Genomic DNA, 57,671 nt, shown 5'->3' with positions numbered 1-57,671 from the left:
CAGATACCACCACCTTGATACCCTCTCTTGTGGCAGTAGAAAGAGCCATGATGTTGTTTTTACCAAGAAAGCTAAGAACCAGATCTGGCTTTAACTGCCTCCAGATTTTTCTTAGCTTTTCTTTTCTCTTTGTGAAGTTCTTGATTCGTCCCTCCTGCTCATCCTTTAAAAGAGCAGAAAAGACTCTTTGGATTCCATCCTTCTCTCCACCGCTTGGATCAACCCATACTGGTTTTTCCTCCATATCAGAGACAAGTACGGCTCCGTCAGCACCTGCAGGAACCGCTTTCCAGGCAGCATGCTTGACCTCATATTCATCCCTTGCAAGATACGTAGTCACAAGCGTCACCCTGTATCCCTGTTCAAAAAAATACACGGCGAGATTAGCCATGACTCGCTCGGCTCCCCCTTTATTAAGAGAACCTATATACATTGCTATATGGGGTTTTAATGTCTTTTCCTTATCAGACATTTTCTTTTCCTCAAAAGTATTATTATAATATTACATTTCCGTTACTCAGATTAAGATTTACTCCGCTTAGATAATTACTGTCATCAGATAGCAGGAAGCAGATTCCAGGTACTATGTCATCTACTGTGGCATTTCTCTTTTCATTGCTACCCTCCGCTGCAAGAGCCACAATCTTAGGGTCTATCTCACTAAGGAGCTTGGTCTCTATCATGGATGGGGAAATAGCATTTATGTTTATCTTCTTGCCAGCATTATCTGCTGCAAGCTGCCTTACAACTCCAAGCAGCATTGATTTTACTGCAGTATACTCCAGCATTGATTTCTGAGGTTGTCCTGTAACAACGCTTGAAAGAGCTACAACTACTTTGTTATGATCTTTCCTCTTTACCATGGCAGGGAGAAAGGCCTTCATGATCTCAACAAAAGAATACACCTGAATCCTGACATTTCTGTCAATTCTATATCTGTCAAAATCTTTGAGCCTTGTATATACAAGCTTGGATGCAGGAAGATGCACGACATGAGTTGGAATAAGTTCCCTCTCCTCTATAGCAGAAATAAAAGCCTGAACCTCTTTTTCATCAGAAAAATCAGCCTTCAGTGTAATGCCCTTATTATTGTTTTTGAATTCTATCTTCTTAAGAGCCTCATCACTTGAATGGTAATGCAGAACAAAAGAGCTGTCTGTATACTCTTCATTTAATCTCTTAAGTAGTGCTACTCCCAAGTCTGAGGAAGCACCTAATATCAAAAAAGTCTTACCACTTTTCATTTAAGGAACCCCGCTAGAATTTTAGCCTTGCTGACCTTTTTGCCGTCCTGATTTGTAATTGTTGCTACAATATCGATAGTTCTTGTTGCCTCATGCTTTTCCTTGACATATCCTGCCACCGTAAGAGTGTCTCCTATAAATACAGGATTTTTAAAGGACGATTCCACCGAATGCAAAAGGCAGAACTTTCCAGGCAGGTATACTCCTGCAAGCCTTGAGTAGAATGATGCTGTAAGCATTCCATAGACAACTCTTGAATCAAATCCCTGCTCTTTTGCAAAAGCCTCATCCATGTGAAGAGGATTGTCATCTCCTGAAATCTCATAGAATTTCTGCATCATCTCAGCTGTGACTGTGGTACTAAACTCAGCCTTTGTGTATTCTTTTTTATCTTCTTCTTTGGATATTATTTCCTCAAATCTATACTCGTTCACTAAAAACCTCAATCAAGCTTTTCAAGAATGATATCTACCATCTCGCCTACGTTTTTCATGGTTACAATCTGTCCCATATCAAACTTAATATCAAACTCATCCTCAATGGCATTTACAAGATTGATATGCTCAAGTGAATCCCAATCCTCAATATCATCAGCTGTTGTCTCTTCTTCTACAGTGATGCTCTCATCATCAAAAACATCTCTGAAAATCTCATTTAATCTCTCAAAAACTTCTTCTCTTGTCATTTTAAAAATCTCCTTAAATATAATTATCTAATATCATTACACAACACGGTTTTAACCAATGTAATAATTGTACCATTGCTGGAATATGTAGAAAGACCAGGCAATCTTGCTGAAATTAGCACCGGTTGTGTCACCTGCATCTCCTGTAACAACATAGTTGTTGATAAATCTTGATACATATTCCGGATCAAATATCCCCTGCTTCTTTAAAAAAGAAGTACTGCTATAGTCAAGAAGCTGTTCCTTTAAGGGGCCTCTGAGCCATTGGTCCATAGGAACACCAAATCCGGTCTTGGGCCTTTCAAGCAGCTCTTTTGGTATATAGTCATAAGCAATATCTTTCAGGATATGCTTTTTATCACCTTTATAATACTTAAATCTGTGAGGAATTCTGAAGGAATACTCCATCACAGCTGTATCCATGATCGGGCACCGGTTTTCTAAGGAATACTTCATGGATGCTCTGTCCATCTTAACCAAAATGTCCTCTGGAAGATAGGTCTCCATATCTAGAAGCATTCGCCTTGTTTGGAAATTATCCACCTGATACAAGGTCTCCATCGGATATAGGACAGGTGCCATATTGTCCTTCATATTATAGTCAGTCGAAAGATACTGCTCTGCTGTCATTGGCCTGTCCAGACTCTCTTGCCCTGTGATAAAAGCATGTGAAGCCTTGACATATGCCTCAGATATGAGCTGTGTCTTGGTCTCAGGATTTCTGTTTCCTGCAACCACTCTTACTCCAAAAGGCATTCTGTCAATGAGCCTTCCACCTGGAATCGGAATCTTTCCCAGGGTACTTACCATAGCACCTGGAACATCTAGTAGCTGAGCCTTTCTGACATATTCATAAACATTATATCCGCAAAAGAACTCATCTCCTCCATCTCCTGAAAGAGCAACCGTAACATCCTTTTTAGCAAGCTTACTGACCAGCATTGACGGAATCTGAGATTTATCTGCAAAAGGTTCATCATAATACTGAGGGATACTCTTGACCAGATCAAACATCTCTTTTTCTGTACAGTACAACTCTGTATGTTCACATCCCAGGTATTTCGCAACCTCCTTGGCATACTCAGCTTCATTGTACTTGGGCACATCAAAACCAATACAGAAAGTTTTAACAGGCTTATCAGACATTTCCTGAGCAATAGCTGTAACAAGAGATGAGTCATATCCGCCGGAAAGAAAGGTTCCTATTGGAACATCCGCTATCATTCTACCAGCCACAGAATTTCTAAGGCGCTGTTTGAGCCCTTCCTTGGCCTCCTCATAGCTGATTATCTGATTCTGACTTTCTTTCTTGTAGACTTCCTTGATATCCCAGTATTTCCATTTACTGATATTGCCGTTTCTAAATCTTAAAATGCTACCAGGTTCAAGTTTGTAGACATCCTTAAAAATAGTATCCGGAGCAGCAATGTACTGATTATAAAGATATCTTGGAAGCAGTTGCGTTCTGATCTCACTCTTAAAGCCAGGACACTTCATAATAGGCTTAAGCTCAGAGCCAAAAACGATATTACCATCATCTACCCAATAAAATAAAGGTTTTTTGCCAATCCTGTCTCTTATAAGGAAAACATCCTGAGTTTCCCTGTCATATAGGGCAATAGCAAACATGCCATGAATGTGATCAACCATTCCAATGCCCCATTTCATGTAGGCCGCCAGGATGACCTCTGTATCACAGGTAGATTTATAGGGATATTCTTTTAGTTCTTCCTTGAGTTCAAGGAAATTATAAATTTCGCCATTAAATACAATTGAGACCCTGCCGTTTGCTGAGTGCATAGGCTGATGTCCTAGCGGTGACAGATCAAGAATCGAAAGTCGTCTATGGGCAAAACCGATGCTATAGCCATCTGTTCCTTCATAGATAGCAATCCCACTATCATTAGGACCGCGATGATACATCGTATCATTCATGATCCTGAGTTCATCTTCCATTATTCTTTTTTTAGATATATAGCCGCATATTCCGCACATCAGGCATTTAGCTCCAAAGTCTTTTACAGACCATACTCATCAAAAGGGATCTTGTCAAAATTGTCGCGAAGTGGCCCAAAATCTTTGCACTCATTGTCAATGGAATCTATAAGTTCTACATATTTCTCATTTACAAGAGTCTTGTAATTTTCAAGATTGTCATATCCTGCCTTGGTCCAGGCAAAAGGATGTGTCAGGATCTGAATCTTCTTGTGTCCTGCCATGGACTCTGCATCAGGATAGCCATATCTCCAAATGTGGTTAGCATCAGACATATACTTAACTTCAAGCTTGGATTCAGGCGTAGCCTTTGGATCAAAAGAGAAAAACTCGTCCTGATAAGCATTTATAATTCCTGGAATCTTGATATTCTCCGCAAGAACATCTGGTGATGGCCTGTGAATTGAAAAAGAATTTATCTTAAATCCCAGCATATTGCTGAGCATATCAATTTCCTGCTTGATTCTCTCTCTTACAAGCTGCATATCTGTCATGCCATTAAGAGCGAAATGAAGGCCGATGTTCTGTCCTCTCTCATGCATGTCTGTGAGGATGTCTCTATTTTTTCTGGAGAGAATGTTATAGGAATTATTGGTCCACTGGAAAAAGAATGTAGACCTGAAATCCATACTCTCTTCAACCTTGGAAAGGGCGTATGCTCTTTCTACTGAATATTCCACATCATGGCGCATTATGATGAAAGAATCTCTTTCAAGTGCTTCCTCATAAGTAGCATTAAGGCCTGTGTCCTTAACTGCTTTTATTATTTCTCTATAATCGTTATATGAAAACATTGATAGCTCCTGCTTTTTGTTTTTTGAACTCTGTTTATATAAGTAGCATCTTTGAAGTCAATGTTACTTCACTTTCGTATCTGTCTATTCTGATTGATCCATCAACAGTTCTAACAATTGGCTTATTGTCAAACACATCGATGATTTCTCCTGGGGCATAGCCCGAGAAATCCATCATTTCATCAAAAGGATGTGCCTCCCAAATTGTAACTTTGTGCTCATCATCCTCTTTATCTGCATAGCAAAATGCTCCTGGGAAAGGCGCTGCAACGCCGCGGATCAGATTGTAAATATTTCTGGTTCTGTCTTTAAAATCTATTTTTCCGTCTGCCGCTGTACGTTTATTGTACCATGAATCGTAATCCTTTGAATCAGTACGAATAGGTATCTCACCCTTTTCCATATAGGTTGTCACAAGCTTTCTGATAAGATTCTTGGAACATATCATATTCTTGTACTGAGCTGATCTGATATCATCGTGTTCATTTATCTGAAACATTTCTGTTGCAAAAACATTTGGACTGTCTGCATGCTCATCATATCTGAAAAGATTTAGATTAAATCTGCTATCTCCCAGAATGATCGACCAGTTAAGGGGTGATCTTCCTCTTCCAAATGGAAGATATCCACAATTTCCATGAAATCCGTAAATGCCTGCCTTAAAGGCATCAAGTACTTCCTTGGGAACAAGCCTCTGCCATCCCATTACTATTCCAAGATCAAAGGTATTTTCAGAAATGAACTTTTTAGTTCTGTCGTCATTTAGAAAATAGCTGTCCGCCTCAAAAACCGGGATTCCATAATCATCAGTAAAATGCCTAAGTCCCTTAAAGCCTGATACCTGATTGTGCTCAAGTACCTTGGGAGCAATTGTGATTATAAGATCTACCGGACATAACTCCTGTCTTATAAACTCTATGATATTCTCTGAAGTATCCTTAACTCCAAACACAACAACCTTATAATGCATTATTCAAACCTCTTAAAATATTGTTTATACTCAAAAGTGACCACTTTCATAAAAGAAGCCCAATAGTCTGGCCTGAGCCTTAACATCAAAGCCGGCAGCCCGTAATTTACTCAGTATATAGACTGATGACTGTGACCTGTCACCAATTGAATACTCTATCGCCCTGTGCATATCTCCTCTTGATTTCTTAAGAGCAATACCATCATCGAATCCGGTATCTTTATCAAGAAGTTCCAGGTCGGGCATATCTTCTGGCTCAAAAATGCTCTCAGCTCTCTCGCCCGCAATTGCAGTAAGTGTCCTGTTAAGCTTGATTTCTTCCTGAAGGACATCGCTATGATAGTCCTCATGCAGCATAAGATCATCAAGGATCTTTCTTGCCCAGTCTCTTGGCTCTGAGTTTATGCTACGCATGGAAACCAGTTCTGTTACATTAACTTCAGGTGTTACCGTATCAGATACAAGGCACTGAAGTCCTGCTGCCTGGGCCTCTACTACGCTTCCCGGAAGTCCCTCGTATCTTGAGGGGAAGCAAAAATAATCCATTGCCTGATAATACTCGCTGGCATTACTCTTATTGCCCGCGAATATACATCTGTCATAGATGTGAAGCTTGTCAGCAAGTTTCCTCATATCGTCCATAAGCGGGCCCTTGCCCAACATAAGAAGTCTTATTCTCAGCCCATGGAGCATGCTGTACTGATTAAGGTCATCATTGTCGAGAAGCCTGCAGACCTGAGCAAAGACATTTAGCAAAAACTCATGGTTCTTGGCATATCTAAAGCTTCCAACATGGCCTATAACAATGGCGCTACTAACTCCAAGTTCTTTCCTTATCTTGTTTCTGGTCTCTTCGTTATAGGCAAATCTCTTTAGGTCTATGGCGTTCGGAATTATCCTTACATTACCTGCATCTACCATTTCCTTGCCAAAAACTGCTATACCAGCCTCTCTGGAGCAGGCAAAATTATAATCTGCTACACCTTCTCTATGAAGAGGGGCTCTAAAAAGTCTTTTAGCAAGGCCTTTAACTCCCTCATCACCACCAGCAACTCTGGCATGTGCTATGCAGACTGGCACTCCGCTTCTCTTAGCTATAGGAAGATAAATAGCAGCTGTGCCTGTCAAATGTCCCTGCACAAACTTCCATTCTCCCTGGTGTTCCTTGAATAGTCGCTTAAGAGCAGCCTTATATTCAGCCATATTTGTTCCCACGAATTTAGGGACGCAAAAAATCCTGCCACCAAGCTTTTTTACGCTATTATCAAAATAGTCCGGCTCCCTCACTGCCATCAGTTCATCAGAAGTCGGACTCTTTTTACCTGTTTTTTCTGGAGAATAATGTACTAGGAAATCAAACTGTATCTTGTCCCTATCCATATTGCGATAAAGATCAATGATACGACATTCTGCTCCACCAACACCAAGTCCCCCTAATACGTGGAGTATTCGTATTTGTCCATACCCGTATTCCATACAAGTTCACCCTATATGTGTTTCACTTTTTTGCCAGATTTCTTCTTAAGTATACCGCATAATACTTGGCTCTGGCTGTCATATATTCCCAAGTTTCCTCCTTGAGCGTTCTAAGTCTTGTCTCATACTTATCATACTCGTCAAAAGAAACTATGTCTCCCTTTTCAAAAAGCTTCTCAAAGGCATCTAAATCCCTGTTTGTCATAGCCCCAATATGATAAACAAAGGTGACTATTCCATCTTCCTTGCTGGCAAGGGCTCTGCTCTTACTGATGGCAACAGGGTAAAATGTCATACCATCCAATTCATAAGGTCCATCACCAAAGCCATCTGAAACCCTGTGAAAGCCATTGGTCCTGAGGGCCTTTAAAGTATATTTATCGTAGGAATGAGATGGAGCCATAAAAAAGTCGGTATTAATACCGTGCTTTCTGAAAATCCTCTTTCCCTCTCTTATCATTTCATCCTGCCTCTGATAAGAAAGGCCGGCAAATTCAGATTTATCGCTTATCGGGAACATACCAGATTTTCTAGTGTTATATACATGATTGTAACCATGCATAGCCACTATCCATCCCTGATTCTGGAGATTTTTTATGTACTCCCAGAAATCAGCTCTTGGCTCGCATTTCCTTAGCTTTTTATCTTTATTGTCTGGCACCACACCTATTAGCGGCTTAATGTCGTATTTATCCAAAATGGCTTTAAATCTTTCGAACTTTTTAAAATCCATTTCTGGTGTGATGTCGTCAATTCTGATTGTTATTTTCATAGGTTCTCTTTATACCACTCTATAGCAAGCTCGATACCAGCCTTAAAATCATAAGAAGGATCATAACCAAGATTCTGTCTAGCCTTAGAAATATCAGCATTTGAATCTCTGATATCACCTGCACGTGGCGGTCCAAAAACAGGCTCAACGTCCATTCCAAGAGCATCTGTTAAGTGATGATAAACATCAATAAGGAATTCTCTTCCGCCTGCTCCAATGTTATAAGCCTCGCCTGCTGCCTCAGAAGAAGCAAGACACGCACGAAGGTTACCCTCGATTACGTTATCAACATAAGTAAAGTCTCTTGACTGCTTACCATCACCATTGATAGTTGGTGTCTCGCCATTCATAAGCTGGCGAAGGAACTTAGGGATAACAGCAGCATATGCGCCATTTGGATCCTGTCTTCTTCCAAATACATTGAAGTATCTAAGTCCATAGGTATCAAGTCCATAGAGCTTTTTGTAAAGCTTACCATACTCTTCGTCTGTCTTCTTGGTAAGAGCATAAGGAGAAAGGACATTTCCCTCCTGTCCTTCCTTTTTAGGAAGAGTTGTTGAATCACCATAAACAGATGAGCTTGAAGCATAAACGAACTTCTTGACACCATTCTGTCTGGAAGCTTCCATCATATTAAGTGTTCCCCTGATATTGATCTCCTCGTATAAAAGAGGCATCTCAATACTCCTAGGTACACTTCCCCAGGCAGCTTCGTTAAGAACATAATCTACGCCCTTAGCTCCTTCCATGCAGGCATCAAGGTCTCTGATGTCCTTCTCAAGGAAAGTAAACTTAGGATTACTCATAAATGGCTGTATATTCTCGATATGGCCAGTAGAAAGGTTATCCATACATCTTACTGTATAGCCCATATCAAGAAGTGCTTCACAAATATTTGAACCGATAAATCCTGCTCCACCAGTTACAAGAAAAACTGAATCTGCAGGGAATTTTAAATCTCTAAATCCCATTTTATATCTCCTTATAGGCGCCAGTAATCAAACTCTGGCGCTTTGTAGTCTTCAAGATTGTAAATACCCTTAAGGTCCATAAATACCTTAGTGCTGTGGTTGGCATTGAAGAACTTTGCAATGTCAGCTGGCTTGTATGCCTTGAAATCATCGTGAGCTACAGCCATGATAACAGCATCCATATCCTTGACAGCATCCATAGAGTCAAACTCTATGCCATAAAGTTTCTTAGCCTCGTCTGCATCAGCCTGTGGGTCTACAACTATAGGTGTAATGCCGTACTCGCCAAGTTCATTGTAGATATCAATAATCTTAGTATTACGTGTATCTGGGCAGTTCTCCTTGAAGGTAAATCCAAGGATTGCAACCTTAGCGTTCTTGACAGGAATGTCATTGGCAATAAGACGCTTAACTGCTGACTCTGCTATATATTTGCCCATGTCATCGTTGATACGACGGCCTGAGAGAATGATCTGTGAGTGATAACCAAGTTCCTCAGCCTTGTATGTGAGGTAATATGGGTCAACACCAATACAGTGTCCACCAACAAGACCTGGACGGAAGTTAAGGAAGTTCCACTTTGTACCTGCTGCCTCAAGGACGCTCTTGGTATCGATTCCCATCTTGTTGAAGATCATTGAAAGCTCGTTCATGAATGCGATGTTGATATCACGCTGTGAGTTCTCGATAACCTTGGCAGCCTCAGCAACCTTAATGGACTGAGCCTTGTATACGCCTGCAAGAGCTACGAGGCTATATACGTTTGCAATTTCTTCAAGTGTTTCCTCATCCATACCTGAAACGATCTTGGTGATTGTATCAAGTCTGTGAACCTTGTCACCTGGGTTGATACGCTCTGGTGAATATCCTACCTTGAAGTCTACACCGCACTTAAGGCCTGACTCTTCTTCAAGGATAGGAACGCAGATATCCTCTGTTACTCCAGGATATACTGTTGATTCATATACTACGATTGAACCCTTTGTAAGGTACTTACCAAGTGTACGGCTGGCACCCTCAACAGGTGTAAGATCTGGTGTATGATCATCATTAACTGGTGTTGGAACCGCAACTACGTGGAACTTACACTCGCGGAGCTTCTCTGGATCTGCAGTGAACTCAACTGTTGTCTCCTTGATAGCATCATTACCAACTTCTCTTGTTGGATCGATTCCGTTTTTATAAAGCTGAACCTTGGCAGCATTGAAATCATAGCCTACTACCTTAATCTTCTTGGCATATGCTACAGCGATTGGCATACCAACGTAGCCAAGTCCTACAAGTGAAAGTTTCTCCTCTCCTGAAAGGAGCTTCTCATATAAACTCATTGTGTTTCCTCCACACTAATCATGTTCTTTTTTCAAAAATTTACATACATAGTTATTATACTACGCATGTCAAACTGAGCAAATTATAACTTATAAGCCGGCTACTATCATTTTTAAATCTCATGATAATAGCCGGCTTACAGTTGTTTACTCTACTGGTTCAATTGTTACAGCAAGTCTTCCTCCGTCATAGCTGTCGTTACCATCAGGATCAATCGCAAACATAACGATGTCTCCTTCATGGACAACGTACTCCTCATAGAATGGTATCTCTTTTTCTGAGTCATAATTGCCCTGGATGTCTCCGCCAATCCATTTCTTTTCCTCACCGTTTACAAAAATTCTCATGCAGACTCCATTTGCATATGGATCTTCATTGTTGGCAAACTTGGTGTAGCTGCCATAAACCTTGATCTTGCCGGTCTGTGCCACCTGCCAGCTATATGCTGCATTTCTGCCATTTCCAGGTTCTACAAAATCTCTTTTAAGCTCTGGCTTGCCATTATTGTAATATCTGTCGTTATCTGGGTCATAGGACAACTCTTCAAAATTCTTGCCATCCCAGTCGCACATTCCATAGTGCCAGCCGTTTTCTCCCTGCTGACCAAATGCCTCATACAGATTTGTACGGTTTTCTCGCTCATCCTCGCCCTCAGGCTTATCTTTTGACTCATAAATATTCACAGAAAGTCTTCCGGCATCATAAGCTGTATTGCCCTTAGAACCTATTACAAAGGATAGCTTGTCTCCTCTTTTTACATCCAGCTTTGTGAGCATGATCTCAACTTTATTATCATTACTATCTCCCTGGAATGCTTCTACATCCTTCTGTTCGAGAACTTCTTCATTCAAAAGAACTGTAACCAAAACTCCGTCAGGATAATCTGGGTTTGCATCATTATGGCCAAATTTTGTGAAATCTGAAAGGATATCTATCTTACCATCCTCATATACAACCCATTGATATATTGCATCTTTCTTTTCTCCTGGATGAACAAAATCTTTTTTGATCTCAAGATTTCTATTAGAAGGTGATATGAATGCTGTTTTATCCTCATTTGTATAAACTAGTACTCTTGCACTGTTTACGTCTTTTCCTTCCAGGAACCACCATCCATCCTGACCCTGCTTAAATGTTTCAAGATTTCCAAGAGTTGTATTATTTTTTCTTTCTGCCTCCCCAACATCTACCCTGATTCCATCAGAATCAGCAATATCAATTTCAAGCCTTCCGCCATCCCAGGCGTTATTCTTGTTGCATCCTATATCAAATGTCAGGATATCGCCTTTCTTTACAGGTAATCTTTCAATAGCAATTTCTTTTGAATTATCGTTTCCTTCTCCCTTAGATACGCCACACGTATCGTTATAAAGCCTTGTATTATTGTGGAAAACTTGTATTGTAACTCCATCTGGCCAACTTGCATTTGGATCGTTATGTCCAAATTTCACATACTGTCCGCTTACGTCTATATATCCATCGGATGCAACTACCCATTTATACATTGCATCTGCATTTAATCTAGGCTGGACAAAATCCTTCTTTACTTCGAGTCCTTTAGCCTTTCTTGAAACATATCCTGTTCCGTCATCAGTCTTTTTTGAAAGAACCTCTGCTCTGTCTATGCTCCTTCCTTCAAGGTAATACCATCCGTTGCTTCCCTGATCTCCAAAGTCATAGGCAAGATTAGCATAGTTTCTGCCACTTTCATTTACCATTTTTTGCGTTCTAAGTTCAGCATCTTCAATGACAAAAGTGAAATTGCCCCCATCATAGGCAGTATTTTCCTTACCATCTACTAACAGAGTAATGCAATCTCCTGGACGAACATCCAGGCCTTTTACTGTTAAGTCTTTAGTGACTTTTTCACTGGTCAAAGGTGCAAAATCCTCTTTTTTAAGTACGTCCTTGTTTTTATAAAGATACACTGTCACTCCGTCAGGCCAGTCAGGATTCTTATCCTCATTTAAAAGCTTAGTGTAAGTTGCATAGATATCTATTTTTCCTTCCTTGGCCGCAACCCACTTCACATTAGCAGATCTCCCCTTGTTGGCTGGCATGATGAAATCGCGCTTTATCTCTATTCCATCCAGGGTAGCATACTTCTCTCCGTTTTCCTCAAGGCGCTCTACATTCACTGCAAAACCCGGGTCCTGATAATAGCCCGACTGGTAGCACCAGCCATTTTCTCCCTGTTTTCCAAAATTCTCCTGAATAGAGGCGTTATTAGTGCGCTCCTTCTCCCAGTTTATTACATCCTTTTCTGTTTCACCTGTAAGAGGAGACAGACCTTTTATCGAGAATTCATACAAGCCTGCGTCATAGGCATTATTATCCTTGCAATTGATGACCATTGAAATATAGTCATCCTTATAGACATCAACTCCTGCTACATCTAGTCTTTTCGTGATTTCAGTAGTTTCCGCAGCAAATTCCTGCTGAACAAGGATTATATCGTTATGATAAAGTGTCACCCTTGTTCCATCGGGCCAGCTTGGATTTTTGTCTTCGTTTTTTAGCTTAGTGTAGGAAGCATCAATCTTAATGACTCCATCCTGAGCGACTTTCCACTTTATGACGGCAGATTTTCCTTTTCCAGGATTTACAAAATCTCTCTTGATCTCCAGGTCTCTTGAGTCCACATATCTTTCTTCCTCAGTGCTATAATTTTTCATGTTATAGGCAACAAAGGGCGCATCTCCTACACTTTCCTGGTAGAACCAGCCATTCTTGCCCTGATCGCCAAAATCATACTTAACGTCAGCAAAGTTCTGTCTTGTCTCGCAATCATTTATTGAAATATCATTTTCTGTTTTTGCATCTGTAAGGTCAAAAATGGAAAACTCGTATTTTCCTGCATCATAGGCGTTATTAGTCTTTCCATTTATCACCATAGTTATGCAGTCATCTTTTTTGACATTTAAAGACTCAACGTCCATTCGCTTTGTTATTTCCTGCTTGGTATCTGCCGCGAATTCTTCCTGCTTAAGCACTTCGTCGTTATGATAGAGTGTAACCTTTGTTCCATCAGGCCAGCTGGGATTTTTATCTTCGTTTTTATACTTTGTATATGATGCATTTAACTTGATAGTTCCTGTCTTTGCTACTTTCCACTTTATAACTGCAGACTTGCCTTTTCCCGGATTCACAAAGTCGCTTTTTATCTCAAGATAGCTGCTGTCAAAGTATCTGTACTCCTTGTCGTCGAATACACGCATGTTGCAAACATCATTAGGGTCATCTCCATAGCCCTCCTGATAAAACCAGCCATTTTCTCCCTGTTTTCCAAAATCATACTTTACATCAGCATAGTTTTCTCTGGTTTCATTTCCCGGAATCAGAATGTCTTTTTCTGTAGTCGCATTTGTTCTATCCAGAATTGCTATATCAAACGCTCCTCCATCATATGATGCATTTCCTCCAGCTTCTACAACAAAGTACAATCTGTCAGTGGTTTTTACACTTACATTCTTTTCTCTAAAAGAAATCTCGTTCTTCCCCTTTTTAGGTGCTGATACTTTCTGTGAAAAGAGTTTTTCCTGATTTTTATATACTGAAACAGTAACTCCATCTGGCCAGTCAGGATTGCCATCGTTTTGCTCAAACTTGGCATAGGTTCCTCTTACTTCAACTGCCCCATCAATTGCAGGCTGCCAGCATAGCATTGCTGCATCATTTATCGCAGGATGGATAAAGAATTGGCTAATAGAAAGATTTGGAGATGTAGCATTCATGTACTCTCCATCTTTTTCTGTAGATACAAGTTTGGCACTCTTTACACTCTTGCCACACATATATGTCCAGCCATTGTTTCCCTGCTTTCCAAAATCATCTATGGAATATGCGTTATTATCAATTCTGCCTGTGTCTCTAACTGCGCTTGGTCCCTTGGCGTCTACATCTGAAATAGCAACATATAATGAACCACCGTCATAGGCATTGTTCATATTAGGGTCAACAACAAAATACAGACTTTCAAGCTCATCCACATGTATATCTTTTAATGATTCCTCTACAACATCTTCTTTATCTGTCTTTGCGTCCACCTTGTATCTACCGATAGGCTCATCTCCTTTATACACATAGAGAGTTACTCCATCTGGATACATAGGGTTTTTATCGTTGTTGACATTCTTAACATAGGTAAGGTCAATGTTGATATTGCCATTTTCAGCAGCTCTCCACTCAAGTATAGGAGAAGTCTCTTCTGCTGTATGTATGAAATTGGATTTGATCTCCATTCCACTTTTGCCTATCTGGAAGTATTTCTCTCCATCAAAAGATTCAACTCTTTTTGATCTTGATGGATCCTGAGATGAACCATATCTGTAAAACCATCCATTATTGCCCTGTTCTCCAAAATCTGCCACGTTAAAAGCGTTATTGGTGCGGTTTTCATCGTCTACAAATTCCGGTTCCACGTAATTATCTGAATTAAAAGAAGATGGCCAGGAGCTGGCAAGGGCCATGATCTCATCCCCAATAGTTACTATTTCAGGCTTGTCTATTTCCCCTTTTGGAGCCCCAAACGCTGCAACAGCCGTACACAATAGAGCAATTGCAAAAGACCCCCCTATAGCAATTTTATATTTCAAAAATACTTTTATTATTTTTTCTAATTTTGTCCCCACAAGTATTTCCTCCCATACGATGGCAATGCTCTTTACTTATATGCCCTTAAACCATCAAAGCTAACTTTCGAATTGACACTAAATACGCCAAAATCTGAGCCCTGAGACATGTACATTCTAGTGGTAAAAGCTATCTCATAATTGACATACATGCATACCACACCATCTGCGATCAGCATAGATACATCAAGTTCATCCTTGTCTGATATGTCATAATCCACATAAGACTGGGCTGTTCTCTCCATGATGTTGCTTCCGTTGTAGAACTCGATTCTCTTATTCGCGCCATTAAACACAATATTCAGTCTTCCGACACTCTCTTCATTAGTGTCAAAGCAGAACCCGAACATGCCTTCCTTGTCAAAGTCTCTGATAGTGGTCTTTACAAGATAGCTCCCCATTAGTTCCTTGAATCCTGCCATCTCATATTGTTCTCCTGCAAAAGAGATATTTCCCTCAGTTTCAGTATATTCTGCTGAACCAGTCATCTTCTCTGGCCTTAGGGTTAGCTCATTGGATAAGAGTTTTTCCAAATCCTCATTAAGTACAGGAAAAAGACTTCCGTCCTCTCGCTGATAAAGCTGATGTGTGACCATATTTCCTCCCCAGTCATAGTCCTCACTGTCTGTATGCTTTTTCTTGGTTCCATTCCAACCTACAATAAACAGCTTTTCCCCATCAGTTTCCATTCTTCCTGCATAAAATCCGTTGCAGTCAAAAATATCCTGCTCTGGTATTTCAAAAGGTCCAGCAAAGCTGTCCGCAATTCTGTAATGAACAAGTCTGTGTGGCCACTGATCTGAAAAAGATAAGTACCACTTACCTTTATAAGAAAGAAGTGTAGGGCATTCCAAATTTGAATCTGTCCCCATGTCATTTTCAAAGAAAACGCCCTTATCTTCCCAAGTCTTTAAATCCTCTGAAGTATATCTTGCTATGACGCCTATGTTATTCTTTCTGGTAGCCACCAACATCGAATAGCAGTTTTCATCCTCTACGTAAAAGACATAAGGATCTCTGAAATCGTTTTGTGAATAATTTTCATTTGCATAAAGCGTATCTTCAGGAATCTTCTCCCAATTTTCCATGTCTGTACTTACAGCATGCATCACTGCTTCTTTTGGCTCATACATATCATTGTGTCCAGTATAAAATGCATGATAAGTGCCGTCCTTATCCTTGATCACGCTTCCTGTTCCAAGCGCAATATCCTGATCTTCTACAGTTTCTCCATAGTTGATGACTACTCCTTTGTCATCGTATGTTGTAAAGTCAGCGGTCTTTATCAGCCCCCATGGATGATACCCCTGCTTGCCATCTCTTTGATCCGCCAGATAAAAAATGTTGTATTCACCATTGTCATAAAATGGCATTGTATCGCCCACAAGCCCCTCTACTGATACAGGAAATATAACATGATCTTCAAAACTCTCCCCAAGATAATTTTCTTCCTCTGCTATTTCCTCTGCAGGTTCAACTTCTTCTTTTTGATATGAGCATCCAATACTTAAAAAAGTAATAATGCCAATCATTAATAATGCTTTTGTTCTGCCCATAATTCCTCCCTTGGTGCTTTTGCACTATATATTGACAAGTACAATATAGCATTATGTGTCATTTGTATCAATTATAAAGTGCATATGTCACACATTTTCGTGTAAATACACTTATTAAAGGGGTTGGTTTTGTATAAAATGCACACTTGAGATTTAAAAAATGTTACATTTGACACATTGCAATAGTCGGGTTATGATGAAATGCAGAAAAAACTATTGAGGTGATATTAGGAATGGGAAAAAGAGTAACATTACAGGAAATTGCAGATGCACTTGGAATGTCGAGAAATACTGTCTCCAGAGCACTTAATAACTCAGGAAGCGTATCTATAGAAACTAGAAATAAGATTTGTCAGATGGCTACAGCCATGGGTTACAAACAGTTTAGCCTGGTGGATGTATCTGATGCTACATCAAGCACTCTTTTGCCTTCTAAAGGCAGCAAAACTGAAATTGCACTTTTTACGCACTCTTTTCCCGGTGCTTCTCACTCAGGAACAAAGCTCCTTGCGGCTTTCCAGAACAGGATTGATTCATTGGGTTATAAGCTATCCATAAACATCATTAAGGATAACGATATAGAATCCTTAAGCCTGCCTTCCAATATTTCACTTGATAATATTGCAGGAATACTTTGTATTGAGCTCTTTTCTGAGCAATACAGCAAATTCCTATGTGGCCTTAATATACCAATTCTATTTGTGGATACTCCAATCCTGCAGAGAATAAACTTAGATGCGGACACACTTTTTATGGAAAATCTTTCCAGTGTCTACCGCCTTTTGGATTCTTTTATTAAAAACGGAAAAAGAAGAATATCTTTTGTGGGTGACAGATTTCATTGCCAGTCCTTCTACGAGAGATGGCAGGCATATGTTTCTGCAATGACAGATAATGGGATCAGCATAGATACTGACCTGTGTATTTTAGACGACGACTCAAGTCCTTATCATGACATAAATTATCTTGCCACCAGGATAAGCCAACTTAGTCAAATGCCAGAGGTTTTCTTTTGCGCCAATGATTTCCTGGCCATTTGTACAATAAAAGCTCTAAGGCAGCTTGGGAAGAATGTTCCCGGAGACGTGTCAGTATGCGGATTTGATAATGCACCAGAAGCAACCATCATTGAGCCCAGCCTTACTACTGTAAAGATTCATTCAAGTTCAATGGGCTATACTGCAGCTGATCTTCTGCTTTCAAGGATTGCAAACCCTCATACTCCTTACAAGAAAACCTATATTGAAACAGATATCATAATAAGAGATTCAACAGAAAAAATGATCAGACAATAAAAAAGTCTGATCATTTTCTTTCTATTTCTTTATCATATGCATTTATTACAATATTTCTGTCAAAGTGTTTTTCTACCCATCTTCGACCGGCAAGCCCCATTTCTTTTCTCTGATCTTCTGAAAGAGATAAGATTTGTTCCACTGCTTCTATCAGAGACTTTGAATTACGGGCTTCAAAGAGATATCCACTCTTTCCTACATCTACAGTTTCTTTACACCCGTTAACGTCTGTTGCAAGTACTGGCCTGCCGCAAGCTGCAGCCTCAAGCAGCACATTGGATAGCCCTTCATGATAAGAAGGATGAACCACAATATGGCTTGCAGCCATAACATCTGGCACATTGTCAATATGCCCATAGTACTTAAGATAATTCATCTTGACAAGGTCATTTATCTCTGGCTCAAAATCAGCTCTCTCATCTTCCTCGTACTCTCCAGCGAGTTCAAAAAAGACGTTGGGATTTTCTGGTTTAAGTGCTCTTACCATTTCGAAGTATTCTGAAACGCCCTTATCTTTCATCACTCTCATTACAGCAAGAATATGAATTCCAGCCTGTTCAGAAGGATATTCTGAAAGAGGGTGTTCTATAAGATTAACTCCAGACCCTGGCAAAAGACCTGCATTTTTCGTGGCAACTCCTCTATCCTGCATGAACTTCATGTTTCTTTCATTTTGGAAAAAGACTTTTCTGGCTTTTTTCATAGAAACCGAGTAGAGCTTTAATAGTATTTTACTCAGCATCCCGCCTCTTTCAATGGCTTGTCCAAGTCCTGTGACATTGCATATATACGGGACTTTTTTTATTCTTGCTGCCAACGCTCCATAAATATTGGGCTTTATAGTATAGGTCAGAACTACCCCTGGTCTTACTCTCCTTATTGTGCGCATATACTGCCTAAAGAGCTTAAAGTCCTTTGCAGGGTTCATACCATGCCTCTCTAGTGGAGCCTCTAGCAGAGTAACACCCAGTTTTTTTAGTTTGACACAGTTTTCATCAAAAGGAACAGACACGAAAACCTCGTGTCCGTTCTTCTGAAAATTCTCTATCAGCTCTTTTCTAAACAAATATAATCCGTTGGCATAATTTGTAAGAATCAGTATCTTCATTAGATTGCTTTCATTCTACCTTTTTATTGCTTTGGTTTAGTACCGATAAATGCCTCCATCGTAGCATTTGTAGCACTATTAATATCATTATGTCTAAAAACTACTGCAATAGTCTTTAACACGATCTTTAGGTCAAATAAAAAAGAAATGTTTCTGACATAATAAACATCTTTTTCAAATTTATCTTCCCAGCTAAGCAAGTTTCTTCCATTAACCTGTGCCCATCCTGTAAGTCCAGGTCTTACATCATGTCTGTGTCTCTGCTCCTCATTATACAAAGGCAGATACTTGACTAGAAGCGGTCTGGGTCCCACAAAGCTCATGTCACCCTTTAATATATTAAAGAACTCAGGAAGTTCATCCAGACTGGTTGCACGGAGCTTTTTTCCAAAAGCAGTAAGCCTAACATCATCTGGAAGGAGATTTCCATTTTCATCTCTTTCATCCGTCATAGAACGGAATTTGTACATATTAAAGACCTTTTCATTCATGCCTGGACGTGGCTGTTTGAATATCACAGGGCTTCCAAGCTTAAACTTTACTAGAATAGCCACTATTATGTATAACCATGAAAAGAGGATTATTACAAGCAGTGACAATATTATATCCAATAGTCTTTTAAAAAACTTACTATACATATTATTCAAAGCACCTTTTTACGATCTCAATAATGACATCCTGCTGCTGCGGAGTCATCTTATTGTCACTTGGAAGACAGAGACCTCTTGCAAAAATATCTGCTCCTACGTCTGCTATAGCACCCTCGTCTATGTAGGCATTACTTCTTGCTCTTCCTGTTCCGCTTGCGGTAATAAATGGATTCATGCGATATACAGGCTGCATATGCATTGGTTTCCAGATTGGACGGCCTTCTGCATTATATTTCATAAGAGTGTCCAGAATTTCTGTTGGACAGCTCTTACCAGGTTCAGTAATGTACAGAACATCCTTTTCACCACGAACCTGCTTACTGAGCGCATCTTTATTGATAAGGATGCAGGACAGCCAGTAGTTAGGGTTACTGTTCTTATCATCAAATGGGTTCATTGTAACAGGAAGATCTTTAAAGCCCTCCTTGTAGCGCTCATAAATAGCCTTTTTCTGAGCAATGTGTTCCTCAAGGTGTGGAATCTGGCCTCTTACTACGCCTGCGATAACATTACTCATGCGGTAATTGTAGCCAAGCTCCTCATGCTGATACCAGGGAGCATCCTCTCTTGCCTGAGTTGACCATTTGCGGACTTTATGGGCATCCTCAAGATTATTTGTAAGGAACATTCCGCCTGAAGAGCCTGTGATTATCTTATTGCCATTAAAAGAAATGATGGAATAATCGCCAAATGTTCCTGTCTCTTTTCCCTTATAAGTTGCTCCAAGAGACTCAGCTGCATCTTCTACAATAAGAGCTCCGTGCTGATCACAGATATGTCTTATCTCATCAATCTTGCCTGGAGTTCCATAGAGGTGAGCTATAACAACAAGTCTAACCTCAGGATAGATTTCAAAAGCCTTTTCAAGAGCCTTAGGGCACATATTCCAGGTGTCATATTCTGTATCGATAAATACAGCTTCACCACCCTCGTAAGCAATTGGATTTACGGTAGCATCAAATGTCATATCTGAGCAGAATACTTTTTTACCCTCAAGAGTTCCATGGCCTGCCCTCTGCTGACCATAGAGTTTCTCCCCTGCAAGCCTTATGGCAAGATGCAGAGCTGCAGTTCCTGATGAAAGAGCTACTGCGTCCTTACAGCCCACCTTTTCACATATCATTTTTTCTGCTTCATTTATGTTGGCACCTACTGTAGACATCCAGTTGGTATCGTAAGCTTCCTGTATATACTTGATCTCTTCCCCATGCATAGTTGGTGAAGACAGCCAAACTTTCTTTTCAAAAGGCTTTATTTCCATGATTACTCCTCTTCGTTTATCCTATCAGCCACTTTTCTCAAGGCCTCTTTATGCTCCTTGGTGTGGTCTGCCTCATTATCTGTTGGATGATAAGTAGTAACTATCTCCTGAACAATGGACTTAACCTCAGCAGATTCCTCAACTGCTGCTGTCTTGAGTCTTTCAAGCTGTGAAAAGAACCTCATCTCATCCATCTCGATTGGCTTACCGATATGGATCATTTTATTTGATGTATCCTGAAGTCCTTCCTCATCCATAAGCATCTCTTCGTAGAGCTTTTCTCCCGGACGAAGGCCTGTAAACTCAATTCTGATATCCTCTCCAACCTTGTAGCCAGAGAGCTTTATAAGGTTCTCAGCAAGATCAAGGATCTTGACTGGTTCACCCATATCAAGAACAAATATCTCACCACCCTTGGCATAAGCTCCTGCCTGAAGCACAAGAGAAACTGCTTCTGTTATTGTCATGAAATATCTGATTATCTTAGGATCAGTAACAGTAACAGGGCCTCCTGCGGCAATCTGCTTCTTAAACAGCGGAATAACTGAGCCATTGGAGCCTAATACATTTCCAAACCTAACTGCTACAAACTCTGTATCATAGTGCTTGTTAAAGGTCTGCACTATCATCTCACAGATTCTCTTGCTGGCACCCATTACGTTTGTTGGGTTAACCGCCTTGTCTGTTGAAATCAGAACAAACTTCTTGGTTCCATTCATAGCTGCTGCCATGGCAGTCTTCCAGGTTCCAAAAACATTATTCTTTATAGCTTCTCCCGGGCTTGTCTCCATTAGAGGAACATGCTTGTGAGCTGCCGCATGATAAACAATATCGGGCTTATACTGCTCAAAAATACTGTTTATCCTAAGAGTATTTCTAACTGAAGCTATGAGCACAACAAGGTCAAGCTCTGGATAGGCTCTTATAAGTTCCTGCTGTATCTCATAGGCATTATTCTCATATATGTCAACAATTATAAGGCGCTTTGGCTTATGTCCCGCTATCTGTCTACAGAGTTCTGAACCAATGGAGCCGCCACCACCTGTGACCATTACTGTCTTGCCACTTACATAGCCTGCAATAGAATCCATATCTACTGCTATAGGATCTCTTCCAAGAAGATCCTCAACTTCTACATCACGAAGTCTCGAAACATTAACTTCTCCATTTACAAGCTGGTACATTCCCGGAAGTGAACGAAGTTTACAATTAGTGTTCTTACAGATATCCAGGATCTTTTTAAGTTCAGGCCTTGAAACTGAAGGAATCGCAACAATTATCTCATCCACATCATAGAGGTCTGCACATTCAACAATTCTGTCTCTGCCACCTACAACTCTGATGCCCTGAATGTATTTGCCCCATTTATTACTGTCATCGTCAATAATGCACTTTATTGACATTGTAGAGAAATTGCTAGTGATGATTTCCTTGATGATAATGTTGGCTGCTTCTCCGGCACCAATGATCATTACTGCCTTACTGTTATTCCTGTTCTCCACACGATGCTTCTGACTTCGAAGAAATCTATAGGAGAATCTGCTGATAAAAATAAGCGTGATCAATAGGAACGTATAGGTAAAGTAATAACTTTGTGGCATTGCCTGGGTATGTGCCTTAAAGAACTGAAGTCCCACAGCGTTCAAAACACCAGATACAACGCAGGCCATCACCAGGTTCTGCATCTCTCTTTCACCAGCGTATGCCCACAGGCTGTCATAAAGTTTGAATATATAGAACACTACTATTGTCAGCAGTATGTTTATTGGAAGAAACTTGTTGACCGGAGACAAAAAGTAATCCGGAATAGCATCCACCTTAAACTCATATCGCATGATAACCGCGATATAGCTGGCAAGTATAATGCTCATCACATCATATACGATAAGACCGGTCCTTCTATATAGTTTTGCAAAGTTAAAAGGTTCTTTTTTCTTACTCATATCTCTTTTCCTTAAAGATCATTCCCCCGAAAGAAAGCATAAGTGCAACTGTAAGTGGATTACAGAGGTGGAATACCCACTCAGAAATACCTGCAGCCGCAAATCCAATTGTAATGGCAAATACCATAAGTGAAAGAGGGTTAGTGTTTATATTTTTCTTATAGAGCACTACTCCATATATGAGCGCTCCCAATATAAGCAGTATAAAAAGTATTCCTGTAATTATTCCGTTGTCATAAGCTACCTGAAGATACACGTTGTGAGCATGAACAGCTATCTCTCCAGTCGGAAGCTCCGCTCCCATTACATCATGGCCTGTCAGATTAAGCTCTTTAAAATATGACTTAAAGATGGTGATTCTTCCACCTGATATCACGTCAAGCTTGTTGTCCATATCAACATAACCACCAAGCTCTTCTGTAAGAATTAAGAGCTCAGCTCTGGTGAAGCCGTTTGAAACGAGATAGCCGCCCACGGGCTCTGGCAAAGTGATAGCACCCTGCATAGGATAACCATAAATATCTAGTACAGGATTTCCATCCTTGTCATAATTATCTGAATCATTAGGGTAATTATACCCCTCCCAATCAAGTCCCAGAATTTTGTGCCCAAAGAGCTTTACAAATCTCTCAACGCACATGAAGTTAGTGTTATCCCAATCAGCACCGCCTCTTATCTGAACATCAGTATCATCTATTTCATAATGAACAGGCTCCGCAATCATTGTAGGAATGATCCTCTGCATAGTAAATGCCGCAGGGAAGCACACCAAAACAGAAAGAACCATGGTGCAGAAGATTCTTCCAAACTGTTTTTTGTGGAAGGATATTACAACTATAACCACTGCAAATATGCAGGCAACTATAGCCACATAAGTAGTCCTTGATACTGTGAACAGTGAATAGGACATGATCCATCCAAAAAGAACTATCTCTTTCCAGGCTGTCTTAAAAAGCTCGATCCTTGATGAGTTTTTAGGGAAGGAAATAACCTTTATAGCCAGCATTACTGTCGCAGCAGCTCCCATAGCTGTAAAGTATTCCGCAGTAACTGTAACTGTGTGGAAGATAAATCCAAACCTTCCAAGCATATATCCTGCAAAATATCTGTGAAGCAGTGAAAATCCAAGGGATATAGCAAAATTAAGCATTAGTCCCCCGGAAAGGATCTTGTACCAGTCAGGTCGTCCTCTCCACATCAGCATTCTGATGAAAAGGGCTCCAAATATCAGAACCATAAATACACCCCAGGTTCTGGTATTTCTAAATACAACAAGACAAGCAAAAAATGCGATACTGATCCAGCCAAATACTGTCAATGAATAATTCGTCCTAAAGAAAGGCTTTTTGTTTCTAATATTGCTGATCATGCCATGGATAAGCGGCCTTACTACACCAATTACCACAAATCCTGCAAGAATGATGATAACTATGAAATATCTAAGTGCAAGATTTCTGATATCATACTCTTTATCTGACACAGGAAGCTTGTTCTGTCCGTAATAGCCTATGGACCATATAACTGAAGCCACAAGCCATATCAGATTAAAGACATTGAAAACCTCTTTAAATGAAAATGTCAGTAATATCAAAAGCAAAAGGCATATTTCCATGCGTCTTTGTGAAAGAGTATGGAAAATGTCATAAAGACCGTTCATATATTCACTTGCATACCAGATTGCCATAGCTATCATAAGCATCTGTAGGACATATACGACTTTATTTTTGTCAGGGATTCCATCCCAGAAGGAAATTCCCAGCTTATGTGTTACAACTCTGTGGTTGATTCCATAGAATACTATTCCTGCACAGATGATAAGTCCAAGCTCATAAAAAATAATATCTATCACTCTCGAATCAAACATCTTAAGAGGAAATACCATTATCATAAGCGTAGCAAAAAAGACTGCTGCCACCGGATTGGCTATGAATCTAAGGGCCTTCTCAACAGTTGAAATGGTATTTTTTTCAGGATATTTTTTAAAGAACAGCTCTATGATGGTAAATGCTGTGATTGCTACAACAAGCGCAATCAGGATAGCAATCATAGAAAAGCTCTTGGGCATAGGTACTCTGTAATTATAGTTAGCATAAAAATGCCTTGCTGGTATCTCCTGGCCTGCGCAAAAGAGGCTTCCAACATATCCGGCCTCTCCATTTAGATCCTCAAGTCCAATCTTGTACATAGACCTGCAATCCTTGAGAACAAGGCTGTAGTTCTTGCCAACCTCCACATTAAGTTCCATGGGAATATTAACAAATCCAGGAATCTCATACTCATCTGTATCGACAACTACTCTTAAGACCTCTGTATAATTCTCATCAAGAACCTGGGCCATGATGTATTTGCCAGTTGCCATTTCTGAAATGTATACATCTATGCTGCTAAGCCTGTCATACTGTGTTATGAAATTCTGTAGATAACTCCTCTCAAAGGAGGCATTCTGCTCAGTAGCCCCTACGTATTCGCCACCGGCACTATATTCCTTTACATCTGTCCATACTCTAAAAGGCCATATGCTAAGCACTACCAGAAGTGTCAGCAACATGACCACTATTTTAGCTCCAGTTTTTTTACTGATTATTTTTCTCATTTATCTGTATTCCCACTATTTTTAAGCGCAAAAAACCATCATTAAATATTAACATACATGCAGTTCTTAATCAAACGTACCAAAAAGTCATTGGTCTATATAGAAATCACCTTATTCCTGCGTTGGATGCAGGATTTCCTGCCATCAGCAGAGGAAGACATGTCCACAGATAAACCACATATCTCACAAGATATGTAGGCCCCAGAAGGACTGTCAAAAAGGTTAAGATCATTGGCATAAAGGGCAATACGCCGCTAAAGCTTTTTCTTGATAACCTGTAAAAGAGAACAAACATATAGATAAGTAAAATGCAGCCAGGCTTGAACAGCAGCGCAAGAACAGGCGCGTCCTGCTGAAAGCTTCCAATTGAAAGATATCTGTACAAGGAGTCAAGTGCCGGAATAAGGCTGGCTCTATGTCCTGGTACCTCTACCTCATAGCCAAAATAGGAGCTGTCTTTATAAGTAAAGGTAAATACTGTATTCCCCTGGTAAACATTCATGACAGAAGCTGGGTACCAGTATCCATAGGAAGTCAAAAACCATGCATTTAAATATGTCATTGGTTTCTTGACAAGGAGACTTTTCCACAGCTTCCAGAATGACTTTGAATCCTTCTCATAGAGCTCATTGTCAAAGCCAATCTTTACCATATCTGAAACCCTTGGAGTATACAGTTTTAGGTTTTCCTCTGGTATATAGCTTGTAAGTAGCTCTTTTTCCTCCTGGGTAAGTACTTCCGGATCATAGGTATATACCCTTGCCATCTGCATTATTGGCACAGTAAGCATTTCCTGGTGATGGGTTCCTTCACTGCTAAGAATTCCTGAAAAAAGCCCTGAGATGATCAGATATAAAGCTACAGGAATGAGTAGCATAGGAGTTACAAAGCTCTTTATCTTTTTTCTGAAATAGAAAAGTGCAAAGGGCACAAATACTAAATAGGCGTAAAAGCCATTATGTCTAAAGAGCGGCATTAAAACAGCTGAGCTGATAAACAGGACCACCTTGAGTCTGCTAGATAGAAATCCTTCCAAATCCTCAACCATCTGAAATAAAAATACTGTAAGGAGTAGCAAAAAAGCTCCAAACAGGCCGTCCTTGCTAGAGCAGAGCGTAAACATCACTATGGTTGGAAAAAGGCCATAGTAAAGACAAGTGATCAAATTTCCTGTCTTTCCAATTTTCTTTTGATAAAGATAGTCTGTAACATAGGCAAATATAGCCGTGATCACCATCATTTGAAGAAGAATATAGAGAAATATTCCTGCATTCCATGAACCTGTAATCTTGTGGACAAGGGCTATTGTGCCGCCTAAGAGAAGCACGTGCAAAAGCGGATGGTGTGTGGTAAAGGTCCTAGTCAGTACTTCATTGAGCTCATCCTGAGCGTCATATACAAAAAAGCCAGGAAATGTTCCAAGAAGTACTGGAATATTCAAAGCCATCATCAGGAGCCAGTTCTGCACAAATCTGCTCTTCTTGTCGCTCTTGCCGTAGTTTGCCCTGTATTTATCAAGTCTAAAAAGCCCCATCAGCTTCTCGCCATAAAAGGTGCTGGTGTAATTATCCCACACGTGCTTGGCATCAACTGTCAGAACAACCATTATAAGGGCCATTATGTACATGGCATTTTTATCTGCAAGATTTATCCGGGACTCTTTTTCAAGCTGATATCCAAGTACCATAAAAAGCCCTGATAAAACGCCAAATAAGCCTGACATAAGCCAGGCTATCTTACTGTTTCTATTGAATTTGTTCTTCCCCAAATCACTCTTTTCCATCTTCTGTAGTCTCGCGAATTACAAATTGTGGATTTTTGTTCTGAGAAATATATACTCTCCCCAAGTACTCTCCGATCATTCCAAGCATCAGCATCAGCATTCCGCCAATAAAGATTATCGCACTCATAAGAGCAGAAAATCCCACGGGAACATCAGGGCGTACAAACTTTTTGATTATTGTATAAATACCATAGATAAAGCCTATTGCTGCAAAGGAAAAGCCTGTAAAGGTTGCAACCCTCAGGGGCTTTATGCTAAAAGCAGTAAATCCGTTGATCCAAAGGCCAAAGAGCTTGGCAAAGTTATAACCGCTTTGACCAATTTCTCTTTTTCTATGGTTAACATCTACATTAACAATATTCTTGGTGGTCCTAAGTACAAGACCTATAACATAGGGATAGGAACTTTCATACTTGACCATCTCATCTACCACAAACCTGCGTACAGCAAAGTAGCTTGAAACAAAGAGTTCCTTGGGCTTACCCAGCATCACATAGGCCATAGTCTCATTCATAAAGGTTCCAAAGTTCCTGAATAGATTGTGCTGCTTGTGGCTATATCTTGCATAAGCTACGTCTGCTCCTTCTTCAAGAGCGTTAATAAGCTTGTAAGCCTCATCAGCTGGAGTCTGTCCGTCATCGTCAAGGCAGATAACATAGTCTCCTGTTGACCTGTGAAGGCCAGCCATAAGGGCAGCATGCTGTCCAAAGTTCTTGGCAAAATTGATGCCAACTACATCTTTATTATCAGCCTTGGCCGCTATCTCTTTTAGCTTATCCCAGGTATTATCTGGCGAGCCATCATTGACCAGGATGATCTCGTATGTATAATCTGCCATGCCTGACATGGTATCTCTTATTTCATCAACCACAGATCCTATTGTATTTTCTGACCTGTAACATGGAATCACAAAACTAATCTTTTTATTGTGCATTAGGAATTTGCCCTTTCAGTTTGTAAAAGATTCTCCATGAGTATCATATCACTTTTTATGCCATCACTGCACTCAACCATTGGAAGCTTTTGATACTCTCTAAATCCGGCATTCTCATAACTCTTTATAGCTACGCTGTTATAGCTAAAAGCTCTGAGGATAAGTCTCTTGAGCCCAAGGTCTCTTGCATATTCAACAGCAAGCCTTGCTGTCTCGTTGCCATAGCCTTTTCCTGTAGCATCGTCCTCACCGATAAATACTCCATACTCAGCTTCAGACTTATCTTCTGTTATGTACTTCAGATACACACTACCAACTGGTCTGTTTCCATTATCTTTTTCGCATATGATCATCTGTACTACACGGCCTGCAAAAACCTGAGTCTGTAGCCAGTTCTCGTGTATTTCTCTTGTGAATGGAACCCTGTAGACAAAGTTCTGTCTTACTCTTTCATTATTCCTCCACTTAACAATAAGATCAGTATCATTTCCTGTTATAAGTCTAAGACAGACCTGCTCTCCAGTTTTGATCATCTTTTCGTCCATTACTCTACTCTCTCTACCTTGTATATTGCAAAAATTTGATTTATAAGATCAACCTTATTTAAGTTAACTTCTATACCCTTTTCTCTGTAATAATCAGAAAGCCAGGTAACATCATCCATATCCCTGATAACAAAGTATACATTATCAGATAAAAGCGCATCCTGCGCATTGTCAAAGCCTGCTCTTTTTAGTTTATCACTGTATGCCGGGCTCTTGCTGGCCCATCCGCCTAGTATATCGTGGTTATAGAAGCTGTTATCCACTCTGTAAAACATTTTCTCAGAAAAAGTGGCATCACCTACAACATTGTCCCCAGTGGAAACGCTTGTGTATACGTCAACAAAGTAATAGGAATCCTTATTATCTTTAAAGTAATCGTAAAGCGTCTCATAATGAGCAAGCATCAGGCTTCTCTCGAAATACTCTTTCTCTATTACTTTGATCTGCATTGGCACTGTGACCATTCCAAGCAGGCAGATACAAAGTGCAGGAACCCACAATTTCTTTTGTCTGTCTTTTACAATCAGAGTCAGCATTCCTAGAAGTATCAACATTTCAAGAAAGTACATAGGATGCGTGATCCTTATAGGGTCTCTTCCTCTCATTATGATGTAAAGCCACAAGACACTACTGCAGGCAAAAAGAACTACCATCAGGCCAATACTCTGAAAAAGTCCAGCCTTATCTTTTTTGTAAACAACAATACATGCGATAAAAACAAAAATATAGAGGGCCAAAACACCCATATTCCATGGATAGTCTGTCATTGGATACTCATAGGCCCTTGGAGTTTCAACATGATGAAGCCTGTATATATAAAGAGATACCGCATTCATCAGCCTGTCCTTAAGGGGTTTTTCTTCTCCTCTTAAGCTTGCGGCATAGTCTGCTATTTTCTTGAGGGTATCTGCGTTTATTTCATCATCAAGTTCAAAGTTATAGTTAAGAAGGAGTTTTTGTTCACTCTCAGACAAACCTATACTGTCATAAAAGTCCTTGTTCTCTGCGTAATCAGGAATGTACTGAAAGTCATAAAGCTCTGTCCTGTTGTCAAAAAACCTGTTAAATTCCTTCCACTCGGGATTGCTATAGGCTATTCTGTGAGCCATCTGACAAGCAAAAAGTCCAAGGATCAGAAAAGCGCAAAGTCTTACATACTTGCCAAGAAGCTGCTTTCTAAGACCACATTTTGAAATACCTTTATCATCTGCAAGGCGCAGCCTGGTAAGGCACCATTTTATCAGAATGGCAACGCCTACCATAGGTAGTGTCAAAAGAAGCATCTCTGACCTTATCAGATATGCTACAAGGATCATTATTATAGCTAGTATGTCATCCTTTTTGGAATTGTCACTGGATGAAAGTATAAGGAAAGCCGCTGTTGCCGATAAGAGGCCACAGACAACAGTGTACTGAACATAAAGAAGGTGTGGCCAGAAAAATCCAAGAACCACACTGGCAAAGGCAATAATATAAAGGACGCCCTTCCTTGCATTTTCTCCATATTCATATACTTTTTTACCAATGATAAACATACACAGATATTGCAAAAGACATAAAAAGATGCCATACCAATCTGCATTTATCCCGGTTCTATATAAAACAGAGATAAAGAAGCTGATAGGATACAGCATCTGGATATTATGTCCCTCAGGAGTTCCTGTATAGGCTCCTGAGAGAATATCTTTCATTAAAACATCATCGTTAAGGTCAAAAAAGTAGTCACCAAAATATGCTGTTAATACAAGCACAGCCAGTACAACTAATGCAGATATTATTGAGCTCTTCAGTGATCTAAGCTTTTCCATATTATTCCCCAATTATGTGAATTTGTAGAACTCCTTAACCCTCATAACAACTTCGTCAATATCATCATTAGTAAGCTTGTAGTACATAGGGAGTCTAAGAAGTCTCTCGCTCTCTCTGGTAGTATATCTATCTTCTCCTCTGAACTCACTGTATATCTTACCAGCCTTTGAAGAATGAAGTGGTACATAGTGAGAAGCAGGAAGGATATCGTTACTCTTAAGGAAGTTTATAAGCTGCTCTCTCTCTTCAAGGTCCTTACACTTAATGTAGAACATGTGAGCATTGTGAACGCACCCCTCTGGAACTACTGGGAGCTCAATAAGCTTCTTTTCCTCAAGTGGTCTAAGTGCCTCAAAATATCTGTTCCAATGATCCATTCTGGCATCATTGATTTCGTCTGCCATTTCAAGCTGAGCATAAAGGTAAGCTGCATTCATCTCACTTGGAAGATATGAAGAGCCTGGCTCGATCCAACTATATTTATCTACCTTACCAAGTTTATAAAGAGTTCTGTTAGTACCCTTTTCTCTGATGATAATAGCATCATCCACAAAGGTCTCATCTCTTAAAAGAAGAGCTCCGCCTTCACCCATACTATAGTTCTTGGTCTCGTGGAAACTAAAGTTACCAAAATCACCGATTGAGCCAAGTGCCTTGCCCTTATAAGTTGACATAACGCCCTGGGCAGCATCCTCGATAACATAGAGATTATGTCTCTTAGCAATATCCATGATCGTGTCCATCTCACAGGCAACACCTGCGTAGTGAACAGGAACTATAGCCTTAGTCTTGGAAGTAATAGCCTGCTCGATTTTTGTTTCATCGATGTTCATTGTATCTGGTCTGATATCTACAAATACAACCTTGGCTCCTCTAAGTACAAAGGCATTTGCTGTAGAAACGAAGGTATATGAAGGCATGATAACTTCATCACCTTCCTTGATTCCAGCCAGTATGGCTGACATCTCTGTAGCATGGGTACAGGATGTAGTAAGAAGTGCCTTGGATACGCCAGTCTTTTTCTCAATCCACTCATTAGCCTTGGCTGTAAATGGACCATCTCCACAGATCTTCTGGTTCTCCACACACTCTTTGATATAGTCAAATTCTTTTCCTGTAAATGGTGGTACATTAAAATTTATACGCATAAGTTACTCCTCTGAGGCCAGCTTCTCTTTCTGGTCTGGTTTTTTAAAGACTATAAGTTTACTAATAATATAGTTAAGTACTATTACAACAAAGGTTGCTCCCAGCTTGACTGGCATTTTGGGGAACCCCATAAGAGTGATGAAAATAAATATCAGAAGATCTTCAACCACTAGTGTAAAGAGCCTTCCTAAAGTAAATGATCCTGCCTGCTTCAGGAAATCCTTTTTAGTGTCTACCTTGCCATCAAATACCCATGTTCTGTTGGTAAAGAACTGGAATGCAACACATATTACCCAGTCTATAGAGTTATTGACCACCTCATTAAGGTGCATAACACTATCCATGAACCAAAAAAGAAAAATACTCAAAAAGAAAGTAAGTCCTCCAAAGAAGAGGTATAACAAGCCTTCCTTGTACTTCTTATAAAAAGGTTCAAATATGTTCAGAATGGGTAAAGACATGATTCTGTCAAAAATATCTTTCTTTTCTTCCATAAAAACTAAATCAGTCCTCACTTTCAAATCCTGTAACGAAAACTGTCAATCTTTCGTTCTCAAATACCTTATTATAATCATGTTCAGCCATATAGTCCAATAAAATATCATATTTTGAATTTATATTAGCATATTCTGCCATGTCCTTGCCAACTATGATCATAGGCTCTGGTTCCTTAGAAACAGACAGCTCAGAAAGAGCCTTTTCAAATTTATCCACAGAATAACTGTCAAGATCTGGCCATGTGGTGTTTATAGCTGGTTCAAGATCATAGATGTAGGAAAGACCAGGAACTCCGCCAAAAAATATAGTCTTCTCGTCCATAAGGGAATTCTCGCCCAAAAAATCATTTAGCTCCTTAAGACTGTCAGCATTGGCCTTAGAAGTTTTCATGCCTGAAATCTTTGCTATTCCACTAACGTAACTATCTCTATCTGTTCCATCCATTCCATCTCCAAAGGCAAATCTGAAATGGAAAATTGTTCCCTGGATCAAAAGAACTATGATAACCATTGTTATCATTGCCTGCCATGGGAAGTTTATATCCTTATCCCCAAGTCTTTGCATAAGCCGTCTGATAAGCCATAAAGTAATAGGTGCAATGACAAACAGACAATTCAAGATGGGATATGTATAGTTATTGCTTCCAACTGGCAGAACCAGTATCAGCATTACTACAGCAAATGAAAGAGCCTGCTCTTGCTTATTTCCGTTTAAAAATCCCGTTGAACCGACTATTCCAATAATAACAGCTATTATCACAAACATCATGGCGACATTAAATACACTGTCATAGTAGGTATAATTTCTGGTAAAGGTTCCCACAGCAAAGAAATATCTTACAAGAATAAGTAGGCCTGCCACATATAGTCCCTTTTTAATCCAGATATACTTATTAGTCTTTAGCATGAACATCACGATTCCGGCCAGCATACACGGTACAATGATAGCGATCTTGATCAGCACTGATGTATACCCCTCAATTATCATTGATATCATTCCACCAGACGAATAATCAGAGGCGCCGCTTGTCATGCTAAACAGGGATCCAATCATATCAAAGTACGCAAGCGGGCCATACATAATGCATGTTATTAAATAAAAAAATCCAAATCCAGTTATATATCCGCCGATACAGATGCCTGTGTTTTTTGCAGCTACTGCAAAATCCTCTTTTGTGATAAATAGATAAAACCATAGGATCAGGATCAATGAAGCTTCAACTATATTAGGGAATCTCACCATCACATTTATCCCCAGAAAAACTCCTGCCAGGAACAAATACATTCCCTGCCTTTTCCAGGCAAACATCCCCTTTAAAAGCATCAGAACACCAAATGATAAAAAGACATAGGATAAATTGTTATACAATATAGCTCTTGGACACCAGCAGAGACTTTCTGCTATAAAAAGACCTATAAATATCATCCAACCTGGCATATAATCCTGAAGCATATAATACGAAACAAGTGCCACAAAGCTTATAAGAAAGCTGCAGTAAACGCCAATTCCCAACATAGTACCCCCAAAGGGTAAATGCATGAATAGTTTTCCCACAAGGTTACTTATAAACGTAGATAGTATCCACATTGGGTCAATAGAAGACATATACTCAAAATTAGTCAGGCTATAAGTAGTATCTGCTATATCTATTCCCAAGTTAACACCTATAAGCGGGTATAATAGCAAAGCCACTGGAAAAACATATTTTTCCAGTGGTGCCTGATATCTTTTGAACTTATAGAAAAAACTTCTGATAGTACTTAACATAACGACTCATCCCATTGTCTTATCTTCTTAAAGAGCCAGGTATCATGACAAACTCTTCCAACAAAGCCAAATACAAGTTTTCGGATCCAGTCAACGAATACGCCAGCTGTAAAGATTATAACTATTGAAGCTGCAAGGTGCAGAGCATATAAAGGGACACTATGTACAGGAACTTCTCCTATTATATGTTCTATCCACTCTACCCATCTGTCCTTCATCTCAATATGCATGTGAAGAAGGTATACGCCAAAGGTAAATGGCGCTATAAATCTGATCACATCCGCAGTCTTGTTTTCTTTTACCCTGTAATATCTAAAGAAAGAGAAAAGTCCCAGAGAACCAGTGAGGGTAAAGAAATAATTAAAATGAAACGGAACATCAAAGAAATAAATAAAGCCTCCCCTTGTCAGGTTTATATAGTAAATTCCAAACTTCATAAAGGCTATGATAATGCAGGATATAAAGAAGACTATAAGGCTATTTCTGGCATTATAGAACACCCTTACATCATATTTACGTATATAAGCTGCAATAAGGTACAAAACAATAAACCATCCGTAGTCATATCCCCACTTATCAGTAACGAACATAACTGGAACAAAGCTCTTAATAAAACAAAACCATATTAGAAGACCCAAAATAACTGTCTTGAGCTGCTTACGAGAAAGCGCATGTATTGCTGAATTCATGACAGGGGCAAGAACATACATGATTATATAGGCTGTCACAAACCAGTAATGTTCAGAGGTTATTGGAAAAAGATACTGAACTATCTTGTAAAAGGAATCATTTGACCTTACAACATAAGTTCCAGTAATCATCATGACTAAAGAAATCATGACCGTGTAAAAAAACACCTGGCAGATAAGCTGCAAAACACGGCTCAGTTTAACCTTGGAATTTGAAAGGAAATATCCACTTATGAATACATAAGTATTAAGACCTGTTATGCAAAAAGCCTCTAAAATAGTTGCATAGACTTCTACGCCTGTAACTGGCATTCCCAAATGGATCAGTGTATCACAATAGGTATTATAATGAAGTACAATGATCATTATCATTGCAACTATTCGCAAGAGTTCAAAGTTTGCATTTCTCTTTTTTCCTAGCACTACCCCGTCTGACATATATCCTCCAACTATTACTGTCTTTCTATTTCAGCCTTGCCATCACCAACTCTGTATACCATGTCGCATTTTTCTATGGTCTGAAGCCTATGAGCAATAATGATCAAAGTTTTTTTACCATGGAGCCTATTAATAGAATCCATGATTGCTGCCTCAGTTTCATTATCGAGAGCTGATGTAGCCTCATCAAGAACAAGAACCTCGGGATCTTCAAAAAGAGCTCTTGCGATACCAATTCTCTGTCTCTGTCCGCCAGAAAGTCTGATTCCGCGCTCGCCTATCTGTGTATCAAGTCCCTCTGGAAGTCCCTTAACGAACTCATCAAGAGATGCCTCTTTAAGAGCCTGCCACACCTTGTCATCATCAATTTCATCATCCGCATAGCCAAAGGCCACATTCTTGCGTATTGTAGAATCCACCATGAAAATAGTCTGTGGTATATATCCAATATTCTTAAGCCAGCCCTTGTAATTGGACATGACATCTACGCCATCAGCATATATCTTGCCACATTCAGGCTTTAGTAGTCCGAGTAATACATCTACAATTGTGGTCTTTCCTGCACCTGATGTTCCAACGATTCCCACTGACTTTCCAACAGGAATCTTCATGGAAGCCTTGTCTAAAATATAGGATTCTGTATTAGGATATTTGTAGCAGATATCCACCATTTCAATGTCCTTGGTAACAGGAAGCTTTTCTACTTCTACTTTTTTCCTATAGTCATCGCTATTATATGATACTGATCTATCATTTATTTCCTGCTGTAGATTGTCAGTAACATTCATCATAAACGGCTCAAAGTAAGCAATTGAAGTCAGATAATTATTTATCCTGTTGGCACTTGGAATAAGCCTTGCTGCAGCTACTCCCATGAGAGTAAGCTGTGATACCAGGTCCTTAAGCGCTGTTCCTTGAGACATATCAAAAAGCATGTATCCCACCATGCCTGCAATTGCAATTGTCTCGATAAGAAGCCTTGGTGTGGAATTATAGAGATTATATTTTTGAACTGCGTACACATAACCTGCTCCGCAATCAGCATAGCCATTGATAAAATAGTTTTCTTTACCTGCTATCTTTATCTCTTTTATTCCTGTAACAGATTCATTTATCCACTTATATAGACCACTGTAATAGTCCTGATTGTCCTGTCCAGCCTTGACCATTACCGGTTTTATAACATATTTGATTATAAGAAGAACTGCCGTTAAAAGAACTGCTATTGTAATAGTCATCTTGGCATCCTGCCTGAGCAGAATAGCTGTAAGAAATACAAATACAATAACTTCGCTGGTAAGCTGAAGGCAGCTTAAAATAAGTGCGTACATATTGTTAACATCAGAGGTAATACTACGCTGTATAACGCTGGTATCAGCATTAAGGTAATATTCGTAAGGCCTCTGCATGAAGTTGATCATCATTCGCCTTGATGTTGCAAATTGATTGGTATAAGTAAACTTAAGCTGAACAACATTTATAAGGAACAAAACCACATTCTTGACCACAAAAACAAGGATAAGGCATACCATGATGACCTCAGCAAGCTGTATAGTGCTTTTTAGGTTAAGCCCATGATAAACAGCCGCCAGAATCTTGTTTTGTTCTACCTTCTCAGGGTTTATAACAATCTGCATGATAGGGGCAATAATTGCAATTCCTAAAGCTTCTAATATTCCGCCGATAAGCATCAGGAATACTATACCTACCATCTGAAGTTTCTGTCTTCTATCAAGAAGTATGTTTATTTTCTTAAAAATCTTACGCATAAAATAATAAAAATTCCTTCCAATGGATCAAACCAATAGCCCGACTATGGCATCCACTATTTTTTCTGTTCCTTTTCCATCTATGATACTTCTGGCTTTATCGCTCATTCTTTTTCTAAAACCAAGGTTATCCACAGCCGCAGTTCCCCAGGTAACAATCTTCTGAACCAGCCTATGATCCTTTCTGGCATCACCGGCATATTTAGCTGCTCCAAGCTTATCAAAACCAATGGCAAAATCAACCTGATTATCAGCCATGCTAAAAGCTACCGTTGGAACTCCAACCGCGCACAACTCATATAAAGTAGCTCCTCCAGCAGAAACAGCATAGTCGCAGCTACTCATAAGTTCAGGCATATTTGTAACCTGTTCATGGAGAGTTATCTCTTTATGCCTGTCAGAAAGAGCCTCTAGTTCTCTCCTGTAGTCCTCTTCGAAAAATGTTCCGACTATAACCTCACATTCAAGACCTGTCACATCAAGGACCTTTCTGCAAGGGCTGTCACCCTCGTAGATTTCAGTCAGTATGTTCTTTATAACAAGATTAGGATCTGTTCCGCCAGTAGACAAAAATACTCTTCTGGCCCTTGGTCTTACCTGATAATCTATCTTTGAAAACGCAGGTCGAATAGGCGCATACTGCTCTCCAAGAAGTTTTACCCTGGCGCTATAAATATCTTTTACCCCGGAGATATCATAATTAACAATTAAGTCCACAGGATAATCATTTTTGCCAAAATCGTCAATAAGCCCAAGTTTTATATTTCTTCCACTTCTTGCTATAAGCTCCTTTAAGCCTGCAAAGTATTCGCGCGTTGCATAGTAGGAATCAATCAGGAAAAAGTCCGGTGCTTCTTCTTTGAAAAATTCGGAAAAGATTTCGAATTCCTCCTCGGGTTTAGAATAATCTGTATGCAAAATCCTGGCATTGAAAACAGTATTATCCTGGTCAGAAAGAACTCTAAGAACGTGGGCGCTGTCGTCATCCGCCAGTATAAACTCCACATCCATTCCTCTTCTTATAAGTTCATCAGCAATAGTCATGCATCTTCTGATGTGCCCAGTAGCTATATCTTCATTTCCGTTGGCCTTGATCCAGATCTTCCTATTCTCCATCTTTCACCTCAAAACAAACAAAACTATTATTTACTAAGCAATCTTCTAAATTTCCTGTATGTCCAAAGAAGCTTATAATACGCATAAAATCTAAGTGGTGAATTGCATAGCATTTTGATCAGTTTCTTTTCCTCAGGATTAACCCTATCCTTATAATATCTATTTATCTCAAACTCAGGATAAGTATTCAAAAGCTCATTCATAAGCCCTTTAACAAATGACAGTTTTGTAGGTCTTACACAGGGCATGTAGGTAAATAGAGTATTTACGAAAAACAGTTGTATAAACATAAACTCTATTTCGTCTTTAAACTCTTCATAAAAACCAAGCCTTTTTGCTTCACTTAGGATAATTCTTCCTGCTTCCATTCTATCAAGACATTTTCTCTCAGAAAAGGAATGCACTGTAGAAGCATCGTGCTGATAATAATAGTACCACGGCTCAGATATATGCTCATAATGCTGAGCTGTCAACAAAAAAGAGTTGCTCATGGCATTATCTTCATAGAAAATATTTTCCGGAAAATGAATATCGTTCCTTTGCAGCGTATCTCTTTTGTATATTTTTGTAACCAGTCTACCCCCGTCAAGAATAAGATGCTTTTTCTTATCGTGATCCAAAATACCTGTCTGACTGGCGTCTCCATTTTTTTCAATAATATCAGACACTTCCATTGTGTGACTATCAACCATAGTAAGATCACATCCCACCATATCAGCGCCGGTTTCCTCTGCTCTACTGATCATCCTGTTGTACATATCCGGATGTATCCAGTCGTCAGCATCAATAAAGCCTATCCATTCCCCACGAGCGGCCTGCATTCCTATGTTTTTGGCTCCACCCTGATGCTTATTGATCTCACTGTGGATTACCCTTATTTTATCAGGATGCCTTTGTTCATATTCTTTTAAAATTTCAAGTGAATTATCTGTTGAGCAGTCATCTACTGTTATTATCTCATAATCGTTCAGCTTCTGTCCTAAAAGACTATTCAGACAGTAAGTTAGTTTTTCATCTCCTGCCATATTAAAAACAGGAACAATTATACTAAGCTTCATAGTTTATAATCTCTCACTATCTTCTCAACCAAGCGTTTTGCCCCCAAGCCATCAACAAGCTTTTTTAGACCAAGTGATGCCTCTTCTCTTTTTTCCTTACTACTATAAAAATAAATGTATCTCTCTAGAGCCTCTATTATGCTGCCATTTCTCATATCTCCAGCATATTTCATAAGTCTGTCTTTTTCAAACTGATACACATTATCGAGCTGATTGTCTGTAAAAGAATAGGTTATCGTCGGAGTTCCGCAAGCACTTAATTCATAAAGCGTAGTTCCTCCCGCTGAAATTGCAAGATCAGCTCCTTGCATTAACTCAAGCATGTTGTCGACAGATTTGTAAATCTTAACATGTTCATCCTCAGAATATGTTCTCTCAAGCTCATCGTAATCTGTATTATACTGTCCACATATTGCAATGATCTTAAAGTCAAAATCTGCACTTAAGCTTTGAACAAATGTCTTTAGAGCATGATTTTGGTCTCCTCCACCGGATAAAAGCAGGACTGATTCAATTTTTTCTTTTATTTCCTTAGGCTCTATCTTTTCGAATTCTTTCCTCAAAGGTACATAGTCGCATCCCAAATAGAAATTGACCTTTGAATCCACAAATCTTTTCGGATAATCAAACTTGTCATAGTAATTTGCGTAACAGACAACCCCTGACACAGGGTATTCAAAGCTACCAAGATCGTCTATATAAATAACATTTGTAATCTCTGATATTTTACTGAAATATTCATCAGATGCATAATAACTATCTACCACTAGAACTTTTATGTCATTATTTATTATGACCTCTTTTAGTTTATCTGATTCAGAATAAAGGTCATCCCACTTAGAATCAAGTATGATAGACCGATAGCCTCTCTCTTCAACCCTTGTCTTGCCGGTATCATCAGCAAGAATAAAGACCGGGGTGATGCCAAGATTTCTTGCTGCATCAGCTATGGAAAGGCATCTCATTATATGACCAGTAGCTACTACATCATTGGTATCAACTCTGAAATAAAGCTCTCTCATGCCTGTTCCCTCAAAAGATTTCTGAACTCCGCAATTGTGATGTCAAAGGATGGAATAAGCTCCTTTATCCTTGTTCCATCCTTAACAGAATGATAGCTCCCTTTGCCCTCAGGCATTTTCCGCATGGATGGCCACTTATCATAATATTCAAAAGCTTTTTTAAAGAGGTCTTTGGCTGCCTTATCCAAATTGTTATAAGTTGAAGCAAGCGTTTCTTCATCAGACAGATCAGATATCATCTCCTGAGCTATAATACTGCCTTTATCAAGTCCAGTATTTATGTAATGAAGAGTTGTACCTCTCGGCGTATTATCTACTATACTCCACATATTAGGATCTGCGCCTCTATTAAAGGGGAGAAAAGAATTGTGGATATTCACTACGTTTTCTTTTAGTGCCAAAATAATATTTTCTGGCAAAATATATCTATATGTATAGCTGACAGCCAGGTCAAAAACCTGTTCTTTTACAAATTCTTCTGTTAATTTTTCACTCCAGAGAACAGTTTCATGGCCAAGATTTCTAATATAGTCAAAAAGTTCAATAGCACAATCATTATTATATAAACACAGAATTTTCACGATAAAACTCCCATCTATTTAATCCTTATAATGTTCAAACTTGATTGGAGTACCTCTTGGTATATCGCATTTTGCCTTGGAGCCAATTACCGCCCCAAGATACTTAGGTTTTATTCCATAACCAGGTCTTATCACTCTAAGATCTCCTTCTTGTATCTCGTCTCCAGCCTTAATATCTCTTACAGCTATAATGCTTCTTCTAAAAATAGTTGACGCTTTTTCACCATCAGTAAGGTCATAATTAGGTCCTTGCGCTATCAGGCACGCATTGCGCACATCCCCCACCATCTTGGCAAAATCTTTGACTGGCATGCTGAATTTACTATCAGCACTTTCAACGCCTTCAAGCATAATGTGTTTTTCAACAACCACTGCTCCGAGTGTTACTCCAACGACAGCTCCGAGACTTCCCTCGCTGTGATCTGAAAGTCCCACCGGAAGGCCAAATCTCTTTTTCATGTCCTGAATATTTCCAAGGTGCATATCTACCCATGGTGCAGGATACTCACTGCAACACTTGAGTAATATAATCTTGTCATTACCTACACTATGGCATGCATCTATAGCATCCTGGATATCCTCAAGACTACCCATTCCAGTTGAAATTATCATGGGTTTTCCCTTGGAAGCGGCATACTTTATAAGTGGAATATCAACAAGTTCAAAGCTTGCTATCTTGTAGGCTTCTGCTCCAAGTTCCTCCAAAAAATCTACCCCGGCATTGTCAAAAGGGGTAGATAAAAAGTCAATGCCACATTTATCGCATTCTTCCTTTATACGCTTTTGCCACTCATAAGGAGTTCCAGCATCCTGATACAAGTCATATAACTTGTATCCATCCCAAAGGCCGCCCTTTACCTTAAAGTACTCATTGTCGCAATCTATTGTCAGGCTATCTGCAGTATAGGTCTGGATTTTGAGACAGTCAGCCCCTGCATCAGCCGCTTCATTGACTATCTTTAAGGCATTGTCCAGACTACCGCCATGATTAGCGCTCATCTCTGCAATAATATATACTTCTCCACTGTTTATCTTGTCATAAATCCTAAACATCCTTATTCTCCCTGATGCAAAACTGTATATTTTACTTCCGCAATCTTCCAGTCAGACATAGTATCAATATCCTGCACCTCTTCCTCAGGAATCTCGTATGGAATAGTATTAGGTACTATCAGCGAATGATACTGACAAAGAGCCTTTTTCTTAAGAATATAGAACTGACCACAATCATGATATATCTTCTCAAGATCCTGACTTCTTGCTCTCTCATACTCAGGATATTGATAACAGACTTTTTCATCTCTTATTACAAAAGCTCTCTGAGGGGGGAAGCCAAACTTAACCACAGAAACCAGAGCATCAGCCCCGCTTTCCTGCATCTTGTTCATAGCATCAGATAGTTTATCTCCTGTCACAAAAGGAGCTGTAGGATAAATACAGGCAAGAGTATCAAAATCTTTGCCAATCTTTTCATATTCGCTGATCACTTCTTCTAGAACATCCGCTGTAGTTGAAATGTCGTTACTGTTAGTTTCAGACCTCATGAATGGAACTGAAGCCCCATACTCTCTTGCAATATCCGCTATCTCCTGACTATCAGTTGATACCATTACTTCATCAAATGCTCCACTTTTAAGTGCTGCTTCTATGCTATAGGCAAGAATTGGCTTACCACAAAATTCTTTTATGTTCTTCTTGGGTATTCTTTTGCTGCCTCCGCGGGCAGTAATAATAGCTACGCTAGACATTTGTCCATCTCCTGTTATCTATCTAAAAGTTCTGTCTTTCTATGAATTGAAGGATCCTCATATTTATCAAGAAAGTCCAGGCCTAGATATACTATTTCCTTGGCATAATATGTGTTATCCATCTGAGTGATAACAGAAATCATCTTGTCAACTTCAAATCCCTTGATATCCCCCAAAACCTCCATAGGAAACCTGTCCTTGATAACTACGACATCAGGAAAGGCCTTTTCATAGTCAAGAAGGTCTCTTGGATGAGGTTTGATTATGATACGATGATCCTTCTCATACTCTTTTATGATATCACCAAATAGTTTTTCCCTTACATCAAGCTCACACAAAGGCTCTGTAAGTATCATGGCATTTGGCTTTTTGTTCTTATTATCAGATTCTGTTCCAAGGAGCTGTGCTAGCACTCTGTCGGGATTCTCCAAAAAAATATCAACAAGTATTTTATGATCTTCCTCCGTGAGTCTGCTATCAAGCTCTTTTCTTGGAATCTCAACTACATTATCCGGAACACTGTGATTAGCACTGATATCATTAACTTCATAGTCGAGACAATACTTACTATACCCACTTTCTATAAATATAAGACCAAGCTTAGCCATTGCCTTTTTCAAAGGCCAGGCTCCCTTATTGGCATTTCTGGCCTGATCATCAAGTCGTCCTGAATTAAGCCCGTCTTCCACTGCGTGATAATAGATTTTCTTGTAATTTAGATAGTATCCAATTGGATCTGAGTCGCAGAACACATAGACATCATCATACTTTGAAATATCTGTTGGTATGTAATCTTCCTGAAGCTTGCCAAGCATCTTAGTATATTTAATTCTCTGCAACAAATTAAGGATGATATTTCCCCTATCCTGATGATATTTCATCACTTCCTCTGAGGTAACATCTTCCTTTTCATCGAACATGTAAACATTATCAAAGACACCAGATCTTACAAGTCTCCCTTCAAGGCTCTCAAAATTGTTGGACATAGTGCTCAGTATTATATCGGCACTGCCCCCAATCTGTTGTCTTCCTACTAGTTCTTTTACAGTTGCTATATAAGCATGATAATACGTGTGGCAGATATACACTCGTCTGCCTGATTTAACCTTTTTCATGCCATTTATTATATAATCAATCCCTTGCCTTGTCATCCTCTACTTGCCTTACCTTATTTATAAGTAGTATAATTTCTTGGATTTATAAATTGTAAGTGTAAAAGGAGATTACGCACATGAAAATGCGTTATTGCAAACGTTGCCTGCAGCCAGACACTAGACCAGGCATTATTTTTGACGATGAGCAGGTTTGCTTTGCCTGCCGTTATGAAGAGTCTAAGGCAACTATAAATTGGGAAGCACGCCAGGCTGAACTTTTAGGTTTTGCCGAAGAAGCAAAGGCTGAAGCCAAAAAGCGTGGTAACACCTACGATTGTATCATCGGAGTTTCTGGTGGTAAGGACTCAACTTTCCAGGCTGTATATGCTAAAGAGAAGCTGGGACTTAATCCACTTCTTATCAATTGTATGCCAGATGAAATTACAGAAATTGGTCGCAAGAATATCGAGAACCTCAATAATCTTGGTTTTGATATTATTTCTATCAGACCAAACCCTATTGTAGCCAAGAAGCTTGCCAGAAAGTCTTTCTTTGAAAGAGGAAATATCATCGCTGCTTCTGAGTATTGTCTCTGGGCTTCAGCTTATATTATGGCTGTTAAATTCAACATTCCGCTCATTATCCAGGGTGAGAATGCCGCTCTTACGCTTGGAGCTGCCAAGAACCAGGAAGCTTCTGGAAATGCCTTTTCTGTAATGCAACTTGAAACTATTCGTGGTGCTAGTGTAGACAGCTTCGTAGACCTTTCAAACAATATCACTGAGAAAGATCTCTTCTTGTATAAAATACCTACTGTTGAAGAGATGCAGGCTAAGGGCATCAAAGCTATCTTCCTTCAGTACTATGTAAGAGAATGGTCTCAAGTAGGTAATGCAGACTTTGCAGTTGCCAGAGGCTTGTTAGGAAGAGATGGAGACCTTCACGACCATGGCCGCTATAGAAGATATGCAGCCCTTGACTGTGATCTTCAGATTCCTAACCAGATGATTAAATACCTTAAATTTGGCTTTGGTTTTGCCACAGACGAGATTTGTTATGATATCAGAGAAGGACGTTTCACAAGAGAAGATGGCAAATGGTATGTAAACGAATACGATGGCAAATGCGGAGAACAGTACATCCAGAAGACTTGCGATTATCTTGGAATAACCAAAGAAGAATTCTGGGAAGTTGTAGATAAGTACGTAAACAGAGATCTTTTTGAAAAGAAAGATGGTAAGTGGGTACCTAAGTTTACTGTAGGAGAAGATTACGAATCATGATAAAGACAAATACTATAAAAAAGTATTGGTATCTATATCTGACAGGAGCACTGCTGGCATTACAGGCCGCAGTGTTTCTTGTGTTTAGAGGAGAAAGCTATTTCCAGATCCATGACAACTTAGATTTGTTCATGGCACACTACGAAATGCTTAAAAAGGCTGGCCTGTGGTTTTCTCAAGGACAAAATGCTCCTATCCTTCACGGAGTACCAAGAGATTTATTTGGAAGTGAGTTTCTGATATACAATCTCTTTTATATCCTGCTTCCAGGAGTCTGGGCTTATCTTGCAGGCTACGCCGCAAAAATAGCTGTTGGTATTATTTCCTTCAGACTCCTTGCCAAGGATGTGTACAAAGACAGATATGACCAGTACAAACCAATAATTGTAGTTATATCAGTTGCCTTTGGACTTATACCTGTTTTCCCAACTTATGGTATTGCCTTTACTTCAGTCCCGCTTATAGTACTCCTACTTAGGAAGCTTTATTTTGCAGACAGTTTTAAGAAAAGGCTTCCTTTCTACATCGGAGTGTTTTTATATCCATTGTTATCCTACTTCTCCTACCATGGTTTCTTTATACTATCATATATGGTAGTGGCCGTTATTATTCTTTGGATAAAAGACAAACGTTTTCCAAAGAGCACCTTTGCTTCAATAGTAATACTCTCTCTTGGTTATATTTTGTTTGAATACAGACTCTTTAAAGAGATGCTTCTGTCAGACACTGTAACTATAAGAACCACAATGGAACATGGTGAGATTAGTTTTGGTCAAGCTATGGCCACAGCTTTTAATGAGTTTGTTAACGCATCTTTCCATTCAGAGGATTCTCATACATATGTGATTCTGGGTGTTGTTTTAATAGCGGTGGTTATTATTAACATCGGATACATTAAGAGAAAAGAATCAAAGCTTATCCTCAAGGACTCCATTAACCTGGTGCTTCTCTGGATGATATTCAATGTTCTGATCTTTGGTCTGTATCAGTATGCGCCATTCAGACATTTGTTTGAAACACTGGTTCCGCCTCTTACAGGATTTGAGTTTGCAAGAACAGCTTACTTCAATACATTTTTATGGTATGCAGAGCTTTTACTTGTCTGTGTCAGAATGTATGATCATGCTGGCAAAAACCTAAAGCCGCTTGCAAATGTTATCGTAACCCTTGCTATCTTAGTAGTCATGTTTGTACCTCAGGTATATAACGATTTCTATTACACCTGTTATAATCAGGCTTTCAAGATTATCAAACACCGGGATACAACTTACGTTAACTATAATGAATTCTATTCAACCAAACTTTTTGATAAAATAATAGACGATATCGATTACAACGGAGAATGGTCTGTTGCTTATGGAATGCATCCCGCTGTTCTAAATTACAACGGTATTGCTTCTGTAGATGGTTATCTGGGAATGTATTCTCAGGAATACAAGGAGAAGTGGACAAGTATCATTGAGCCAGCTCTGGAAGGATCGCCTTCACTTAAGTCCTACTTTGAAGGATGGGGCGCACGAGTAAGCCTTTATTCTGGTTCTGATGAGAATACTTATGCACCGCTTCGTAATCTTGAAGTAACTGACAAACGACTTGTTGTAAATATAGACGGATTAAAGAGTCTTGATTGTAAGTACATCTTCTCAAGGATAGAGCTTTCCAACGCTTCTGAGCTTGGGCTGTCCCTGATCGGAACATACACTGATGAGTCCAGTCCCTATACTATCTACGTATATGACACAGGAATCTGATTGCCTGAACGCCTTCGGTCTGCTGCTGAAACTTGCAGGACTGTAAGTAATACTACAAACGAAAATGCCATAGTCCGTGATGCGGGCTATGGCATTTTCTTATTAGATATATTTTTGTCCCGTCCTGCTTTAGACAACACTTCTCATACTCCGTAAGCAATAATTCCTGCAATTGCTGATAGGCCAATAAGTGTAATGGCAGAAATACCTTTCTTTACAACTTTCCTTGATCCGAAGTACACAATTACAAATATAAAGCACAATAGTATAGCCCTAGTATCACCATTTAATGATAAGCTCTCCGCTGTGCCTGATATAACCGTGCTCTGAAGGATCATATTAACTCCCATAGCCAGGATGATTCCCATAATGCAAGGCTTTAATCCGTTTAAAACCGCCTGAACGTAAGGGTTATCCATTAAGTTTTTCATAACAGCCAGTATCAAAACGATAATGATAAAGGCAGGAAGAACAACTGTAAAAGTTGCTATCACCGCTCCAGGCAAGCCTGCCATGGTACTTCCTATATAAGTTGCCATATTGACCATAAGAGGCCCTGGGGTACTCTCACTGACTGCTATCATGTAAGAGAGCTTTTCATCATCTATCCAACCATAATAAAGTACCACATCCCTGATAAGTGGTATCGCTGCATAGGCTCCACCAAAAGAAAAAAGGCCTACCTTTAAAAATCCAAGAAAAAGGTCAATGTAAATCATCTGGCACAATCTCCCTTCTTTTTAATTTTCGCAAGGGCATATACTAAAAGCCCGCACGCACCCGCAATAAGCATTAGTGTTATGGATGAAATCTTGACTGCAAAAAGGTTAACGGCCATCATTATAATAAAGGCTGTAATAAGAACCACAAGCTGAAAGGTTTTTTTTGGCATTTTTTTGATCAGCTTAAGTGCTGCATCCACTATCAATACTCCAACAGCAATCTTTATTCCTTTAAAAGCGCTGGCTATCCAAGTAATTTCCAGAAAGCTGTCAAGAAACAATGATATAAGATAGATAATGACAAAGGATGGCAGTACAACTCCGATAGTAGCCGCAATTGCACCTTTTATCCCGCTCTTTTTATACCCCACGAAGGTTGCACAGTTTATAGCAACAGGGCCTGGTGTTGATTCAGCTATCACTGTAATATCCATCATCTCTTCGTCAGTTATCCACTTTTCCCTCTCAACACAAGCATCCTGAATGAGGGATATCATGGCATATCCACCGCCAAAAGTAAAAATACCAATTTTAAAAAAGGTAAAAAACAAATCAATAAGCAAAACTATTCTTCCTCACAATATCTTTTTCCACAAAAGGTCAATATATCTCATAAGTTTTCCACATATCCTCAGAAAATAACTGACTAATGTTTGTAAGCTCTACGCTGTCCATAAGATTGTTAATCGCTTCTTCCTGATAATCATCATCTGCTACATATAAAGTGATCCTTGTTGCATCTACAATCTCTGGTTCAGTCAGTTTGTCAAGATTTTCCTCATCCATATAGAACACTTTCCTGTACTCTAGAAGTTCATCAGTAAGCCTCCATACATTATGCGGAGTAGCAGGATTAAACATAACTACCGCAACGCCTTCACTATTTTGAGTAGCGTATTCTATTTTTTCTGTGTCTTCCCTATATAGGAACAGTACTCTATCGTTGATATTTATTCCTTTGATCAATAAGAAAACCACCGCAACAAAAACAATTGTTATTGTATAACTCCTGATTTTTCTGATGTTTTTAGTGTCTGTCTTTAAATTAAAAACAAGGTTAAAAGATGCAAACACTATCATTATGATCAATCCATAGGCTGGCATCTCATATCTGTTCGAAGCACTTCCAACCAAAAGAGCTGCTTTAGCTGTAAGAAGAAAATATCCTATTGTCCCAAGGGTAAGAATGATATATTCCGGCCCGAAAGAATCTTTTTGGCTGATCTGTCTGCTTCCATCACTTTTCTGTATCACTTTTTTAGAAATATAAGACGCAATAACCATCATCAGTAACAAGATCACTATCAGGTAAAAGTATCCACCAAAAACAAAGTCATTGAGAAGATCTGCAAAGAAAGATAGTCTCATAAATGTGTTTCCCAGATCAAAGATACTTCCTGCCGCTTCACTTCCTCTATAGCCTCCAAAGAGGTGACGCACGCTTGCCGGATAACTAATTACCGCCAGCAAAAGAGAAACAGCGCAGGAAGAGACATATAGTATTCCTCTTTTTAGATTCTTTTTCCAAAATACAACATAAGCGCTATAGGAAACGCCTATAGCCACAAAGAAAAACAGGTAAAAATACTGTGTCAGAAATCCGAAATATGAAACAATCATTATTGGAAGCATATGTCCAATAAAGAATTTTCTCTCTGAAATCTCTTTTTCTTCCTCCTGCACCATTCTCACATGAAGATAAGCACACAGAGCAACAAAAAGTGATAACCAGGCATACATCCTGATCAGCATATTACAGGATATAGTCTGCGGATTTACTCCATAAAACAAAAGAGCTGCAGCTTGCATCCCAGCTGAAACCCTAAGTCTTTCAAGGATCAGATATAAAATCCAGAAGCAAAGGGCAAAAGCCAAAAGATTTGTTATGATTCCGGTCCATTTTGTAAAAACACCAGGAACAATAGAACAAGCCGTATGAAATATATAGTAGTAAAAAGGTGGATGAACATCCCATGACTGAACCAGCCGTACCAGCCCAAACCTGAATCCCTCACCTGGTTTTACAACAAATTCATCGAGAATAGTCTGCCTATCCTGCCACTGTCTATCTGGCTGGTAAAGCCCCATTGTTCTATTAGAAGAAAAATAGGTATAATACTCATCTTCGTGAAATCCGGCCTTTTGAAAGCCAAAGTAAACATTTACTATTATGGAAAACACGAAAATCAATATTATACCTATTCGTTTCATTTATAATCCCTCTATAAGCCGCGAATTCTGGCGTGAAGCATTCTGATTCCCCTTGGGTTTACTGCAAGGATCATAAGATATGCCTTCTGCTTGCCAGTAAGATAATCATTTGCAAATATCTCCCCTAGATTTCCTCTGATAAATCTGACAACAGCTCTGTAAAAAGAATTGTCTTTTGTCATTTTGGAAATCGGTATATGAAGAAGGTAGTCCAGTCTCTGGACAAATCCAAACCTAAGTGCTATATCAGTAAGCTCAGGATGATTTCTTTTTACCAGTTCAAGTACAACATCGCTATTTCTTACTATATCTGTAAATACTGATGGGAAATAATCCTTATCCTCAGCCTTTTTGCGAGAATTACTGCCTGTTCTATAAAACACATGATAATACTGCTGCGGAAGAATCACGACTTTATTAACCTTCTCCAGCATATGGATCATCAGATAAAAGTCTTCGTTAAGCTCTCCCTCAGGAAAAAGCATATCTTTTCCGAAGAATTCTCTTTTTACAAGTTTGGTGCAAAAAGATGCATCTCCTATATGCATGAGCAGCGTCCTAAGATGCTCAGATGGAGTAATCGTGGTAATCTCAGAAGGAGGGATAACAACATCTGGAAGAAGACTTCCATCTTCTGCAATCTCATTTCTTGAAATCTGCACCATATCTGCATCATATTCAAGACTTGCCTTCATCAGAGTGCTGTACATGTGCTCATCAACAAAGTCATCGCTATCCACGAACCCAATATAATCACCTGTTGCTCTGCTGATGCCAAGATTTCTGGCACTACTGGATCCACCGTTTTTCTTGTGAAATACCTTTACGTTTCCATAGCGCCCAGCCAGATCATCAGCCACTTTTCCAGTTTCATCAGTTGAGCCATCATCTACAACAATAATTTCAAAAAGATCTGCCGGATAATCCTGCGCAACTAGAGACTCCACGCACTTGGGCAAAAGGTCTTCTATGTTATAAGCCGGCACTATTACTGAAATCTTGTCCTTAAAATCAGGCATCTGCTTCCTCCGCAATCTGCATCTGCTGATACAGGTCATAGCCAACTGTAAGAATAATAACAAGCATAGCTACCGTCAATGGCCATAACATTGTAACTGTAGATCCAAATAAATATCTTGTATATGTGATCATGGATATAACCTGCAAAAATGCACAGATTGGAAGCCTCTTATAGCTATAAAGTGCATAAACAACAGCCAGCATTTCTGGCATATAGCCATATCTCTCATGCATTACAGGCAAGCAGAAGCAGCAAAGTTCTGCAGTAAAAATAACAAGTGTGATTATAAATTTATCCGTGATCTTAAACTTCTTGTGATAAATATATGAAGCCAACATTCCAAAAATAATAACTGTGGCCAATACTCCAGCCCTTATTACAAGCTGTCTTGTACCTTTCTTAAGATCTGAAGTGATAATAGTGTAAATGCTAGGGTAATTCATAGTAAGTCTTGAGAACATAGAAACCTGATTGCCATATATTCCAAGAAGATCTCCCCAGCTTCTGCCAGCAATAGCCGCAGGAATCATCGCAAGTACGTGAAAAACTGGTATAGCAAGGATATATCTGATCTTTATCCTATTCTTTAGCCACATGATTATTATGAAAGGCATAAAGAAGATTGCCTGCTGCTTGAAACTGTATGAAATAGCAAGGTACATAAATGCCCTGAAATCATTGCCTCTTATTATATGCAAAAGAGAAAGCAATATAAATGCAGTATAAATAGAGTCATTCTGAGCCCAGGCAGCACTATTTAATACGACTGTAGGCAGGAAAAGAACTCCATAATAAGAAAGCATTGTCTTTTGTATATTTCCGCCTGTTACCTGGAAAGTAATGCGGGCCAGATTCACTGCACATACAAAGTCAAATAATACTGACAGGCTCTTTACCAGATACATATCCTCAACGTTTCTGCCAATGTAATGAAGTATCACTATCAAATACTGAAACATACAGTTATAGTCAAATGTACTGGCAGCTGTCACGCCGGGCTGAATTCCGAGATAAGCAAATCCTCCAGCCTCGTGGCACTCTCTCATCCAGTCGGCAAAGGCTGTTACATAATCGCCAGACTTAATATCATACAAAGAGAAGCGAAAAAGAAGCCCCATAGCTGTAAGCACCATGGCGCACAGTATATCAAAGCACTTTAGCTTCACCTTTCCAAACTTAAATTCCACTTCAAAAATCTTGTCAATCATTCTCATAAAGCTTATTCCAATCTATTCTTTTCCTGCAGAGTTCTGAAAAATCCAGGAGGTGTCAATATGGGTGCTATACTCATAGGTCCCTCAGGGCTTGGCTGCGGCTCTTTCCCATCAAGGTACTCTCTAGCAAACCTTACAAACTCTCTAGCTCCGTTTTCTGCATTCCATCTTGAGCAAATAGTATCTTTTGCCCTATTACCAAACTCTCGAATTTTATCTCTATTTTCAAATAAATACAATACCTTGTCAAAAAAGCGCTCAAAACTGCCATTGTTGTAGGTTAGTCCATTTATCTCATCCATAATAAGAAATGGCACTGCACCTGCCTCAAAGGAAGCTACCACAGCACAGCCGCTCTGCATTGCTTCATTAACTACCGCTCCCCAGCCTTCAAGGTAATTGCTTGTAAAAAGAAAAATATCTGCCTTTTCCATATATGCAGACACTTCAGCCGGCTTCATAGCTCCTCTTAAAGTGACAATATCACCCAGCCCATACCTGTCAATAAGGCTAATAAGCTCTTCTCTCTTATCTCCATCTCCAATTATATCCATGTGGAAAGAGTAATTTTTGTCCCTTAGCCTTCTTGCTGCCTCTATTGCAAATTCCGGGTGCTTTAGATCTATCAGTCTTCCAGCCCAGCAGATATTTATAGTGTCTAATGGCCCTATTTTCTCAGATTTGGTAAAAGAGCTCTCTGCCTGCCTTTGCGGAAAGTAGCCCCACTTATACTTTTTCCCAGGATAGCTGTTTATCAGCTCAAAGTCAGAAGCCACATAAGCTCCTGCACACAAGAGATATACCGGTTTTTTCCTGTATTTTATGTGCTCCTGATACTTGCGCATAAGCCCCTTGGGACTTATAAATTTCCATTGCCCTTCCCTATAGATACGCTCGCTTAATCTAAAGGTAAGCTTACCGGAAGAAAGCCTTGTCTTTTCAATATCAGCAATTACCCCATCAGACCATCCCAAAATTGTAACATCACTATCAAGAATCAATCCTCTGGCCTTTTCTTCTTCCTCATAGAACAGTGTTACAAAAGGGTAATCTTTTGTATCAACTCCCCAGCCCATTTCCAGCCTCTTCTGCTCCATAGGGCTTGTCTGGACAAAATGAAATTCCACATTTTCCATGTCGTTCATAGCAACGCAAAAAGGAAGCTGATGATGATTTATGTAGTTAGAGACAAAAGTAACAACTATCTGTCTTTCCACTGTTTTCATCCTTTATGATCAACTATTTCTCTATATATTTGCATGAGCTTCTGATAATTAGCGTCAGGATCATGGGTAATAAGCGCATGCTTTCTGGCATTATCTCCGTAAACTGCAGAAATCACAGGTTCATCCCACATCTGAATTATGGCATCAGCAAGCTGATCGCTATTTCCGCCTTCAAAGAAGGTACATTCCTTGTTGTTCTGTATCATGCTGGGAATACCACCAACTCTTGCAGCCACAATTGGCATTCCAAGGAGCATTGCTTCCGCCAGTGAATTGGGGGAATTTTCAAGAATAGATGGACATACAAAAATACTACTCTGCAGCATCTTTTCCTTCATTTCCTGCTCGCCAAGCATTCCCACCATAGTTACCTTCTTTTTGAGTTTTCCTGATGATATAAGGCCTCTTAAATACTTGCCATAGGCACTAGCCCTCAGAAAATAAGGATATTTACTCTGTCCCTTGCCTATGATATTATTGCCGGCCACATACAAATGCGCATCAGGATACTTTTCCAAAATCTTAGGCATAGCCTCCAACATAAAATGAAAGCCCTTGAGAGGATAATCTCCCTGAGACAAAAGGATGCTATGTGGAATTGCATCCTTCTCCTGCCACTTGCCTTCATAAAAAGCAGGCCTCATTGTCTCATTCATGGCGAAATATCTGGCGTTCGGATTTATTGCACTAGTCTCTTTCCTGTCAAACTCAGTTCTGCCTGTGATATTTCCAGCCAGAAGAATTGTCTCCTTTTCCCTCTCGCCTCTTATTCTGTACTTTTCCTGCTGCTGCAAAAGAGAATCCTCTTTGAGCCTGTCTCTGAATGTAGCCGATCTCTGAACTGATTCAGGAAGTCTGGCCATATATTCATCAGCAATTCTTCCGCATAATCCCTGTATCCCCAAAAGTACTTTCTTGGGATCATCAAAAGATTTAAGCATTGCAAGAGCATGTGGAAACTCAGTTCCAAAGATATGCACTATATCCGGCTTAAAATCTTCCAGAATCTGGGCAAATCGATTTTCCAAAGCTTCATCATAGTTCTCTGGGTGATTTAAATCCTCTTCAAAGCCGTAGTAAGTAACCCCATCTATAACTTCACTAGATGAGGCAATCTCTCCACAAGCAGGAAAACATACACCAAGCAAAACATCTCTCTCTGATTCTCCTGCCTTAGTTATTCTGTTAAAGCAGCCAGACAACCAGCCTTCTCTTACGGAATAATTAAGATCATGAGCTCTGGCATAAGCTGGAAGCATAATATTACATAACCAAAGAACCTTCAATATCAATCCTCCCTGCCACCCTTTGCCTTATATACTGCTGTTTTGATGGCATTATATAAACCAGCTGTTATTCTATTATTTGCTAGAAATGTTCTAAATCCAGACAAAGTAACAACCCTAAGGAAATCATACTTCCGTATCTGAGCTCTGGTTAGATAATGTTTGATTATCTCACTTCGCTCCTCTTCAGAAAGCTTCTTATTCTGATCTGAGAACCCTCCGCCCTCATAGCTTGAAATAACAGTCTTTATATAATGAGTTTCTGCCTTATCCTTGTAGTAGCACCTAAGGAACTGCTCATAATCAGCCCTTACCTTATATTTCAGATCAAATGGATTATTGTAGATCAGTCTCTCATCATAAAAACAAGCTTGATGCGAAGGCACATTTCTATAACATGCGTAATCATTTATTGTAGGATTTGAGGCCACAATATGCCCTGTCTGAGCATCAAATATATCGCCATAATAGATTGCAGGAAGCGTAGTACCATTCCTGTGAATTCTCTTTTCAATCTCATCATGCACAGTTCTTAAGACATTCTCATCATAGAACCTGTCGCCACAGTTCAGAAAAAAGACATATGAAGGTTCCTCGCCAGCTTTTAAAAGCTTGACCTCCTGAGGATCATCAAGTTCCTCTCTTATAGCTCTCTTTTCCTTGATCTTGCCTTCAAGAAAAGCCGTAGCAATATTCATACCGTGGTAAATGCCATTATCACAGCTCTCCAAAAGAGTTATGACTTTGCCTTCATCTTCGCCGGCAATTCCAATATCATATGCTATTTTTAATTTATCAATGGATCCATCAGTTGACATTCCGTCCTTTATCAGAATCCTATAGTCAGTAAAGTTCTGCTTTTCTACACTTCTAATAGTTTCAAATAGCTTCTCGCCGGGATTATATGACACTATGATAATTGTAAAAAATGGTTTCTTCATATCTTTATACTCCCTTAATAGTAGCCTCTTTCAGAAAGTGTCAGTGGCAGGTCATGGAACAAGAACGTTTGATATGGTAAAATCCTGACGCCGTCAGCTGAAGCTCCCCTCATATATAGTCCAAAATATAAAATGCAGGCCATGATAACGCATACTATTGCAATTTTTCTTTTCCTGTCATCCTTGATACTCTTTAATAATGCAGGCACAAACAAGATATGTGTAACTGTAAGATAATATCCTATCCTTGATATTATTGGCAAAAAAGATCCAAACACATAAAGAGCAATTGATAGTACATTGCATATATGATAGAACCTGTAAGTTCTGCTCTCCATGACCACATCCCTATAAAGCCACAAAGTAAGTCCTAATACCGCAAGGCATCTTAAAATATTAACAATGCTTGTTCCGCCCTCGAGATAAACTGTGTCTTTGTAGGATGGATAGAGCCACACTACAATCTTCAGATAAAAATCACTTAGTACAAAGCATGAGCATCCAAGGATAAACAGCGCCACATACATAAATCTGTTCCACTTTATCTGGGCAATCACATATAAGAGCAGAACCACAAGTAGTGATTTGTGGAATAAGCTTCCTATCAGGATTATCAGCACAAATCTAGGCCAATCCTTGTTTATAACATATTTTATGGAAAAAAATGCCATGGACAGAGCAAGATAATATCTGACCGTGCTAAGAGACTGGAAATAGTAGCCAAGTAGCATAAACATGGCAAAACTCAAGGTAAACCATCTGCTTTGATCAAGCATTCCCTTCATAAAAAAGAAAATAGTAGCAAAAGCAAATATAGCAAAAATAAGAAGGTAATTCTCAAATCCACACAGATAATAAACAATACAAGCAAGCGTATTAAAACCAATCTCTGTTGGAACATAAGCTCTACTGTAGGCAAGATGCATAAACTCAACATAATTCAAATAGTCATTACCCACATTGAGCCTTAAAGCTGAAACTGAAAACAGCAGCACAAATATAATAAGACAGCAAATTATATTAACCATCTTTTGTCTACTCATGCCCCTGTAGATCAGTGCGCTATGCTCGCTCTTTAGTTCAGTTTTTCTGATAAGTAGTGCTGTCAAAAGCACTACTACAGTAAGTGATAAATAAACTGTCACTGCGTTTTTATCGTCCTTCCGTGCCTTACTCCAGACAACAGTATTCTGTAGCTCTTAAACAATCCGTATTCACTGCACATTTCTGCTCTATTTTTTAGCAAAAATCTAAAGCCCCATACAAAAGCCATTTTCCCATAGAGGAAATGATACAAAACGCCTCTGTCAAAAAAGAATTTCTCAGTATAACCCTTAAACCAGGTGGACTCATTTTGTTGTTCGTGCCCAAGAACTGCAGTGGTTCTGTAAATTGAAAGTCCTGCCTTTAAGCAATCATGCAAAAAGAGACTGTCTTCTCCATTCATATATGGTGCCCCGCCACCAAATAAAAGGGAATACTTGACCCCAGCCTGTATCAGCTTTTCTCTTCTGGCACAAATAGCATAGGCTGGATATCTTCCGTAATTCATCCAGGAAATCCTTGCATAATCCTTATTCCAATAAGTTTCTCTTCCAGCCTGAGCTTTAACATTAAACAAAAGAATATCTGCTTCCGGATGAGCATCAAACTCCTCCAGAATTCTCTGACTATAGCCATCATCATAGATGATATCATCATCTGCAAACTGGATTATCTCAGATTCCGCATTAAAAAGGCCCGTGTTTCTAGATAGTCCTACACCTTTTTCACATCTGCGAAATATCCTGATAGTATTGCCTTTTATGATCTCTTCCTGGTCACTTAGCTCGCTCTCAAACTCTTTTCCTGCATCACCAATTAGCTGGTCCACAATTATGGCATCTGATTCAATATTCATTATGCCCGGCAAATCCAGAGCCTTCTTGTTAACAGCTGACACCAGCATCTGGAGTCTTTTTTTATCCATATTTTTCCCCATTATCTGAGACCGTAGTATCTTTTTATAAATTTACTATCCACACGAACCATCAATATACCAATGATAGGACATTCATGTTTTTTGAGCTGAGCAATTACATGTTCTGTCATTGCGCCCTTCCTTACTCCGTAAGGCACGCACAAAATAACGCCGTCGCAGGTCCCTATTTTCCTGTAATTATCAAGAACTGTTCCTGGGACAGCCATAGCTGTATATTTTACGTTACTAGAAGCCTCTGTTCCTGCAATGATTTCCTCAAAAGAAGCAAGATCAGCCAAAGATTTTTTATCATCTGACAGACTATCTGTAGAAATAACTGTAACTTCTGACATACCCTCTACAGCCTTGCCTGTGCCTGCCACAAGTTCATTTTTAAAGAAATCCACAGGTTTATCGCATAAACATCCAAGAACATTTAATGAATATCTCTTTTCCGCATCCTCTGGAACATAGATTGCATCATCTAAAGCTGCCAGAAGCATAAGAAAAAGAACTGTAGCCACAATTCCAACTACAGCGCCAGATACTGCTGCAACTACGCTTCTGTCAGAATAGGTCACAAGCTTGGCATTCTCAATGCCAAGAAGCTTTATAGAGTCAAAGGCTTTATTGTTATCTCCAAAGCTTTCCATGGAATTAACTGAGGCTTTTAGTATTAAATCTGCCATTTCCTTATCCTGGCACTCTACAGTCAGCCTCATAACCCTTACATCTGACGGAATATCAGCGGTGATTGCATCCAAAAGTTCATCTCTGGTAATA

At 39.4% G+C, this 57,671-nt stretch carries 48 protein-coding genes (2 of these 48 cut by a window edge); 3 read left to right on the top strand and 45 right to left on the bottom strand.

The genetic code is table 11. From position 1 onward, the window contains the following. The 13 genes from G631_RS0108400 to G631_RS0108340 form a co-directional block, all read right to left on the bottom strand. Positions 1-472 carry the 5' portion of a glycosyltransferase gene (locus G631_RS0108400; RefSeq protein WP_026489077.1) on the bottom strand. Its footprint begins 746 nt before the window's first position, so 472 of the gene's 1,218 nt are visible here — the first part of the coding sequence; it begins with the start codon at positions 470-472; its stop codon lies beyond the left edge, outside the window. Between the two features lie 22 nt (positions 473-494). Then, a complete protein-coding gene (locus tag G631_RS0108395; protein WP_026489076.1) occupies positions 495-1,244 on the bottom strand; it encodes an SDR family NAD(P)-dependent oxidoreductase in 750 nt (249 codons plus the stop codon). Next, the gene (locus G631_RS0108390) at positions 1,241-1,678 is read right to left on the bottom strand and encodes a MaoC family dehydratase (RefSeq protein WP_242829082.1); all 438 of its coding nucleotides are present in this window, start codon (positions 1,676-1,678) and stop codon (positions 1,241-1,243) included. Before G631_RS0108390 ends, G631_RS0108395 begins: the two co-directional genes overlap by 4 nt. Before the next feature lie 8 nt (positions 1,679-1,686). Beyond that, positions 1,687-1,929 (bottom strand): acyl carrier protein, encoded by a 243-nt coding sequence (locus G631_RS0108385; protein ID WP_026489074.1) that lies wholly within the window; start codon positions 1,927-1,929, stop codon positions 1,687-1,689. 51 nt (positions 1,930-1,980) lie between these two features. Then, on the bottom strand, positions 1,981-3,924 hold the full coding sequence (gene asnB / locus G631_RS0108380) for an asparagine synthase (glutamine-hydrolyzing) (protein ID WP_026489073.1): 1,944 nt from the start codon (positions 3,922-3,924) through the stop codon (positions 1,981-1,983). A gap of 23 nt (positions 3,925-3,947) precedes the next feature. Next, a complete protein-coding gene (locus G631_RS0108375; RefSeq protein ID WP_026489072.1) occupies positions 3,948-4,718 on the bottom strand; it encodes a hypothetical protein in 771 nt (256 codons plus the stop codon). Positions 4,719-4,752: 34 nt separating this feature from the next. Then, positions 4,753-5,688 (bottom strand): methionyl-tRNA formyltransferase, encoded by a 936-nt coding sequence (locus G631_RS18560; RefSeq protein ID WP_051197037.1) that lies wholly within the window; start codon positions 5,686-5,688, stop codon positions 4,753-4,755. Positions 5,689-5,718: 30 nt separating this feature from the next. Further along, positions 5,719-7,164: a glycosyltransferase gene (locus G631_RS18555; RefSeq protein WP_081671290.1), complete on the bottom strand. Its 1,446-nt coding sequence runs from the start codon at positions 7,162-7,164 to the stop codon at positions 5,719-5,721. 22 nt (positions 7,165-7,186) lie between these two features. Continuing rightward, the gene (locus G631_RS0108360; RefSeq protein ID WP_026489071.1) at positions 7,187-7,936 is read right to left on the bottom strand and encodes a DUF2334 domain-containing protein; all 750 of its coding nucleotides are present in this window, start codon (positions 7,934-7,936) and stop codon (positions 7,187-7,189) included. Further along, positions 7,933-8,907, bottom strand: coding sequence for an SDR family oxidoreductase (locus G631_RS0108355; protein WP_026489070.1), 975 nt, complete (start codon positions 8,905-8,907; stop codon positions 7,933-7,935). Before G631_RS0108355 ends, G631_RS0108360 begins: the two co-directional genes overlap by 4 nt. 11 nt (positions 8,908-8,918) lie before the next feature. Next, the gene (locus G631_RS0108350) at positions 8,919-10,235 is read right to left on the bottom strand and encodes a nucleotide sugar dehydrogenase (RefSeq protein ID WP_026489069.1); all 1,317 of its coding nucleotides are present in this window, start codon (positions 10,233-10,235) and stop codon (positions 8,919-8,921) included. Positions 10,236-10,382: 147 nt separating this feature from the next. Continuing rightward, entirely contained in the window at positions 10,383-14,867 is a 4,485-nt protein-coding gene (locus G631_RS0108345) for a hypothetical protein (protein ID WP_026489068.1), read from the bottom strand. 32 nt (positions 14,868-14,899) lie between these two features. Further along, positions 14,900-16,423 (bottom strand): DUF4975 domain-containing protein, encoded by a 1,524-nt coding sequence (locus G631_RS0108340; RefSeq protein WP_026489067.1) that lies wholly within the window; start codon positions 16,421-16,423, stop codon positions 14,900-14,902. Positions 16,424-16,656: 233 nt separating this feature from the next. On the opposite strand from G631_RS0108340, the gene G631_RS0108335 reads away from it, so the two are divergent. After that, positions 16,657-17,718 carry a LacI family DNA-binding transcriptional regulator gene (locus tag G631_RS0108335; protein ID WP_026489066.1) on the top strand — a complete coding sequence of 354 codons (1,062 nt, stop codon included), beginning with the start codon at positions 16,657-16,659 and terminating at the stop codon, positions 17,716-17,718. A 10-nt stretch (positions 17,719-17,728) separates the two neighbouring features. On the opposite strand, the gene G631_RS0108330 is transcribed toward G631_RS0108335, so the two are convergent. The 21 genes from G631_RS0108330 to G631_RS0108230 all read right to left on the bottom strand — a co-directional run bounded on the left by G631_RS0108330 (position 17,729) and on the right by G631_RS0108230 (position 43,330). Further along, a complete protein-coding gene (locus G631_RS0108330; RefSeq protein WP_026489065.1) occupies positions 17,729-18,826 on the bottom strand; it encodes a glycosyltransferase family 4 protein in 1,098 nt (365 codons plus the stop codon). Between the two features lie 23 nt (positions 18,827-18,849). After that, a complete protein-coding gene (locus G631_RS0108325) occupies positions 18,850-19,464 on the bottom strand; it encodes a sugar transferase (RefSeq protein WP_026489064.1) in 615 nt (204 codons plus the stop codon). Between the two features lies 1 nt (position 19,465). Further along, positions 19,466-20,737 (bottom strand): DegT/DnrJ/EryC1/StrS family aminotransferase, encoded by a 1,272-nt coding sequence (locus G631_RS0108320; protein ID WP_026489063.1) that lies wholly within the window; start codon positions 20,735-20,737, stop codon positions 19,466-19,468. Positions 20,738-20,739: 2 nt separating this feature from the next. After that, positions 20,740-22,680, bottom strand: coding sequence for a polysaccharide biosynthesis protein (locus G631_RS18550; protein ID WP_035789530.1), 1,941 nt, complete (start codon positions 22,678-22,680; stop codon positions 20,740-20,742). Further along, positions 22,673-25,273 (bottom strand): O-antigen ligase family protein, encoded by a 2,601-nt coding sequence (locus tag G631_RS0108310; protein ID WP_026489062.1) that lies wholly within the window; start codon positions 25,271-25,273, stop codon positions 22,673-22,675. The genes G631_RS18550 and G631_RS0108310 overlap by 8 nt, the downstream gene beginning before the upstream one ends. 106 nt (positions 25,274-25,379) lie before the next feature. Then, positions 25,380-27,056, bottom strand: a complete 1,677-nt coding sequence (locus G631_RS0108305) for a DUF6020 family protein (RefSeq protein ID WP_026489061.1) — start codon at positions 27,054-27,056, stop codon at positions 25,380-25,382. Then, complete coding sequence (locus tag G631_RS0108300; protein ID WP_026489060.1) at positions 27,043-27,990, bottom strand: glycosyltransferase family 2 protein; 948 nt, start codon at positions 27,988-27,990, stop codon at positions 27,043-27,045. Before G631_RS0108300 ends, G631_RS0108305 begins: the two co-directional genes overlap by 14 nt. Further along, the gene (locus tag G631_RS20155; RefSeq protein WP_051197033.1) at positions 27,990-28,535 is read right to left on the bottom strand and encodes a GNAT family N-acetyltransferase; all 546 of its coding nucleotides are present in this window, start codon (positions 28,533-28,535) and stop codon (positions 27,990-27,992) included. The genes G631_RS0108300 and G631_RS20155 overlap by 1 nt, the downstream gene beginning before the upstream one ends. Beyond that, the gene (locus tag G631_RS0108290; protein ID WP_026489059.1) at positions 28,535-30,343 is read right to left on the bottom strand and encodes a hypothetical protein; all 1,809 of its coding nucleotides are present in this window, start codon (positions 30,341-30,343) and stop codon (positions 28,535-28,537) included. Before G631_RS0108290 ends, G631_RS20155 begins: the two co-directional genes overlap by 1 nt. Before the next feature lie 12 nt (positions 30,344-30,355). Next, the gene (gene rffA, locus G631_RS0108285) at positions 30,356-31,492 is read right to left on the bottom strand and encodes a dTDP-4-amino-4,6-dideoxygalactose transaminase (RefSeq protein ID WP_026489058.1); all 1,137 of its coding nucleotides are present in this window, start codon (positions 31,490-31,492) and stop codon (positions 30,356-30,358) included. 3 nt (positions 31,493-31,495) lie between these two features. Beyond that, positions 31,496-31,987 carry a GtrA family protein gene (locus tag G631_RS18540; RefSeq protein ID WP_035789528.1) on the bottom strand — a complete coding sequence of 164 codons (492 nt, stop codon included), beginning with the start codon at positions 31,985-31,987 and terminating at the stop codon, positions 31,496-31,498. A gap of 10 nt (positions 31,988-31,997) precedes the next feature. Further along, the gene (locus tag G631_RS0108275) at positions 31,998-33,758 is read right to left on the bottom strand and encodes a hypothetical protein (RefSeq protein ID WP_026489057.1); all 1,761 of its coding nucleotides are present in this window, start codon (positions 33,756-33,758) and stop codon (positions 31,998-32,000) included. Beyond that, positions 33,752-34,885 (bottom strand): acyltransferase, encoded by a 1,134-nt coding sequence (locus G631_RS0108270; protein ID WP_026489056.1) that lies wholly within the window; start codon positions 34,883-34,885, stop codon positions 33,752-33,754. The genes G631_RS0108275 and G631_RS0108270 overlap by 7 nt, the downstream gene beginning before the upstream one ends. Before the next feature lie 14 nt (positions 34,886-34,899). Next, positions 34,900-36,654 (bottom strand): ABC transporter ATP-binding protein, encoded by a 1,755-nt coding sequence (locus G631_RS0108265; protein WP_026489055.1) that lies wholly within the window; start codon positions 36,652-36,654, stop codon positions 34,900-34,902. Between the two features lie 27 nt (positions 36,655-36,681). Beyond that, positions 36,682-37,770: a UDP-2,4-diacetamido-2,4,6-trideoxy-beta-L-altropyranose hydrolase gene (gene pseG, locus G631_RS0108260; RefSeq protein WP_026489054.1), complete on the bottom strand. Its 1,089-nt coding sequence runs from the start codon at positions 37,768-37,770 to the stop codon at positions 36,682-36,684. 26 nt (positions 37,771-37,796) lie between these two features. Continuing rightward, the gene (locus tag G631_RS0108255) at positions 37,797-38,828 is read right to left on the bottom strand and encodes a glycosyltransferase (RefSeq protein WP_026489053.1); all 1,032 of its coding nucleotides are present in this window, start codon (positions 38,826-38,828) and stop codon (positions 37,797-37,799) included. After that, a complete protein-coding gene (gene pseG / locus G631_RS0108250; protein WP_026489052.1) occupies positions 38,825-39,850 on the bottom strand; it encodes a UDP-2,4-diacetamido-2,4,6-trideoxy-beta-L-altropyranose hydrolase in 1,026 nt (341 codons plus the stop codon). Before pseG (G631_RS0108250) ends, G631_RS0108255 begins: the two co-directional genes overlap by 4 nt. Then, complete coding sequence (locus tag G631_RS18535; RefSeq protein WP_051197031.1) at positions 39,847-40,431, bottom strand: formyltransferase family protein; 585 nt, start codon at positions 40,429-40,431, stop codon at positions 39,847-39,849. The genes pseG (G631_RS0108250) and G631_RS18535 overlap by 4 nt, the downstream gene beginning before the upstream one ends. Before the next feature lie 18 nt (positions 40,432-40,449). Further along, positions 40,450-41,484 (bottom strand): pseudaminic acid synthase, encoded by a 1,035-nt coding sequence (gene pseI / locus G631_RS0108240; protein ID WP_026489051.1) that lies wholly within the window; start codon positions 41,482-41,484, stop codon positions 40,450-40,452. A 2-nt stretch (positions 41,485-41,486) separates the two neighbouring features. Next, positions 41,487-42,179 (bottom strand): pseudaminic acid cytidylyltransferase, encoded by a 693-nt coding sequence (pseF, locus tag G631_RS0108235; protein ID WP_026489050.1) that lies wholly within the window; start codon positions 42,177-42,179, stop codon positions 41,487-41,489. Between the two features lie 14 nt (positions 42,180-42,193). Then, positions 42,194-43,330: a glycosyltransferase family 52 gene (locus G631_RS0108230; protein ID WP_035789527.1), complete on the bottom strand. Its 1,137-nt coding sequence runs from the start codon at positions 43,328-43,330 to the stop codon at positions 42,194-42,196. An 80-nt stretch (positions 43,331-43,410) separates the two neighbouring features. Here G631_RS0108230 and G631_RS18530 point away from each other — a divergent pair, with 80 nt between their 5' ends. Together G631_RS18530 and G631_RS0108220 are read left to right on the top strand one after the other, a co-directional pair. Then, the gene (locus G631_RS18530; RefSeq protein WP_081671288.1) at positions 43,411-44,556 is read left to right on the top strand and encodes an N-acetyl sugar amidotransferase; all 1,146 of its coding nucleotides are present in this window, start codon (positions 43,411-43,413) and stop codon (positions 44,554-44,556) included. Next, a complete protein-coding gene (locus G631_RS0108220) occupies positions 44,553-46,307 on the top strand; it encodes a DUF6044 family protein (RefSeq protein WP_026489048.1) in 1,755 nt (584 codons plus the stop codon). The genes G631_RS18530 and G631_RS0108220 overlap by 4 nt, the downstream gene beginning before the upstream one ends. A 143-nt stretch (positions 46,308-46,450) precedes the next feature. Here G631_RS0108220 and G631_RS0108215 read toward each other — a convergent pair whose 3' ends face one another. The 11 genes in view from G631_RS0108215 to G631_RS0108165 are tightly spaced (at most 37 nt apart) and all read right to left on the bottom strand, a layout consistent with a single transcriptional unit that may run on beyond the window. Then, positions 46,451-47,026: a chromate transporter gene (locus tag G631_RS0108215; protein ID WP_026489047.1), complete on the bottom strand. Its 576-nt coding sequence runs from the start codon at positions 47,024-47,026 to the stop codon at positions 46,451-46,453. Then, complete coding sequence (locus tag G631_RS0108210) at positions 47,023-47,592, bottom strand: chromate transporter (RefSeq protein WP_330365684.1); 570 nt, start codon at positions 47,590-47,592, stop codon at positions 47,023-47,025. Before G631_RS0108210 ends, G631_RS0108215 begins: the two co-directional genes overlap by 4 nt. A gap of 37 nt (positions 47,593-47,629) precedes the next feature. Then, positions 47,630-49,240, bottom strand: coding sequence for a hypothetical protein (locus G631_RS0108205; protein WP_026489045.1), 1,611 nt, complete (start codon positions 49,238-49,240; stop codon positions 47,630-47,632). Positions 49,241-49,251: 11 nt separating this feature from the next. Continuing rightward, the gene (locus G631_RS0108200) at positions 49,252-50,259 is read right to left on the bottom strand and encodes a glycosyltransferase family 2 protein (RefSeq protein WP_026489044.1); all 1,008 of its coding nucleotides are present in this window, start codon (positions 50,257-50,259) and stop codon (positions 49,252-49,254) included. After that, on the bottom strand, positions 50,252-51,475 hold the full coding sequence (locus G631_RS0108195) for a hypothetical protein (protein ID WP_026489043.1): 1,224 nt from the start codon (positions 51,473-51,475) through the stop codon (positions 50,252-50,254). Before G631_RS0108195 ends, G631_RS0108200 begins: the two co-directional genes overlap by 8 nt. A 5-nt stretch (positions 51,476-51,480) precedes the next feature. After that, positions 51,481-52,692 carry a glycosyltransferase family 4 protein gene (locus G631_RS0108190; RefSeq protein ID WP_242829081.1) on the bottom strand — a complete coding sequence of 404 codons (1,212 nt, stop codon included), beginning with the start codon at positions 52,690-52,692 and terminating at the stop codon, positions 51,481-51,483. Positions 52,693-52,697: 5 nt separating this feature from the next. Beyond that, complete coding sequence (locus G631_RS0108185) at positions 52,698-53,987, bottom strand: glycosyltransferase family 4 protein (protein ID WP_026489041.1); 1,290 nt, start codon at positions 53,985-53,987, stop codon at positions 52,698-52,700. 2 nt (positions 53,988-53,989) lie between these two features. Then, positions 53,990-54,928: a glycosyltransferase gene (locus G631_RS0108180; RefSeq protein ID WP_026489040.1), complete on the bottom strand. Its 939-nt coding sequence runs from the start codon at positions 54,926-54,928 to the stop codon at positions 53,990-53,992. Positions 54,929-54,942: 14 nt separating this feature from the next. Next, entirely contained in the window at positions 54,943-56,073 is a 1,131-nt protein-coding gene (locus tag G631_RS0108175) for an EpsG family protein (RefSeq protein ID WP_026489039.1), read from the bottom strand. Continuing rightward, positions 56,070-56,897, bottom strand: coding sequence for a glycosyltransferase (locus G631_RS0108170; RefSeq protein WP_035789525.1), 828 nt, complete (start codon positions 56,895-56,897; stop codon positions 56,070-56,072). The genes G631_RS0108175 and G631_RS0108170 overlap by 4 nt, the downstream gene beginning before the upstream one ends. Positions 56,898-56,908: 11 nt before the next feature. Further along, on the bottom strand, positions 56,909-57,671 hold the 3' portion of the coding sequence (locus G631_RS0108165; RefSeq protein ID WP_026489037.1) for a hypothetical protein. 374 nt of this gene lie beyond the right edge of the window; 763 of the gene's 1,137 nt are visible here — the last part of the coding sequence; the start codon falls outside the window, past its right edge; its stop codon occupies positions 56,909-56,911.

The organism is Butyrivibrio sp. XBB1001, from assembly GCF_000424505.1.
Lineage (GTDB): Bacteria > Bacillota > Clostridia > Lachnospirales > Lachnospiraceae > Butyrivibrio.
Note: the sequence above shows the minus strand (reverse complement) of the source record. Positions and strands in the feature narration are given on the sequence as shown.

What these genes read in the sequence shown, in the direction of transcription:
- G631_RS0108395 (WP_026489076.1), bottom strand. Translation starts at nt 1,244, where the DNA reads ATGAAAAGTGGTAAGACTTTTTTGATATTAGGTGCTTCCTCAGACTTG.
- G631_RS0108385 (WP_026489074.1), bottom strand. Translation starts at nt 1,929, where the DNA reads ATGACAAGAGAAGAAGTTTTTGAGAGATTAAATGAGATTTTCAGAGAT.
- asnB (WP_026489073.1), bottom strand. Translation starts at nt 3,924, where the DNA reads ATGTGCGGAATATGCGGCTATATATCTAAAAAAAGAATAATGGAAGAT.
- G631_RS0108375 (WP_026489072.1), bottom strand. Translation starts at nt 4,718, where the DNA reads ATGTTTTCATATAACGATTATAGAGAAATAATAAAAGCAGTTAAGGAC.
- G631_RS18560 (WP_051197037.1), bottom strand. Translation starts at nt 5,688, where the DNA reads ATGCATTATAAGGTTGTTGTGTTTGGAGTTAAGGATACTTCAGAGAAT.
- G631_RS18555 (WP_081671290.1), bottom strand. Translation starts at nt 7,164, where the DNA reads ATGGAATACGGGTATGGACAAATACGAATACTCCACGTATTAGGGGGA.
- G631_RS0108360 (WP_026489071.1), bottom strand. Translation starts at nt 7,936, where the DNA reads ATGAAAATAACAATCAGAATTGACGACATCACACCAGAAATGGATTTT.
- G631_RS0108355 (WP_026489070.1), bottom strand. Translation starts at nt 8,907, where the DNA reads ATGGGATTTAGAGATTTAAAATTCCCTGCAGATTCAGTTTTTCTTGTA.
- G631_RS0108350 (WP_026489069.1), bottom strand. Translation starts at nt 10,235, where the DNA reads ATGAGTTTATATGAGAAGCTCCTTTCAGGAGAGGAGAAACTTTCACTT.
- G631_RS0108340 (WP_026489067.1), bottom strand. Translation starts at nt 16,423, where the DNA reads ATGGGCAGAACAAAAGCATTATTAATGATTGGCATTATTACTTTTTTA.
- G631_RS0108335 (WP_026489066.1), top strand. Translation starts at nt 16,657, where the DNA reads ATGGGAAAAAGAGTAACATTACAGGAAATTGCAGATGCACTTGGAATG.
- G631_RS0108330 (WP_026489065.1), bottom strand. Translation starts at nt 18,826, where the DNA reads ATGAAGATACTGATTCTTACAAATTATGCCAACGGATTATATTTGTTT.
- G631_RS0108325 (WP_026489064.1), bottom strand. Translation starts at nt 19,464, where the DNA reads ATGTATAGTAAGTTTTTTAAAAGACTATTGGATATAATATTGTCACTG.
- G631_RS0108320 (WP_026489063.1), bottom strand. Translation starts at nt 20,737, where the DNA reads ATGGAAATAAAGCCTTTTGAAAAGAAAGTTTGGCTGTCTTCACCAACT.
- G631_RS18550 (WP_035789530.1), bottom strand. Translation starts at nt 22,680, where the DNA reads ATGAGTAAGAAAAAAGAACCTTTTAACTTTGCAAAACTATATAGAAGG.
- G631_RS0108310 (WP_026489062.1), bottom strand. Translation starts at nt 25,273, where the DNA reads ATGAGAAAAATAATCAGTAAAAAAACTGGAGCTAAAATAGTGGTCATG.
- G631_RS0108305 (WP_026489061.1), bottom strand. Translation starts at nt 27,056, where the DNA reads ATGGAAAAGAGTGATTTGGGGAAGAACAAATTCAATAGAAACAGTAAG.
- G631_RS0108300 (WP_026489060.1), bottom strand. Translation starts at nt 27,990, where the DNA reads ATGCACAATAAAAAGATTAGTTTTGTGATTCCATGTTACAGGTCAGAA.
- G631_RS20155 (WP_051197033.1), bottom strand. Translation starts at nt 28,535, where the DNA reads ATGGACGAAAAGATGATCAAAACTGGAGAGCAGGTCTGTCTTAGACTT.
- G631_RS0108290 (WP_026489059.1), bottom strand. Translation starts at nt 30,343, where the DNA reads ATGGAAAAGCTTAGATCACTGAAGAGCTCAATAATATCTGCATTAGTT.
- rffA (WP_026489058.1), bottom strand. Translation starts at nt 31,492, where the DNA reads ATGCGTATAAATTTTAATGTACCACCATTTACAGGAAAAGAATTTGAC.
- G631_RS18540 (WP_035789528.1), bottom strand. Translation starts at nt 31,987, where the DNA reads ATGGAAGAAAAGAAAGATATTTTTGACAGAATCATGTCTTTACCCATT.
- G631_RS0108275 (WP_026489057.1), bottom strand. Translation starts at nt 33,758, where the DNA reads ATGTTAAGTACTATCAGAAGTTTTTTCTATAAGTTCAAAAGATATCAG.
- G631_RS0108270 (WP_026489056.1), bottom strand. Translation starts at nt 34,885, where the DNA reads ATGTCAGACGGGGTAGTGCTAGGAAAAAAGAGAAATGCAAACTTTGAA.
- G631_RS0108265 (WP_026489055.1), bottom strand. Translation starts at nt 36,654, where the DNA reads ATGCGTAAGATTTTTAAGAAAATAAACATACTTCTTGATAGAAGACAG.
- pseG (WP_026489054.1), bottom strand. Translation starts at nt 37,770, where the DNA reads ATGGAGAATAGGAAGATCTGGATCAAGGCCAACGGAAATGAAGATATA.
- G631_RS0108255 (WP_026489053.1), bottom strand. Translation starts at nt 38,828, where the DNA reads ATGAAGCTTAGTATAATTGTTCCTGTTTTTAATATGGCAGGAGATGAA.
- pseG (WP_026489052.1), bottom strand. Translation starts at nt 39,850, where the DNA reads ATGAGAGAGCTTTATTTCAGAGTTGATACCAATGATGTAGTAGCTACT.
- pseI (WP_026489051.1), bottom strand. Translation starts at nt 41,484, where the DNA reads ATGTTTAGGATTTATGACAAGATAAACAGTGGAGAAGTATATATTATT.
- pseF (WP_026489050.1), bottom strand. Translation starts at nt 42,179, where the DNA reads ATGTCTAGCGTAGCTATTATTACTGCCCGCGGAGGCAGCAAAAGAATA.
- G631_RS0108230 (WP_035789527.1), bottom strand. Translation starts at nt 43,330, where the DNA reads ATGACAAGGCAAGGGATTGATTATATAATAAATGGCATGAAAAAGGTT.
- G631_RS18530 (WP_081671288.1), top strand. Translation starts at nt 43,411, where the DNA reads ATGAAAATGCGTTATTGCAAACGTTGCCTGCAGCCAGACACTAGACCA.
- G631_RS0108220 (WP_026489048.1), top strand. Translation starts at nt 44,553, where the DNA reads ATGATAAAGACAAATACTATAAAAAAGTATTGGTATCTATATCTGACA.
- G631_RS0108215 (WP_026489047.1), bottom strand. Translation starts at nt 47,026, where the DNA reads ATGATTTACATTGACCTTTTTCTTGGATTTTTAAAGGTAGGCCTTTTT.
- G631_RS0108205 (WP_026489045.1), bottom strand. Translation starts at nt 49,240, where the DNA reads ATGAAACGAATAGGTATAATATTGATTTTCGTGTTTTCCATAATAGTA.
- G631_RS0108200 (WP_026489044.1), bottom strand. Translation starts at nt 50,259, where the DNA reads ATGCCTGATTTTAAGGACAAGATTTCAGTAATAGTGCCGGCTTATAAC.
- G631_RS0108195 (WP_026489043.1), bottom strand. Translation starts at nt 51,475, where the DNA reads ATGAGAATGATTGACAAGATTTTTGAAGTGGAATTTAAGTTTGGAAAG.
- G631_RS0108180 (WP_026489040.1), bottom strand. Translation starts at nt 54,928, where the DNA reads ATGAAGAAACCATTTTTTACAATTATCATAGTGTCATATAATCCCGGC.
- G631_RS0108170 (WP_035789525.1), bottom strand. Translation starts at nt 56,897, where the DNA reads ATGGATAAAAAAAGACTCCAGATGCTGGTGTCAGCTGTTAACAAGAAG.